Source organism: Streptomyces marispadix, from assembly GCF_022524345.1.
GTDB classification, from domain to species: Bacteria; Actinomycetota; Actinomycetes; order Streptomycetales; family Streptomycetaceae; genus Streptomyces; species Streptomyces marispadix.
In genome coordinates, this window is the sequence record NZ_JAKWJU010000002.1 from 5,202,974 (window position 1) to 5,255,000 (window position 52,027).

The following is a 52,027-nucleotide window of genomic DNA, read 5'->3' on the forward strand; positions in this document are numbered from 1 at the left end:
GGAGGGCGGCGAGGTCGTCTCCGCCGATCCCGAGGCGGCGCCCGGACACGCTGCCGAACAGGGCTGAAACCAGCAGGGTGCCGATCACCCCCGGACGGGCGTGACGGTGCGGGGAGGTAGACTTGACGGTGTCTGGCCGGACGCGAGTCCGAGCATGCCCACAGCGCACATGCGTGGGCTGTCGGAAGCGCTCGGACAAACCCGATCTGCTGCGTGTGGTGCTGAGCGGGGGCCGTTGCGTCCCTGATCTTCGCGGTACGCTCCCCGGCCGGGGCGCGTATCTGCATCCCACGTCGGCTTGCCTCGACCAGGCTGTCCGCCGACGGGCGTTCAACAGGGCCTTCCGCGGCCCGGGGCCGTTCGACGTGGCAGAGCTGCGGCAGCAGGTGGAGCAGATCGAGCAGGCGGAACCGTAAGACAGTCCGTTCGGAACCCTCCGTTCGGAGAGGTACCTCGCGAGTCGGAAGTAGGTCGAGATTGCGATGAGCACTCGATGAGTACGCGATGAGTACGCCCATGCATAAGTAGCGAAGGTCCGGCGGCGGATGGCCCCCCGGACCGTAAGGAGCGAAGTGGCTAAGGTCCGGGTATATGAGCTCGCCAAGGAGCTCGGAGTCGAGAGCAAGGTCGTCATGGCCAAGCTCAACGAACTGGGCGAATTCGTTCGCTCGGCGTCCTCGACGATCGAGGCGCCGGTAGTACGCAAGTTGACCGACGCGTTCGACGCGGGCGGTGGTGCCGGCGCAGCCTCCGGTGCCAAGAAGTCCGCGGCGAAGCCCGCGGCGCCGAAGAAGGCCGCCGCGCCCAAGCCCGGCGGCGCTGCCGCCCCCAAGCCCGGTGGTGCCGCTCCCAAGCCCGGCGCGGGAGCCGCGAAGACGGGCCAGTCCAAGGCCGCCCCCAAGCCCGGTGCCCCGAAGCCGGGTCCCGAGGCGCCCGTCACGCCCGCTGCCGCGTCCGGCGGTGAGCCCGGCGGCCCCGTGACTCCGGCCGCCCCGGCGTCCGGGCAGACGCAGGCACCCAAGCCGGGAACCCCCAAGCCGGGTCCGGCCAAGCCCGAGTTCTCGGGGTCCGCCGGTGCGGCCGAAGCCGCGCCGAAGCCCGGCGCCGCCGCCCCCAAGCCGGGGCAGGCGCCCAAGCCCGGCCAGGCCGCACCGAAGCCCGGCCAGTCCGGCCGCGGCGGCCAGAGCACGCGTCCCGGTCAGGGCGCACCCAAGCCGGGTGCCCGTCCGTCCGGTCCGCGTCCGGGCAACAACCCCTTCACGTCCGGTGGTTCCACCGGTATGGCGCGCCCGCAGGCGCCCCGTCCCGGCGGTGCCCCCAAGCCCGGCCAGCCCCCGAAGCCCGGTCAGGGCCAGGGCGGTCCGCGTCCGCAGGCTCCGGGCGGCCGTGCCACTCCCGGCAACATGCCGCGCCCGCAGGGCGGCGGCCAGGGCGGTCCCCGCCCCGGTGGCGGCGGCGGTGGCAACAGGCCCAACCCGGGCATGATGCCGCAGCGTCCGGCTGCCGCTCCGCGTCCCGGTCCGGGCCGCGGCGGCGGTCCCGGCGGCGGTCCGCGTCCCGGCGGCGGCGGTGGTCGTCCCGGCGGCGGTGGCGGCGGCTTCGGCGGTCGTCCCGGTGGCGGCGGCGGTGGCCGTCCCGGCGGCGGTGGCGGCGGCTTCGGCGGTCGTCCCGGCGGCGGTGGCCGTCCCGGTTTCGCCGGTCGTCCCGGCGGTCCCGGCGGCCGCGGCGGTACGCAGGGCGCGTTCGGCCGTCCCGGCGGTCCCGCGCGCCGTGGCCGCAAGTCGAAGCGGCAGCGCCGCCAGGAGTACGAGCAGATGCAGGCGCCGTCGGTCGGCGGCGTGATGCTTCCGCGCGGCAAGGGCGAGACCGTACGGCTCTCGCGCGGTGCCTCGCTCACGGACTTCGCGGAGAAGATCAACGCCAACCCGGCTTCGCTGGTGCAGGTGATGTTCAACCTGGGCGAGATGGTCACCGCCACGCAGTCCGTCTCCGACGAGACGCTGAGCCTGCTCGGCGAGGAGATGAACTACGTCGTCCAGATCGTCAGCCCGGAGGAGGAGGACCGCGAGCTTCTCGAGTCCTTCGACATCGAGTTCGGCGAGGACGAGGGCGGCGAGAAGGCGCTCATGCCGCGTCCGCCGGTCGTGACCGTCATGGGTCACGTCGACCACGGCAAGACGCGTCTGCTGGACGCCATCCGCAAGACGAACGTCATCGCGGGCGAGGCCGGCGGCATCACCCAGCACATCGGTGCCTACCAGGCCTCCACCGAGGTCAACGACGAGGAGCGCAAGCTCACCTTCATCGACACCCCCGGTCACGAGGCGTTCACCGCCATGCGTGCCCGCGGCGCCAAGTCGACGGACATCGCGATCCTCGTGGTCGCGGCCAACGACGGCGTGATGCCGCAGACGGTCGAGGCGCTCAACCACGCCAAGGCCGCCGAGGTGCCGATCGTCGTCGCCGTCAACAAGATCGACGTCGAGGGCGCCGACCCGACGAAGGTGCGCGGTCAGCTCACCGAGTACGGGCTGGTCGCGGAGGAGTACGGCGGCGACACCATGTTCGTCGACATCTCCGCCAAGCAGGGCGAGAACATCGACGCGCTGCTGGAGGCGGTCGTACTCACCGCGGACGCCGCCCTCGACCTGCGGGCCAACCCCGACCAGGACGCGCAGGGCATCGCGATCGAGGCCCACCTCGACCGCGGTCGCGGCGCCGTGGCCACCGTGCTGGTGCAGCGCGGCACGCTCCGCGTCGGCGACACCATGGTCGTGGGCGACGCCTACGGCAGGGTCCGCGCGATGCTCGACGACAAGGGCGAGAACATCAAGGAAGCGGGTCCCGCGACCCCCGTCCTCGTACTGGGCCTGACGAACGTCCCCGGTGCCGGCGACAACTTCCTGGTGGTCGAGGAGGACCGTACGGCCCGTCAGATCGCCGAGAAGCGCGCGGCCCGGGAGCGCAACGCCGCATTCGCCAAGCGCACCCGCAGGGTCTCCCTGGAGGACCTGGACAAGGTGCTCAAGGCGGGCGAGGTGCAGCAGCTCAACCTCATCATCAAGGGCGACGCGTCCGGTTCGGTCGAGGCACTGGAGTCCTCGCTGATGCAGCTCGACGTCGGCGAAGAGGTCGATCTGCGCATCCTGCACCGCGGCGTCGGTGCGGTCACCGAGACCGACATCGACCTGGCGACCGGTTCGGACGCCATCGTCATCGGCTTCAACGTCCGCGCCGAGGGCCGGGCGACGCAGATGGCGGAGCGCGAGGGCGTCGACGTCCGCTACTACTCGGTGATCTACCAGGTCATCGAGGAGATCGAGGCGGCCCTGAAGGGCATGCTCAAGCCGGAGTACGAAGAGGTCGAGCTGGGCACCGCGGAGATCCGCGAGGTCTTCCGCTCCTCCAAGCTCGGCAACATCGCGGGTGTCATCATCCGTTCCGGCGAGGTCAGGCGGAACTCCAAGGCCCGCGTCGTGCGCGACGGCAAGGTCGTGGCGGAGAACCTCAACATCGAGGGCCTGCGCCGCTTCAAGGACGACGTCACCGAGATCCGTGACGGTTTCGAGGGCGGTATCAACCTCGGGAACTTCAACGACATCAAGGTCGACGACGTCATCGCCACGTACGAGATGCGGGAGAAGCCCCGCGGCTGAGGCGGCGGCCCGGATTCCGGGCACCGCGTCAGGCTCGTAGCCGTACCGGGGCCGGTCGGTGGAGGAAACTCCGTCGATCGGCCCCGGCGGCATCTTCTACGATCTCCGGGTGTATGTGGGGACTCTTTCGATCGACCTGCTGCTGGGCGACGTGCGTTCGCTCAAGCAGAAGCGCTCCGTCGTACGCCCGATCGTCGCCGAACTTCAGCGGAAGTACGGCGTGAGCGTGGCCGAGGTCGCGGAGCAGGATCTCTACCGCCGCACCAGGATCGGGCTGGCGGCGGTCTCGGGGGACGCGGGCCACGTGACGGACGTCCTGGACCGGTGCGAGCGGCTCGTCGCCGCACGCCCGGAAGTGGAACTGCTGTCTGTACGGCGGCGGTTCCACGGAGAAGAAGACGATTAGCGAGGAGACGGACCAGTGGCCGACAATGCACGGGCGAAGAGGCTCGCAGACCTCATCCGTGAGGTGGTCGCGGAGAAGCTGCACCGGGGGATCAAGGACCCGCGGCTCGGCACACATGTGACCGTCACGGACACCCGCGTCACCGGCGATCTGCGGGAGGCGACGGTCTTCTACACCGTCTACGGCGACGACGAGGACCGCAAGGCGGCGGCAGCGGGGCTGGAGAGCGCGAAGGGCGTGCTGCGCACCGCCGTCGGTGCGGCGGCGGGAGTGAAGCACACTCCGAGCCTCACCTTCGTCGCGGACGCCCTTCCGGAGAACGCCCGTACCATCGACGACCTTCTCGCACGCGCCAGGGCCTCGGACGAGGAGGTCCGCAAGGCCTCTTCCGGCGCCGACTACGCGGGCGGGGCCGACCCCTACCGCAAGCCGGGCGAGGGCGAACAGGCCGAGGACGAATGACCCGTGGCGCGTAAGAAGGACCAGGAGCCGGGCGGGCTCGTCGTCGTCGACAAGCCCGCTGGCTTCACGTCGCACGACGTCGTCGCGAAGCTGCGCGGCATGGCCCGCACCCGGCGGGTCGGGCATGCGGGGACGCTGGACCCGATGGCCACGGGCGTGCTCGTCATCGGTACGGGGAAGACCACACGGCTGCTCGGCCATCTCGCCCTCACGGACAAGGAGTACGTCGCCACGGTCAGGCTCGGGCAGACGACCGTGACCGACGACGCGGAGGGCGAAGTCACCGGCGCCAAGGGCGCGTCGGGCATCACGGGCGGCGACCTCGAAGCCGCCGTGGGGCGGCTCACGGGGCGCATCAGTCAGGTGCCCTCGAAGGTGAGCGCGGTGAAGGTCGACGGCAGACGCTCCTATCAGCGGGTGCGCGAAGGCGAGGACGTTCAGCTCGCCGCCCGGGAGATCACCGTCTCCGCCTTCGACGTGCACGAAGTACGACGTGAGCAGCGGGCGGAGGACGGCACGGAGGTCGTCGACGTGCTCGTCTCGGTCGTGTGCTCCTCCGGCACCTACGTGCGGGCACTCGCCCGCGACCTGGGCGAACTCCTCGGTACGGGCGGGCACTTGACGGCGCTGCGGCGCACCAGGGTCGGGCCTTACCGGCTGGAGGACGCCCGGTCGCCGGAGGAGCTTCAGAGCGAGGTCGACAGCGGCAGGGGGGTTCCGCTGGTGCCGCTGGGGGAGGCCGCGGCGGCGGCTTTCCCACGCTGGGACGTCGACGCGGAACAGGCGCGGATGATCGGCAACGGGGTGCAACTTCGTGTGCCCGCAGGGGAGTTGGCGGGGACGACGGGGGAGGCCGCAGGGGAACGCGGCGTGGTTGTGAGTGGCACCGTGGCCGGCGAAGCCGAGGCGCCGGGGCCCGTTGCGGTGTTCGATCCGGAGGGGCGACTGGTTGCGCTCGTGGAGGAGCGCGGGGGGCGGGTCAAGAGTCTCGCGGTGTTCGTCTGACGGGGGCGGGGCGGCGTGGGGTGGGCGCTGAGCGGAGGTGGCGGGCGCCGGGCGCCGGGCCGCCGGGCGCAGGTGTCAGGTGACAGGTGACAGATAACGGATGACGGTTAAGCGCTGACCATGGACGGATGACAGATGTGGACATCTGTCATCCGTCATTTGTTGTCCGTCATCCGTCATCCGTCATCTGCCGTCTGTTATCTGCAACTTGACGTCGGTCATCTGTTATCTGTCATCGGCCAGTCGTCACCCGACACCTGTCACGCGGCACCCGCCCCCCGACACCTGTCAGCGCTCAGGCGGCCTCCTTCGGGCCTGCTCCAGCTAAAGCCGTCGTCGCCCCCTCACCCCGCGACGCACTCACTCGCCCCCGTCACCCGCCGAAGTTGCGTGGTTCGCGCGAGAGGTCGTCCTCTCGCGCCTATTGACACTCTCGATCGACGACGATGACGCTGTTATTGCGTAGAGCACGCAGGGATGGCGAACGAATCTGCGTGAATCGAGCAAGTCGAGGCGTGGGAGGGGTCCCGTGGCGCAGATCGTCGTGGTTGCCGACGACCTCACCGGCAGCAACGCCACCGGCGCTCTCTTCGCACGGCTCGGGCTGCACACTGTCACCGTCAGTGATCTCGGTCAGGTGCCGCGTTATGCGGACGCGGTCGATGTGCTCGTCGTCAACACCGGTTCCCGTCGCTTCACGCCCGCGGAGAGCTACGACGCCGTTCATGCGGCGATGACGGCGGCCACGGCCGGTGGCGTACTCGTCGTCAAGCGCGTGGATACGACTCTGCGCGGCAATCCCGGTCGTGAACTGGACGCAGTGGTCGACGCGTTCACCGCTCGCGGCGCCATCTGCGACGTCACCTGCGACGCCACCAGCAACGTCACCCAGGACGCCGCCCGCGGCGCTGCCAACAGCGCTGCCTCCGCCTCCGCTCCCGGCACCGCCTCCGCCCCCGCCACCGCTCGCGGCGCCGCGGAGAGTGCGTCCGTACATGCCGCACATGCCGCCTCAGGCGCCCCGACTCCCGTACGTGTGCTGGCCGTTCCGGCGTTTCCCGATGCAGGCCGTACGACCGTGGGCGGGATTCATCTCGTGGACGGCGTGCCGCTGACCCGTACGGCCGCCGCGCAGGATCTCTTCAGCCCGGTACGGCATGCCCGGGTCGCGTCCGTCATCGGCGAGCAGAGTGCGCTGAGCACAGGTGAAGTACCGCTCGACGTAGTCGAGGACGGCGTGGACGCGGTGCTGGAGGCACTGCGCGGCCCGGGTGCGGACGTCATGGTCTGCGACGCCACCGAGAACGGTCATCTGCGTACCGTGGCGGCTGCGGCCGCACGGCTGAGCGCCGAGGACGGCACGCGCTGGATCTCTCTCGACTCCGGCCCGTTCGGCGCCGCCCTCGCAGCGGAGCTGGGCGTGCGGCCGTCGGGCGAGGCGCCCCGCATCCTGGCCGTCGTGGGCAGTACCACGGACGCCACCCACGAACAGCTCGCCAGGACCGAGAAGGCGCTCGGCGCGCATTACGCGGTGGTCGATCCGGACGAGGCGGAGGCGGAGCCGCCGCGTATCGTCCGCGAGTTGAGGGCCGCCGCCGACTCCGGCACATCGGTGCTGGGCGTAAGGGTCGCCCCGAGCGCGGCAGGCGATCCCGGCGCGGCGGAACGCATTCTGCGCTGCCTCGCGGAGGTCGCGGTGCACGCCGTGGACGTCCTGGACCCCGGCGGCCTCTACACCTCCGGAGGCGACGTCACCGCTGCGGTCACCGGCGCGCTCGGTGCCGAGGGCTTCGCCATCGAGGCTGAGGTGCTGCCGCTGGCGGTCGCCGGTCATCTCGTCGGCGGACCGCACAGCGGACTGCCTTTCGCCACCAAGGGCGGTCTGATCGGCGGGCCCGACGCCGCCGTGGCCTGCCTTGAACGGCTGCGTGCCATGAACTCCCGTGGCGTGGCAAGTAGTTCGGGCGCGGGATCGTGCGGTCCACGCGCCGCGTCCGGTAACTCGGGTCTCACGTCCGGCACTTCGGGAGCCGTGGGCGTTCCGGGGGCCGGTGACGGCTCCGCGCCGGATTCCGCGCCGGATTCCAACCACCGTAGAGGAGAAGAGGTTTCACCATGACCGACCGCCTTCCCGTCCTCGCCGTCACCCTCGGCGACCCCGCCGGTATCGGGCCGGAGATCACGGCCCGTACGCTCGCCGATCCGCGTACGGCGGAGCTGGGGCGCGGCATCGCCGTCGGAGACGCCGCAGTGCTGCGGCGGGCCGTGAAGGTGTGCGGGCTCGACGTCGAGGTGAACGCGGTGTCGTCGGTCGGCGAGGCGCGCTTCGCGCCGGGCACCGTCGACGTGCTCGACCTCGGTGTGGCCGGTGACGACCTCGAGTGGGGGCAGGTCAGCGCGGTGGCGGGGCGTTCCGCGGTGGCCGCGATCGAGGCCGCAACGACTGCCGCCATGGCGGGCGAAGTCGACGGCATCGTCACCGCGCCCATCAACAAGGAGGCGGTCTGGGCGGCCGGAGCGGAGCATCTCGGCCACACCGAGATGCTCGGCGAACTCACCGGCGCCGCACACTTCGACACGATGTTCGTGGTCCGTGGGCTGAAGATCTTCTTCACCACGCGCCATGTCTCTCTGCGCAAGGCCCTGGACCAGCTCGACGAGGAACGGGTGGCGGCCAGCATCCGCCATGCGGTGACCGCCCTGCGGGTGTTCGGCCACGACGAGCCGCGCCTGGGCGTCGCCGCCGTCAACCCCCACGGAGGGGAGAACGGCCACTTCGGCGACGAGGAGATCACCGCCCTGCGCCCCGCGGTGGAGCGCACCGCGGCGGAGGGCCTGGACGTCACCGGCCCGGTGCCGGCCGACTCCGTCTTCCACCAGGGACTGCAGGGACGGTTCGACGGTGTGCTGTCGCACTTCCACGATCAGGGTCATATCCCGGCCAAGACAGTCGACTTCGACGGCACGGTCTCGGTGACGGTCGGCCTCCCGATCCTTCGTACGTCCGTGGACCACGGCACGGCCTTCGACATCGCGGGCACCGGCAAGGCGTCCCCGAAGACGATGGCGGCGGCGTTCCGCGCCGGTGTCGACTTCAGCGCCTGGACCGAACGCATCCGGGCCGCGTACGGCACCGGGGCCTGAGCGCCCGGCCCGCGAGAACAACCCCCGCGAGAGCCACCTCCGTGAGGACGACCCCAACCCCTCCATCGAACAGCGCAGTTGGAGCCGCAGATGACAGCCCCCGCATCTCCGGACGGTCCCGGAGACGGAGACCGGAGCGCCGCCGCAACGACGCCGATACCCGCCAGGCGCTGGACGTACGTCATCCCCGTCGCCGTGGTGATGTACATGCTGGCGTTCCTCGACCGCAGCAACGTCTCCGTGGTCCTGCCCTATATGGACGGCGACTTGAGCCTTTCGGCCGCCGACGAGGGCATGGTCACCGGCGTCTTCTTCCTCGGCTACGTCTTCCTCCAGATCCCCGGCGCGATCCTGGCGCAGCGCTGGAGTGCCCGTAAGACCGTGCTGATCCTGATGGTCGCGTGGGGTCTCGCCGCCATGGCGTGCGGGCTCGTACGTACGAAGGAGCAGTTCTACGTCGCGCGGTTCGTGCTGGGGCTGTTCGAGGGCGGGGTGTGGCCGGCGGTGCTGATCCTGCTGGCGTCGTGGTTCCCGCTGCGAGAGCGTGCGCGGGCCAACGCGCTGTGGATGGCGTGTCTGCCGGTCTCGTCCATCGTGATGGCCCCGCTCTCCGGCCTGATGCTGGACCACACGGACTGGCGCTGGGTGCTGCTGCTTCAGGGCTTTCCGCCGCTGCTGTGGGCGGTCGTCTGGTGGTTCGCGGTGGCGGACCACCCCGCGCAGGCACGCTGGATCTCGCGGAGCGAGGCCCGGTACGTCGAGGAGGCGCTGGCTGCCGACGAGGCGGCGAAGCCCAAGACGGGTTCAGGTTCCTATCCGGAGGCGGTCAGGCAGCGGTCCGTGCTCGTGCTGATCGCGATCTACTTCTTCTGGATCACCGGGTTCTACGGCTTCACGCTGTGGCTGCCGTCCGTCGTCAAGACCCTTACGCACGACGGTTCTTCGACGGAGGTGGGGCTGCTCAGCGCGATCCCGTTCACCGTGGCGCTGGTGGTGATGGTGGCCAACGCGGCATGGTCGGACCGTACGGGCAAGCGGCGTCAGGCCGTCGCCGTCCCGCTGGTCGTCGCCGTGGCGGCGCTGCTGCTGGGGCAGGTCGTACAGGGCGGCGTGCTCGGGATGGTGCTGCTGTGTGTCACCGCGGGCGCCCTGTACGCGCCGTACGGGCCCTTCTGGGCGATCCCCGGCGGTGTGCTGCGGATCGAGGTGGTGGCGGTCGCCATGGGGCTCATCAACGCCCTGGGGAATCTGGGCGGTTACGTCGGCCCGTATCTCGTGGGGTGGCTGACGGACAGCACGGGTACGAGTGTGACGGGCTTCGGCGTGCTCGCCGCGTTCCTGGCCGTGGCGGTGGTGCTGGTGCTCACCGGGCTGGGTCCTTCGGCCGGGCCGGAGGCGGCGAACTCGCCTCCCGTGGCATCGGGTTCGCGGTCCTCCCCGTCGTCCTCCACGGGGCCGGGTGCGGTGCCGTCCCAGACGTCCCATGCGGCGTACTCAGCTTCGTCGGCGGCCAAGCGCGGTGCGGAGGAAGGCAGTTGAGCGGCGCACGCGTGCGCGCGACCCGAAAGGGCACGGCACGGCGCCGCGACGACATCCTCCGCGAGGTGCTCGCGGGCAACGGTGAGATATCCGAACTCGCCGCCCGCTTCGGCATCTCCGTCTCCACCGTCCGCCGCGATCTGCAACAGCTCGCGGGCGACGGGCACATCCACCGCACCTACGGGGGTGCCGTCGCGGGCGGGCGCTCCGCCGAACTCACCCTGGACGAGAAGGAGTCGGGCAACCGCGCCCAGAAGGACGCCATCGCACGGGCCGCCGCCGAGCGCGTCTGCGAAGGCGACGTGATCCTGATCGACGCGGGTACGACGACGGGGCGGCTGGCACGGGCGCTGAAGGGGCGGGGCGGGCTCACCGTCGTCACCAACTCCACCATCGCTCTGGGACATCTCGCCGAGGAGCAGGGCATCGAACTCGTGGTCCTCGGCGGGCGGGTACGCCGTCCGAACGGTGCGATCCTCGGCCCCGAGGGAGAGGAGACGCTGCGGCGGCTCACCCCCGATCTGGTCTTCCTCGGCGCCGACGGGCTGCACGCCCGCGACGGTCTCTCGTGCCCAAGCCTCGAACAGGCCCATTCCAAGGAGCTGATGGCGGCGCGCGGACGTGAGGCGGTCGTGCTCGCGGACTCCTCCAAGCTGGGCGGCAGTCCCTTTCCGTACCACGCGCGTCCCGGGGGTCGTTGGACGCTCATGACGGATGAGGACGCGGACCCTGGGGAGGTGTCGCGGTTCGCGGCGGACGGGACCTGCGAGGTCGTGACCGTGAGCGTGACCGCGGCTGCCTAGTCCGGCAAGTACGTGCGCCGCTTCTCCTCGTGTCGAAGGCCCGCTTCGGGTGTTCCAAGTCCCGCTTCTCGTCGCGTGGTTGTGTGGTTCTGTCCCTGTCGTATTCCTGCCTTCGGCCTTGTTCACTCCAACGGCCGGGCGCTCGGCGTGAGTCGAGGGCGCGTGCGGGGGCGCTTTCCCTTGAGAGCCTGTCGTCGTTGATCGACTGCGCTCTACGGTCGGGGAGTTCAGATCGGCCGAGGTGGACGGTGCGTGTCGGATGACGGGAACGGTGCCGGCGGAGCAGGCGCTGGTGCGGATCTGCGATCCGGCGGGGCGGCCCCGGGGGACGGGCTTCGTCGCTGACGGCAGGGGCACCGTGATCACCAGCCACGAGGCGGTGGACGGGCTGGACCGCCTCGTCGTGTACGCCCGTGAAGCGGGCGGTCTGCGGGTGGAGTCGGGCTGGGTCACGCCCCTGCCCGAGTGGGACCTCGCGCTCATCCGTACGGACGGGCTCGGCGTCGCGCCGCTGCTCATCGGCTCGGACCGGGCGGGCGCGGCAGCCCCGACGCCCGTGCAGATCCTCACGCTGCGGGGCGAGTCGGAAGACCAGTCGGGAGGCCGATCGCAGGGCGAGTCGCAGGGCGTTGCCGGGAGCGGTAGCCGCGCGGATGCCACGCTGACCGGGACCGCCACCGCCGTCACGTACACCTCCGCCGCCCGCCGCCACGAACTGGACGGCGGCGCACTGGAGTTGAGCCTCACCACCACCGCCGCTGCTCGCCGGTTCCTCCTGGACCGGACGGCGACGGGATCGCCCGTACTCGACCCGCGTACAGGAGCTGTCCTCGGGGTGGTGGGCACGGCGCTGCACGTTCAGGGCGGGCGCAGCCTCCCGGACCGTCGTGGCGCCGGGTTCGCCGTTCCGCTGCGCAGGGCCGGACTCTGGGACCTGGACGGACAGTTGGCGGACACGCTCGCGCACAACGCGGCGACCGTCCCCGGCTTCGGGCCCGACCTCAATCTGGCGGGGGCCCTGCGGCTGACGGCTGCGACCGTGCGCCCTGCGGCGGCACGTGCGCAGGCCACCGCCGCATGCCATGTGGAACGTCCCGAAGTCACCGGCGCTCTACGGGAGTTCGGCGAGAGCGGCGCCTCGGTGACGGCGCTGGTGGGCCGCCCCGGGACGGGCCGTACGACCTGTCTGGCCGAGTTCGCCGCGATAAGGGCCGACGGCGCCCGGCCCGCGCCCACGGTGTGGCTGCGGGGTGCGCAGCTACGCGCAGGCGACGGCAGCGTACGGGAGGCACTGGGACGGGCGTTGAGGCAGGCGTCGAGGCAGATGTCGAAGCAGGTCTCGAAGCAGGACGTGTCCGATCAGGGCGGTCCGGACTCGGCGGTTGTGGAATCCGGAGCGCCGAGTGCCGATGGACCGGACGACTCTCCGTGCGCGGATGTGGTGTCCCGGCTGGCCCGCGAGGCGCGGCGCCCACTGCTGGTGCTGCTCGACGCTCCCGAGGAGATGCCCCCGGCTCTCTGCCGTGACCTGCGCCGGTGGACGGCGGGGACGGCCGGGTGGCTGAGTGCGTCCGGCGCCCGCTTGATCGTCGCCTGCGGTCCCGAACAGTGGGAGCGGCTGGGCCCGTTGTTCCCCGCAGGAATGCTCTACGACGGGCGGGGCGGTGCTCTCACGCCCGACGCGGAGACCGACGGGCCGCCCCCTTGCGTGAGGCTCTGTGACCTGCCCGCCGCCGCGGCCGCAGACGCACGCGGACTGTACGGGCTCGGCACGTCCGACCTCGCGGCACCCGACGCCGCGCATCCGCTCGCGATGCGCATGCTGGCGGAGATCCATGCCGACCAGCACGCAGACCGTATGCGAGGAGACGCCGCACCCTCCGGGCCGGCGGGTCGAGTCGCCCCGCAGCCACGGCACTTGAGCAGAGACGCGGTCTTCTCCGCATATCTCGACCTCGTCGCGCTTCGCGTCGCCCGAAGGCTCGACTGCACGGCAACGCCCGTACGAATGCGGCGACTCGCGGCCCGTACGGCGGGAGCGCTGCACGAGGCCGCGCGCCGCAGCCTCGGCCCGGCGCGAGGGGTCCTGAGCCGGGCCGCGTTCGAGGAGGTCTTCCCATGGGAGGGCGGCTGGGCGCAGTCAGTGCTCGCGGACGGTGTACTGGAGGCGGCCGGCGGCGAAGTCCGCTTCGCCGACGAGGAGTTCGGCGAGTGGATGCAGGGCCGCCATCTGGATGTGGACGCGGCGCTCTCGGCGCTCGTGCACGAGCCCGATGAGCGCGGGGGCGGCGCTCTCGTCCCCAGAGAGCGGATCGGACCCGTCGTACATGCGCTTGTGCTCTGCGGTGCGCTGGAAGGCGCCGGAGCGCTGGAGCGGCGGCTGCGTCCGCTGGCCGACATGATCACCTCCACCCGGCCGGACAAGCGGCCCGGCACCCCCTCCGGCACCGGCACCGATGACCCCGGCCGTGGGCCCGGCCCGGGAAGCGAGGCCCGCTGGTGGGCACGCCGTCTGCTGCGGGACACGCTGCTGCGCGTCCCCGACGCCCGCCCCCACTACGGACTGCTGCGTGGGCTCGCGGAGCACTTCGGCGCCCAACCCCCTGGGGCGGCGGCGGAGTTCGGACCGTCGTTCTGGAGGCGCCTGGCGCTGCCGATCGCGCAGCGCACGGGTCTGCTGCGGCTGCTGCTCCCCGCCGACGCACCGCCTGGAGCCGGCGGAGCCGGACCCGACGGGCGCTACCTCGACGTGGTCGGCGAGCTGCTGACCGAGGAGCCGGAGACCGTACTGCCGCTGCTGTGCGGCTGGTTCACCGACCGCAGGCCGCTGACGGGGCTCCGGGAAGCCGAACCGTGCGGCGGCCCCCACGGCCGAGGAGATGCGGACGCGGAGGCGCCTCGGGCCACGGTCGCCTCTGCCGCTCAGGCTCTGCTGTACGCCCATCGCAGGCAGGCAGGCGACATGCTGCTGGACCTGCTCACCGACGCATGCCATCCGCGGGCCGACGAACTCCTCGACGACCTCGCACAGGAGGAGCCCTCCGCGCTGTGCCGTGCCGTCGACCGCTGGGCGAACCACGCGGCGTCGCTGCGGCGGACGGCCGCCGCCGAGTACGGGCCGCTGATGGTGCGGCAGACACGCTCCGACACCGACCGCAGACATCTGGAACGGGCGGCGCACGCCCTGCTGCGCGTCCCCGGCAGCACCGCCACGCACGGTCCTTCGGCCATGGCGATGCTGCTACGGCTGCGGCAGCAGGCACCGGAGCTCCGGCCAGACGCACAGGGGCCGTCGTCCGCATCGTCGGCCGCCGCCCGACCGGCAGCGGACACCCGCCAGCCGGAAGGGTCTCGGCTGCCGGAAGGGTCTCGCCCGCCGGAAGGGACGGCGGAAGGGGACCGTGAACTCGGCACCGCACTCGGCCTCCTCGCCGCCACCGGCGCGGTGGAGCTGGCGGACGCCCTCACAGACGAGATCGAGCACCGGCCCGAACGCGCCCTCGCGGCTTTCCGTTCATGGCTGTGCGCACAGCCCGGCGGCGGCGCTCGGCACCTCACCGCAGTGCTCGCGGCCGTGCGCATCCCGCGGCTGGCCGTATCTGCCGCCGAAGTGGTGCGCGAATACGCGGAGTTGCGGCCGGAGACCGCCGGGGATGCGCTGGCCGCGTTCGTACGGGGCAGAATCGCGCGCCGCCCTCGGCAGTGCTGCCCGGCGCTTCAGTCGCTTACCGACGCGCTGCTGTGCACGCCGTATGCGCCGCTGCGGGCAGCGCTCGCGCGGGCGCTGGGAGCCCTGGGCGGGCCGGTGGCGGAGGAGCTGCTGAGCGTGCTGCTCGTGGGGGAGCGCGATCCGGGGGTGCTCGACGCGGCGCTGGAGGCGGTGGCGCGTCGGGGCGAGGGGGAGTCCGACGCGGACGGCCCGGGGGCTCATGCTGCCCGTACGGGCCAGACCGCCCGGATCGTGCGGCAGCTCGGGCTGCTCATGGCACGTACCCCGGAGGAAGCGGCACGCTTCGAACGCCGCGTGGCCGAGCTGTCCCGGGAGGTCCCGGGCTTCGCCCGCGCGCTGCGAAGCGGGCCGGAGGGCTTCGGCAGCGGCGGCGGCGACGGGAGCCACAGCGCCGCGCGCGAATCCGGTGCTGCCGCCGTCGCGCCTCACACCTCGGCGGCGCCCAGCGCCTCGCTCGCCGCCGGTGCCCGGACCGGCGCAGCGGGCGCCGCGGCCCCCGGCGCACCGTCCCCGGGGGGACCGGCCCGGCCCCGGGTCCCGTGCGTGAGCCGCTGAGCAGCATGGCACCCTTGGACCCGGCGGAACCATCGGCCCATCGGCATCGGCGAGGAGCAGGACGTGCAGCGCTGGCGTGGCTTGGAGGACATCCCGGAGGGGTGGGGGCGCAGCGCCGTCACCATCGGCTCGTACGACGGGGTGCACCGCGGGCACCAGCTCATCATCGACCGCACCGTGGCACGCGCCCGTGAACTGGGCGTGCCCGCAGTGGTCGTCACCTTCGACCCGCACCCGAGCGAGGTCGTACGTCCCGGAAGCCACCCTCCGCTGCTCGCCCCTCATCCGCGCCGCGCGGAGATCATGGCGGAGCTGGGCGTGGACGCGGTGCTGGTGCTGCCCTTCACCGCCGAGTTCTCGAAGCTCACCCCGGCCGACTTCGTGGCGAAGGTTCTCGTCGACAAGTTGCACGCGTGCGCCGTCGTGGAGGGGCCCAACTTCCGCTTCGGGCACAAGGCGGCGGGCGATGTGGCCTTCCTCACCGAGCTGGGCGAGACATACGACTACGAGGTCGTGGTGGTCGACCTGTATGTGCGCGGCGCGGCCGGCGGCGGCGAGCCCTTCTCCTCGACGCTGGTGCGGCGCCTGGTCGCGGAGGGCGACATGGAGGGCGCGGCGGAGGTGCTGGGCCGACCGCACCGGGTCGAGGGCGTAGTCGTACGCGGTGCGCAGCGCGGCCGTCAACTGGGCTACCCCACCGCGAACGTGGAGACCGTGCCGCACACCGCGGTGCCCGCCGACGGCGTCTACGCGGGCTGGCTGAACGCCGACGGCGAGCGGATGCCCGCGGCGATCTCCGTAGGCACCAACCCGCAGTTCGACGGGACCGAGCGGACCGTCGAGGCGTATGCGATCGACCGCGTGGACCTGGACCTGTACGGGAAGCACGTGTCGGTCGACTTCCTCCAGTACATCCGCGGCCAGGAGAAGTTCGACACCCTGGACGCCCTGATGGAGCGGATGGCCGGGGACGTCGACCGCTGCCGTGCGCTGGTGGCCCAGGCGGAGGGCAACGCAGGCTGAGGCCGGGCGGCGCGGCACCGCGCGTGCGTGCGGGGCCGCGTACACGTGCGTGTGCGCCCGGGATTCACGGGCGTAAGGCGAGGCCGCGAGCGAAAGGGGAGGGCCGGGCACGGTGCGGACACCGGCCCGGCCACTCGATCGTGTCGACCCGCTGCCTAGCCGACCGTCACTGCTTCCTCGCGATCGTCAGCGTTGCGGCGGCACCTGCCCCGGGGGCTGCTGCGGCCAGCCGCCACCGCCCTGCTGCGGATACGGCTGCTGACCTGGCTGGGGCTGTTGCTGCTGCGGGATCGGCTGCTGACCGTAGGGCTGCTGCGGAGGCTGGCCCTGCTGACCCGGCAGCGGCGGCGCCATCTGCGCGGGCGGATTGTTGCCGTTACCCGACCACAGGCCCTGCTCCTGCTGCTGACGTGCGAAGTCCTCGGCGATGAGAGCCGAGAGGTTGAAGTACGCCTCGCGCGTCTTGGGGCGCATCATGTCCAGGTCCAACTCGGCACCGGCGGAGAGATGTTCGTCGAACGGGATGGTGACGACACCGCGGCAGCGCGTCTGGAAGTGGGCCACGATGTCCTCGACCTTGATCATCTTGCCGGTCTCGCGGACACCGGAGATGACGGTGATGCTGCGCTGCACGAGATCCCCGTAGCCGTGCGCCGACAGCCAGTCGAGCGTCGTGCTCGCACTGCTGGCACCGTCCACGGACGGCGTGGAGATGATGACCAACTGGTCGGCGAGGTCGAGGACTCCACGCATCGCCGAGTACAGCAGGCCCGTGCCGGAGTCGGTGAGGATGATCGGGTACTGCCTGCCGAGGATGTCGATGACCCTGCGGTAGTCGTCGTCGTTGAAGGTCGTGGAGACGGCCGGGTCGACGTCGTTCGCCAGGATCTCCAGCCCGGACGCCGCCTGCGAGGTGAAGCGGCGGATGTCCATGTAGCTGTTGAGATACGGGATCGCCGTCACCAGGTCGCGGATCGTCGCACCCGTCTCGCGCCGCACACGACGGCCGAGGGTGCCCGCGTCCGGGTTCGCGTCGATCGCGATGACCTTGTCCTGCCGCTCCAGCGCCAGCGTCGAACCGAGCGCCGTGGTGGTCGTCGTCTTGCCCACGCCGCCCTTGAGGCTGATCACCGCGATGCGGTAGCAGGACAGTACGGGCGTACGGATCAGCCCGAGCTTCCGTTCGCGCTCGGCCTCCTCCTTCTTGCCGCCGAAGCGGAACTTGCCGCCCAGCGCCGGATTCTGCGAACGCGGCTTCTTGCGGTTGTTGACCAGCCGGTCCGACGAGAGCTCCACCGCGGCCGTGTAACCGAGAGGGTTACCGCCCTGGCCCTGGCGCCGCGCGTCTTCGGCGGGCGTCTGTCCGGGCGCCATCGCACCGGGGTCGACGCCGGGGCCCTGGGGCGCCGGGCCTGCGGGGCCTGCCGGTCCCGTCGGCCCTGCCGGGCCCGGCTGCTGCTGCGCGGGCTGGTACGGCTGCGCCTGCTGGGGCTGGGGCTGTCCCTGTTGGGGGTAGCCGTAGCCCTGTTGGGGTTGGGTTTGCTGGGGCTGCTGTTGTTGTGGGGCGGGGTAGGGCTGTTGCTGTGCGGGCTGGGGGTAGCCGTAACCGGCCTGTTGGGCCTGGGGGTTGGGTGCGGCCTGTTGCTGTGGCGGCTGCGCCTGCTGGGGCTGGGGCTGTCCCTGTTGGGGGTAGCCGTAGCCCTGTTGGGGTTGGGTTTGCTGGGGCTGTTGCTGTTGTGGGGCGGGGTAGGGCTGTTGCTGTGCGGGCTGGGGGTAGCCGTAACCGGCCTGTTGGGCCTGGGGGTTGGGTGCGGCCTGTTGCTGTGGCGGCTGCGCCTGCTGGGGCTGGGGCTGTCCCTGCTGCGGATAGCCGTAACCCGGCTGCGCGGGCTGCTGCCCCTGCCAGGCAGGCTGCTGCTGCGCGGGCTGCGGGTAGCCGTAACCGGCCTGCTGGGCCTGCGGGTTGGGGGCCGCTTGCTGCTGTGGCGGCGGCGTCTGCCCCTGCCCCTGCGCCTGCCCCGTCTGTGGGGGCTGCTGACCCTGCTGGGGCTGCGCCTCAGGCTGCGGCTGGGCCCCGGCCTGCTGCGGATAGCCGTACCCGTACGGCTGCTGCGGCGCCTGTGACTGCTGCGAAGCAGGGGCGGCGGCATCCGCGGGCGGGTTGGCCGCTACGGGCGCACCGTCGGGCGCGGACGTGGCGGGCTGGAAGTCCGGTGGCAGAGGCGGCAGTTCGGTGGACTGTGCCGAGCCCTCGGACGCCGGAGCCGACCAGGGTCCGCCCTGCTGGGGGAGGGGCGCCGGCTGTGCCGGGCTCTCCTCGGGCTGCGGTGCGGAGTCGGTCGTGGTGCTGCTCGCGCTCTCGTCCGGGGAGGCATCACCCTCCGCGCCGGTGCCTGCCGAAGCCGAGCCGTCCGAGTCCCAGTCGCTCGAAGCCGAGTCGTCCGGACCCTCGTCCACAGAGGCCGAGTCCGCCGTGGGCTCCTCCGCAGTAGGCAGCCCCCTGCCGAACGTACGCGGGTCCTCGGGAGGGTCTTCGCTGCCGTCGGCCTCAGAACTCGCGGCCTGCGACGCCGTGTTCGTGCCGTCCGTCGCCGAGGAGGCGGGCAGCGGTGCGTCGTCGGCGGACGTGGAGACCTCGCCGGTGTCGTCGGCCGGGGCGTCGGTGCGCGAAGTCTCCGCGACCTCCACGCCTGCCCTGTCGGTTGCGCCCGGTCCCTCGTTCGAGTGCTCAGAGGCATCCGAAGAGTCCGAAGACTCAGACGAGGAGCCCGAAGTCGCCGAGGAATCCGAAGCGTCCGTGGACGATTCCGGAACGGACGGGAAAGAGGGGAAAGAGGGCGGGGAGGGTGCTGCGGCCTGAGACGCAGCCTCCGAAGAACCCTCCGGCTCTTCCGTACGGTCACGGTCGAGGCCGGCCGAGACGCCCGCGCTCGCGTCACGCCCGTACGACTGCCCGAAGTCGCCGCCCGGCCCGCCGAACCCGCCGACGCGCGGCTCAGGTTCGGGCGCTTGGGGCTGCTGACCGGCGCTGTCCTGCCGTTCCGTCTGCGGCCGTGGATCTTCCCGCCTCAAGGGGGCGAACATCTGGGTGGCGTCCGACGCGGGCGGCGTGGCGAACCCGCTGCCCGGGGTCTCGGGCGGGGTGAACGACGGGCTCTGAGGGCCCTGTTCACGACCCTGTTCACGACCCTGTTCGCGGTCCTGTTCGCGGTCCTGGTCGCCGGAGAGCGGAGCCTGCGGGAACTGCGGAGGCAGGGGAGGAGGCGTCGACTGCGAAGGGTCCGGAGCGACGGGGCCGGTGCCGGAATCGGGGCCGGGACCGGCAGGCGGACCGGGGTGTGCGCCCGGAAGCGGTTGCGGCGGGCTCGTACCGGGGAAGGGGGCCGGGGTCGTCGGACCGCTCGGATTGTCCCCCACGCCGGGGGTGTTGGGGGCGGCGGCACTGTCCGCGTCCTGCGTGTACCAGGCAGGCGGCGTGTAGTCGATGGTGAACTGCCCCGTCGACTCCGTGTCGTTCTCGGGCGAATCCGCATCGTATCGATCGGTGTCGGGCCCCGTCCTGCCCCAGCGGATCTCGTCCCGATCGCTGCTCACAATGCCTCCTGCTGTGTGGTCGCACACCCCGTTTGCTGCGCAGTGACCCAGCCTAATCTCGACAGCTCCGGGCACGGCACTGCGGCCCCTTCCGTGCTCGGTGCCCGGGGGCCACTTCTGTTCGACACGACCCGACTCAACCAGTCGAAGGTCTCGGTCCAGTCTCGGAGGGCGTGGAGCGGCGGTCAACTTTCCACCGGCGTAGAAGCGCTGTCGGTCCTGGACCAGGCAGATGTTTTCGTGTAAGGGCGCTTGTCTTTGAGGCAACGTACGGATGACGAGTGTCAGGCGTTACTCAGGGGCCGCCCGAGGCGCCACGGCGAAAACGAAGAGACGGTCCGCGCTCCGTTCCGTGTGCGCCCCAAGCCCCCGGGGAACTCTCCCCGGTGAACTCTCTCCGGGGAGACGCCGTTCCGGCGAGAGCCCGCCGAAACCGCCCCCGCAAATCCGCCTACGGCAGATCCGCCTAGCGCGAACTCCCCGCCCGGCCACGGGCGTTCACCCCGGCCGGGCATCCGCCTCCGCGAGCCCCGCGCACCGCCGTGGCCGTCAGTCCAGACGCCGCGGATTGCCGAGCAGCCCCGCCTCAGCGTCCGTCGGCTGTGTCAGCGAGTAGTACCTGTCCTTACGCGTGCACCACAGCGTCACGCCGTCGCCCAGCGTCGACAGCGCCTCCGTCTCCTCGCGCGGCAGCCGCATGGTCCGCGACAGATGCGCCGACTCGTCCGGCGACACCCGCTGGATGCCCACGAGCGACGACGTCTGCAACAGCCGCGGCGCGGCCGGGCTGAGATAGGGGAGCAGCGTCACCACGGACTGCCACGGAGCCGAAGTCACGCGCCCGCGCGGCGGTTTCATCCCGCAGTCGCGGATGATGACGACCGGGCTGCTCACGGACGGCCCGAGCGACGGCACATGGCCGACGTCGTAGAGCGTCATGCACTGCTGTTCCGCACCGGCGGCCCGCACCAGCGTCGTCCACACATGTGCGCGGCCCGTCTCCACCGCGACGCGCGCACCCGTGCCCGCGGCGCGCAGCGCCAGCACCTGTGCCGTCCACAGACCGCCGATGAGCAGCACGTCGTAGGCCGTGCGACGGCTGAGGCCCAGCACGGCGGGCTGCCGCTGTGCGTCCGTGCCGATGACCACGCCGTCGTCGCCCAGGGGCACGCCTATGGCGCCCAGTTGCTCGACGGCGACCCTGTGCCGCAGATGGCGCGGACCGCGCAGGCCGAAACCGGGGCGGCGCGGACGTGCCGCCCGCTCCTCGGCCTGCTCGTCGGGGTGGCCGAAGACCGGTATCACACCGGTGTCGGTGGCCGTCGCCACGTGCCGCGGCTGCGGCGGTTCGCCGTCCTGTCCCAGGCCGCCCTGCGGCTGCTGCTGCCGGCCAAGTCCCGCACCGGGCATGCCGGTCTGCCTGGGCATCATCGGAGTGGACATCAGCTCGTGCCTCCGAGGGGCAGGGTGGCGAGCACGCCGGGCACTTGCTCCCGGTCCAGCGGCACGAGCCCGGTCTTTGCCCGGCTCGCGGTGCGCTGGAGTTCACGCCGCGCGGTGGACAGATCGTTCTCGCTGCGGGTCACGATGCGCACATGGCCCGAGATCTCGGCCGAGCGTCCGTCGCCCCGGCCCAGCGTCAGGCTGAAGACCGAGGTGAACACCCGCAGCGAGGTGAGGATCGACGCGAGATGCGCCGAACTCACGGCGCTCGGGCCGACCTGCGGCCAGCGGCTGATCCAGTACGTCGTGTGCCAGCGGTCGTCGCAGCGCCAGCCGCGCACCGACTCCTCCGTACGGCGCTGCGCGGGACGCCCGTCGGGGGCGGCGGAGTTGCCCGCACGGGGGTTGAGGCAGGTGGAGGTCGCCAGCGCCTGGACCACCTCGGTCTCGTTGAGCACCGTGGCGCTGAATCCGGCGCCTTCGAGGCGGCTCGCGAGCTGGTCCGCGGCACGCACCAACGAGCGCTGCGCGCCCCCGAGTCCGCCTCCGCGCGCCTCGATCGCCTCGGGCGTCAGCTCGGGGGTGAGCTTCAGCGCCACCCACGTCATACGGAGCGAGGGGATGCCGGAAGCCTCCTGGAGCGTCCCGTACGACCGTGCCACCACGGACTGTTCGGGCAGGTGCGGCGCGGGCGCGGGCTGGGTGTGCTGGACGATCTGCACGGACTCCAGCCGGATGTCGTCGGTCGTCAGCGCGTCGTAGAGCACGTCGAGGGGTACGGGGCGCTCCACGCGGCCCGTACGGCCGGGACGCAGCGGTGCGTCCTTGCCCTCGACCGCGATCAGCGCGGTAAGGAACGTGCCGTCGCCGACCATGCCGACGGCACGGTCTTCACGCGTCACGTAAGTGGACGTCTGCACCGCCGGATCGCACTCGACGACGGGCGCGAGAGAGGGGTCGGTGCCCGCCGGGACCGGGTACTTGGCGCCGCGCTTGCGCCGCCGCAGCGAACGCTTCAGCTCGTACCACTCCGACAACGGGTGCTGCCTGCGGCGCACCAGGGCGAACAGCGTCAGCAGCCCGGCCGCCACGGCGGCCGGCAGGACCAGCCACTTCTGTGCGATCCAGGCGACCAGCAGCAGCCCGGCGGCGAACTCGATGAGCACGAGCTGCTGGAGCCGGACGGGGCCGAAGCTGCCGGGCTTGCTGCTCAGCCGCAGCGTGGCGTTGGCGGGCGGCTGCGAGGCGGCCGGGGCCTGTTGCTCGTCGTTCCGCTGAGACGGGACGCTACGGTCCCGTGACCGGTTGCGGGTGGCGCTCGTCATCCCCCGTAATTCCCCTTCGAGGTGTCGTCCGCACGGCTTTCGCCCTGCGGTCGCCTTTCGGCCTCAAGCCGCCGATTCCGCTTCCGCTTGTGGACGCGTGTGTGCCGGCGGCGTGCTCTCTCGCGGCGCGGCCCGTGCCGCGCAGGCGCTTTCGGTGATTCTGCGCAATGCTGCGGTGGCCGGTGCTGAGGAGCACCGGTACTTCGGTGTTCGGTGATCGTGATTCGCCGGTCCGGTGAATTCGCCGTCCCTTTACAGCGATTCGCCGCTTCGGCGTCTGCGGTCGCCCCCTGCCGTGCCGTCGGTTCACCGGCTCCGTGCATACGGTTCACTCGTGCCTTACGTACGCGGAGCCGGACCGGCCCGCAATGCAGCGGACGCCGGCCGGACGTCAGGATACTCATCGCCGGCGGCCTTCCGCAGGCGGCCGACCGCCCCGGCAAGTGAGGGCATTGTGCGGATACCGCGACCCTTGGCGGATGTGCCCCCAGTGCGGCCACCCTGTCGTTTGCGTACACACGGGGGCGCGGCATAGTAGTGCAGCCGGGGGAGGCGGACTCGGGGGCGGGAACGAAGCTCGAAGGCACGAGGCCCGAAGGGCTGCGCGGCGCACCGGGCCCGCGGCCGCACACCCCCGGCGGCACGCCGGCTAACACTTGAACCACCACCAGAAACCGGGCACTTCACAGCACGGAAACGGGAGAGACGGGGACCGATGGCGACGCGGCGGGACGAGCTCAGCGCCCACACCTTCGCGCGGAAGCGCACGCTTGCAGCCTTTTTGCAGCCGGAATCGAGAGTCTCCGACGAGGAGGCTCCGCGTCCCGTGCGGGCGATGATGCCCAGCATGGTGGTGGGGGTCGTTCTGGTCGCGGGCTCCGTCGCCTGGGGAGCGATCGCACCGAGTGCGCCTCCCGGCTGGAACAAGGCGGGCGAACACATCATCGTCGACAGCGATTCCACGACGCGCTACGTCGTACTCAAGGACAAGACCAAGAGCGGCAAGAAGGTCCCCCAGCTCCACCCCGTGCTGAACTTCGCCTCCGCCAAACTCGTCCTGGACAAGGGCAAGGGCGAAGTCATAGAGGTCTCCGGCAAGGACATCGACGAGAGCACCATCGCCCGTGGCGCCACCATCGGCATTCCCTACGCTCCCGACCGGCTGCCCAGCACGGCGGACGCCGAGGCACCCAAGGAGTGGGCGGTCTGCGAGAAGCCGTCGTCCAACGGCGAAGGGGAGCCGCAGCAGGGCATGTTCGTGCTCGGCGGCCAGGACAAGAACAAGCTGAAGGACGGCAACCGCCTGGACGACGGCGAGGCCATGTTCGTCGAGGACAGCGAGACCCACGACCAGTACGTGGTCGACGGTACGGGCACGAAGCTGCTGCTGGACGGGCCTGAGGGCAAGAGCAAGGCCAAGATCCCCGAACGCAACGTGCTCACCAAGCAGGTGCTGAGGGACCCGGGAGTGCCGCAGAAGGTCTCCACGCAGTGGCTGAAGACTCTGAATTCCGGTTCGGATCTCGTCTTCCCGAAACTGGACGCCCCGAGTGGATCGCAGCCGCAGTTCGACGGCGCCGACTCCCTTCCGCCTGAAGCCCGTTCGGTCGGAAAGGTACTCAAGTCCACTTCCGGAGGAGCCACTTATTACTACGTGGTTCTGAAGGACGGAGTGCAGCGGATCACGCCCCTTGTGGCGCGGCTCTATCTCGTAGAGCAGAACGAGAATCTGGTGACCGTCAGCAATGTGGAGGTCGCCGGCGCCGGAGCCTCGGACGAGATGAACAAGGGCGGAAGGGGCTGGCCCGAGGACGTGCTGAAGCAGGTCAACCGCCCGGCGGAGGGCATCGGTTCGACCTCGCGCACCGTCTCTTGCAGCGTCTACACCGGCAAGACCGCGGGCGGGCGGCCCAAGCTCGCCGCGTGGGCGGGCCCCGAGTACCCGGCCAACATCGTCGACGGTGCGGCCAGCGCATACGTCAGCTCCGGTTCCGGACTCCTCTACCAGGAGGTCAGCGGCAGGGGCAGCCGCAGCGGCACGCAGTACCTGCTGACCGACTCCGGTCTGCGCTACGCCCTTCCCAAGGGCGGCGGCGACAACCAGCAGGGCTCGGGCTCCAGTGAGAAGAGCCCCACCGCGCGTCTGGGATATGAGAAGGCCAAGGTCGCGCCCGTGCCGCAGAGTTGGTCCTCGCTGCTGCCCAAGGGCCCCACCCTGGACACCAGGAGCGCTTCGCAGGAACAGGGACTGTGACGGATCTGTGACAGCCGGGGCGATCACACGTATCGGCCCGCGGATTCCTGGGTAGTACGTAACTCCCGCCTTGTGGACGGGAGTTACGTCGTTCCCGGGGGTTTTCAGGGGTTTCGCGGGGTGGACCGGGGGCAGGGGAGAGTGGGCGCGGGAATGCGCCGGCCGTCGTGCGATCACGAATTGATCGCGGCGGTGTGTTGACCACGTGACGGTAATGGCATGCGAACGGCTGTGTCGGTGGGGCAAGGTAGTGTTCTCACGGTGTCAGCTGACGGCCCGTTCTGTACGTGGCATAGGGTGACCCACCAGCCCGACACGGGCTGCTGAGACGTTCACTAGAAGACATGGGGGAAGGTGCGCCATGGCAGGACAGTTTCGGGTAACAGAGGACGAGCTCCGGGCTCTGTCGTCGAAGATCAGCGAGGTCAACAGCTCCGTCCAGGGTGAGGTCAAGCGCCTCGACGGTGTGATCAGCCAGATCGCCGGCGGCTGGCAGGGCCAGGCGGCCAGCGCTTACCACCGGCTCCAGCAGCAGTGGAACGAGGATGCGCGCAAGATGAACAACATCCTCAACGACATCAAGGAAGCGGTCGACTCCACCCGCCAGAACTACTCGGCGACGGAAGAGCAGCAGAACTCCGAGGTCAGCAAGATCATGTCGGACTTCGGCTGATCAAGGTCCATTCGACCGGTCAACCGGCGTTCGCGCCACACGAGTTCAGAGCTACTACTACCGAAGAATCGCTGAAGGAGGAGTCGTAAGTGTCCGGAATTCTCGTCAATTTTCAGACGGTCTCTCAGGCTTCGCAGGACGTGAGGTCCACGGCCGGCCGCATCAAGAGCCAGCTCGACGACCTTGAGGCCATGGTGAAGCGCGTGGCCAACACCTGGGAAGGTGCCGCTCAGGAGGGTTACCAGGCCAAGCAGCGCCAGTGGGACCAGACCGCGGACCACCTGCACCAGGTTCTGCTCAAGATCTCGACCGCGCTGCAGAACTCGGCGGACAACTACCAGTCCACCGAGAAGAGCAACGCGAACGTCTGGGGCAACTGAGCAACCGGCAGCGCCCGTATGAGGAGTGGGTCCGGCCTTCATCGGCCGGCCCGCTCCTGCCGTTGCGTCAAGGGCGTTGGGCCGGGCCGGGGTGAGCACGTCGGCACGGACCGGCGTCCCCGGGGGAGAAAAACACCATGTCCATGGCTGTCAGTGGATCCGATGAAAATGCCCTGAGCGCGGGGACCGTCGATCGGCGGCTCCGCAGAACCCGCTGCGCCCAGCGGGCATTTGTGGTGCTCGCGGCGCTGGGCCTCACGGCCGTCGGCGCGGTGCCGGCCGCCGCCGGCCAGGCGCACCCTTCGCGTGGCAGCGCTCCGGCTGCCGGATACGCGACCGCCGGGCAGGAGCCCGGCAAGGCGGGCCAGGATCCGGGCCTGGACAGCACCGGCGAGTGCAAGTTCGGCGGCAAGAACATCAAGAGCACGCCGTGGTCGCTCCAGCGCGTACTTCTCGACGAGCTGTGGAGCGAGGCCACCGGCGAGGGCGTCACGGTCGCCGTGATCGACACCGGCGTCGACAAGGACAATTCGCAGGTCCGCCCCGCACTCGCCCCCGGCGGCAAGGACTTCGTCGGCAAGTCCAACGGCACCACCGACGTCAATGGCCACGGCACACGGGTCGCCGGCATCATCGCCGCCCGCAAGGCCAAGGACACCGGTTTCTCCGGCATCGCGCCGAAGGCGAAGATACTGCCGCTCCGTTACACCGGCAGCGAGGACCCGGAGAAAAAGGGCGACTCGTCGACGATGGTCGAGGCCATCGACTACGCGGTGTCGAAGAAGGTCGACATCATCAACATCTCCTCCGACACCGCGGACAAGAAGTCCAACCCGGGGCTACAGGCCGCCGTCCAGAAGGCCGTGAACGCGGGGATTCTCGTGGTGGCCGCCGCGGGCAACGACGGCGCCAACGGGAAGCTGGAGTACACCTACCCCGCCTCCTACGAGGGCGTCCTCGCCGTAGCGGCCTCCGACCGCAACAACGAACGCGCCTTCTTCTCCCAGTCCGGACGCTTCGTGGGCATCGCCGCCCCCGGTGTCGGCATGGTCTCCACCGTGCCGAACGGCGGCCAGTGCCCGGCGGACGGCACCTCGTTCTCGGCGCCGTACGTCGCGGGCGTCGCCGCGTTGATGTTCGAGAAGTACCCGACGTGGGACGCACAGCAGATCGCCGCCCGTATGCAGCAGACGGCCAACAGGCCCGGCCCCACCAAGGACGCACAGCTCGGCTGGGGCGTCGTCGACCCCGTCGCGGCACTCACCGGTGACGACAAGCCGCAGAACCAGCCGCACGCGGACGTACGGCAACAGAGCCGCCACGTCACGCCGATGTCCCTCACCGTCGGCGAGAGCGACACCGAACGCACCCAGCGCATCTCGGTCTACGTCATGAGTGCGGGCACCGTACTCACACTTCTTATCGGCGGCACTGCCATCGCAGCCCGCGACCACCGCCGCAAGCGCACGCCCGAGGGCGGCTCGGCGGACAGCACGACTTCAACGAGGCATTAGGCAGCAGGGGGAGAGGAGACGGGGCTATGAGCAGCGGATACAAAGTCGATCTGAGCGCCCTGGACGAGGTCATCAAGAAGCTGAACCGCGTGGTCGACGACATGGGCGGCCCGCACACCTGCGCGAAGTACGAGACGTACCTGCCGCCTGGGTGGCTGGGTAAGGGATTCGCGGAAGAGGATGAATTCCGCGTCACCCACGGCAAGACCAAGGGGAACATCGAGGGCTACATCAAGCAGTTGCAGGGCCTGATCAATCAGTTCAGCTCCAACACCTCGCAGGTGCGCCGTAATTACGACGACCAGGAGCAGAAGACCAAGCACGGTGTCTCGACGGAAGCCGGCGGCGGCAAGTGACGCGGGCCGACCGGATTTCAACGGTGGGGAGTGACGACTAGTGGGATATCCGGCTTACGGAGCGCCGACGCAGGAGCAGATCGAGGCTCAGCGGCAAGCGATCGAAGACGCCAAGAGGGAGTCGCACGCGGAGGGCTTGGAGGGTCACGAGAAGGAGATCTCGGACTACCAGAAGGTCAATCAGCAGTTCCCTCTGAAGACCGATTTCACGGCTCACGACATCGATGCCCTCAAGGGCATGATCGAGCACGCCAACCCCGACGGCGTCGACGGAATCGGCAAGAACTGGAAGCGAGTTCACGACAAGCTGGTCGGTGAGGGTGGTGGAGGCTCTCCCTCGGGCGACAGCGCATACGGCCAGTTGAAGAAGGCCGTCGACGATGTGCTTGAACACTGGGAAGGCGAGAGCGCCAATCAGTTCAAGACAAAGGCCCAGAAAATCCTCCAGCAGATCGCGAACAGCGCCGCGCACGCCAAGGTCGTGTCCGAGGCCATGACTGCGGCTTCGAACGACCTGCGTACGCAGCGCGACGCGATCAGCAAGATCGAGAAGCCTAGCTGGTTCTCCAAGGCGTGGGACTGCGTCACCGACTCCGGACGTGACGACAAGTACACGGAGCAGGACGTAAAGAGCGGCAACATCCCGAAAGACCTGATCGCCCAGGCCAACGAGGGCTACATCGGGGCCGAGAAGGAAGAGCAGCTCAAGGCCGTCGCCATCATGGAGAACCTGGGGCGCAGCTACGTCGGCTACTCGCGGCGCATTGAGACTTCAATCGACGACGGCGACGGAGGCGTGCCGCCGTCCAATCCTGAGACCCCGATGCCGACTCCGATCCCGGCCGCCTCGGGATCGTCGGCGACGCCGTCGTCCTCCGCCGCCGTCAGGAGCGCGTCGAGTGCCGCCGCGACCTCCGCAGCACCGGCTCAGGCGAGCGTTCCCAGGGACCCGGGGATCAGCGGAGGCGAGCAGGTCCCCGCGAGCGCCACCAAGGTCGACAGCGCTCCGGCCGGTATCTCCGGTGCGGGCACCAGCGGTGCTCCGAGCGGCGGTTCGGTCTCGGGCGCCGGTGCGGCCGGCGGTGTGAGTGCAGGCGCGGGCGCCGGTACCACGGCAGGCGTAGCGGGCGGTGGCCTGATGGGCGGTGCGGCAGGAGCTGCCGCCGCGCGAGGCGCCGCTGGACGAGCGGGTATCGGCGGCGCGGGCGCGATGGGAGCCCGCGGTGGTGGTGCCGCTGCGGGTGGCCGTGGAGCCGCGGGTGCCGCGGGCCGTGGTGCGCTGGCGAAGGCGAAGGGCGGTGTCGCCGGAGCCCCCAGGGGCATCAGCGGCGGCAAGCCCGCGACTCCCGGTGGCACCGGTCTCGGCAAGGGCCGCGGCGGCGCCGCCGGAGCTGCCGGACGTGGCGGCCGCGCCGGAATGCTCGCTGGCGCCCGGGGCACGAACCAGCGGCCGGACGAGGAGGAGCGCAACGAGGGCAACCGTCCCGACTACCTTGTCGAGGACGAGGAGACCTGGACTCCGGACGACGGTCGCAGCGTCCCGAAGACGATCGAGTAGAAGCGGTGGCAGGAAGCCACTGAAAGAGACAGATGGCCCTCGCGAAAAGGAATTCGCGAGGGCCGTCGTCAAGAGCACGAAGGGGAGCAGGAGTTGAGTCTCCGACGAGCGCTGCACCTGGTGGGCACCGGAGCGTTGACGGGAGCCCTGCTCCTCGGATCCGCTCCCGCGGCCTCCGCGGACGACATCCGTGACCGGCAGTGGGCCTTGGATTTCTTTGCGGGCGAGGACATTTGGGAGCATGCCACCGGGAAGGGCGTGACTGTCGCCGTCGTCGACACCGGAGTGGATTCCGAGCAACCGGACCTCAAGGGATCGGTGCTTCGCGGCAAGGACTACACGCAGGGCAAGGGGACCAGAGACAACGGCCGGCACGGCACCGCGATGGCGGGCCTGATCGCGGCCCATGGGCATGGGCCTGGCGGCAAATCCGGTATGAAGGGGCTGGCTCCCGGGGCGAAGATCATGCCTCTGACCACCGAGATCGGATCGACGAACTCCTTCCAGTCACAGGGCATTCGCTACGCCGTCGACCACGGTGCCGACGTCATCAACCTCTCCTACGCGGGACCGTTGATTCCGGGCGACGAACAGGCGGTCAGGTACGCCATCTCCAAAGACGTCGTAGTCGTGGCCGGCAGCGGCAATTCGCCCGGCAAGCACAAGGAGTACCCCGCGGGCTATCCGGGAGTCCTCTCCGTGGGCGGCCTTGGGCGTGACGGCACGCTGTGGGAGTCCTCCTCTTGGGGTTCCAACGTTTCTCTGGTCGCCCCGGCCGAGAAGAACGTCACCCCGGACAAGAAGTATGAGTCCGGTTACGGATTCACATCGGGTACATCCGACGCCAGCGCCTACGTCTCCGCCGCCGCGGCGCTCGTCCGGGAGAAGCACCCCGATCTCACCGCCGGGCAGGTGATCAACCGGCTGATCAAGACGGCCAAGCCGCTGACGGACGCCAAGGGCAACGCCCCCAAGCTGCCCGATGAGAAGTTCGGTTATGGCGTGGTACGGCCGTACCGGGCGGTGACGAACGACATTCCGGCGGGGCCGAAGGCCGGGCCGCTCGCGCAGTCCGGGTCGTCGGACTCGTCAGCGGGCGATGCCGCTTCGGACTCCGGTTCGTCGTCCGACGACTCCTCCGGCTGGATGTTCGCCCTGGGCCCGCCCGTCGTGCTGTTCGGGCTGATCTTCCTCGTGCTCGTGGGCGTCGCGGTCCTCGTGGTGGTCCTCGTCAAGCGGAAGGACAGCCGGGACCGGGTGAGCGATCCTTGGGCCTCGGGCGGAGGACCGTCCGTGCCGCCGCAGCAGCCGGGGCAGCAAGTCCAGGCGCCCACAGGGCAGTTCGGGGGGCCGCCCAACTCGCCGCCGCCTCCGCCGAATCAGCCTCCGTCGCGGTGAGCTGAGGCCGCGCGCCGAACGACACCGTGCCCCGAACGGCAATCGATCAGCGTCCCGTCGGTCTCCTCACCGCAGTGAGAGCGACGGGACACTGTCTGTCCAAGTTGTCCGGTGTAGGACCCCTCGCTCAGAGCTGCCTGACCAGCTCCGCCGCGTCCTTCAGTGACAGCCGAGGCTCCTGCCTCCGCAGCTCCTTCACTGCCCTGACCTCGCCCTTGCTGGCCTTCACCGAGCGCACGGCCTCGACGTCGATGCGCTCGCGTACGTCGTCCAGGGCCATCGAGTTGGCGCGCTGCCGTTGACGACGGACCCAGACGCTCACAATCCCAGCGGCGGGGACGAAGGTCCACGCCACGATGGTGACGGCCGTTTCGGGGGTGGTCGCGCCGGTTAGCGAGAGCAGCAGGATTACGGCCGCGGCAACGCTGAGAAGTGAGAGGAACCAGATCAGTTCGAGCTTCTTGAGCGAACGTGCGTCTCTGACGCGCCCGTTCGTGGGCTGGTTCATCACGCGGGAACCCTTCTGCCTTGCTGCCGGAGTCCAGGGAGGGCGGTTCCGCCCCTGCCATACGGTACGTCGGCCCGGCCGTCGCGCCACAGGCCGGTGTGGATTTCCTGTGGAGCTTCCCGAAGGGTCATGCCAAGGATCACGGTCGCCTGCAACCGCTTCGTGGCTTCCGCAACTCCCCATCGCCGTACGGCAGTCGCAGACCGGCGCACAATCGGTCCCCCGGGCCCCGAGCCTGGGACGATCACATTCCGTGGGCCGTCCGCTGCCCATATAATCAGCGCTGCTGCGAGAGGTGTCATCGCCGCCGGGGTGAATTGCCCGGTTGATGCGCCTCTCGTCCGGCTTGTTCGCTCCCTTCACAACCGAGGAGAGGCACTTCATGGGGGACCACTTCAAGACGGATGTCGATCAACTCGATCAGTTCGTCAAGACATTGGACAGCAGCGTCAAGGACCTCGAAGAGGCCCGTACGGCGCTGTCGCACGTCCGAGGCGACCAGATCGGCACAGCCCGGCTCGACAAGTCGTGCGACGAGTTCCAGGAGCACTGGAAGTACGGCTCGGAGCAGATGAGCGAGATGATCGGCGGCATCAAAGAGGGCGTGAAGTCGAACAAGCTGAGCTACCAGGAGATGGAGACGAACCTGGAGAAGGCGCTCAAGCAGATGGAGCAGCAGGGCACTTCGGCCGGCGGGGGCAAGTGATGGCGAATCCGTATCCTCACCTCGGCTGGAACCCTGTTCCCGGAATCCCCTCCGAAGTCCAGTCGTTGAAGAACAAGGTCACCAAGGCGGCCACCGCGCTGCGCAGTTGTCACTCGCAGATCGAGCGCCTGATCGGCGAGAGCAGCCACTGGGAGGGCGACGCCGCGGACGCCTTCCGCGACAAGCTCGACAGCGACCTGCCCAAGTACATGAAGGACGCCGCCACGTCGATGGAGAAGGCCGCCGCCCAACTCGCCAAGTGGGACAGCGACTTGACCTCCAACCGTGAGCTGGCCAAGAAGTACGACGACGAGGCGCGCGAGAAGAAGGAGGCGGCCGGCACCGCCAAGGAGCGCCAGGACGCCGCCCAGAAGGACCCGGACCTCAACCTCGGCGGCAAGGAGTACCCGAGCCAGGCCGAGGCGGACGCGGCGACGGCACGCCTGCGGGCGGCCGAGGGCCGTCTCAAGGAGGCCTCGGCCAGCTTGGAGAAGGCCAACGAGGCGTACAACGACGTCATCGAGAAGGCCAAGAAGCTGGAGGAGGAGCACGAGCGCGAGGCGAACAAGGTCGCCGACGAGCTCGACAAAGCCGACGACGACCTCGCTCCCGAGGAGCCCGGCTGGCTGAGCAAGACCCTCAGCGCGATCGGCGACGGGCTGGCCGCAGCCGGGAAGTTCCTCCTCGACCACGCGGGCACCATCGGCGCGATCGCCGGTCTGCTGGCGCTCTTCCCGACGCCGCTGGCCCCGCTCTTCGCCGGAATCGCGGTCGTCGCGAGCGCGGCCTCGCTGGGCAAGAACCTGGCCAGTGAGGACTTCCGGGATTCGCTGACGGGCAAGTACGGCTGGGGCCAGGGCCTCACCGCCTGGGGCTCCGTGGCAGGCGACACCCTCGGCATGCTGCCCGGCGTCGGCGCTCTCGGTAAGGCGGGCGGCGAGGTCAGCGTGCTCTCCGGCGCGGCCCGTGAGGGCGGCGAGGCCATGTCCGCGGGCTCGAAGGCCGCCGCGTTCGGACGGGAGACCGTCGAGGCGTTCAATTTCAAGGCGCTCGACACCGCCACGGACCCGAACACCGGCCTGCTCCAGTACGGCATCAACGGCGCGAACGTCCTCGCCAACAGCGCCTCTTCCCTGGAGACGGCAGGCGTTCTGCCGGATGCCGGGCCGAGCCACTACGGCGCTGAGGCCACCAAGGCCGGTCAAGGCCGGTGCCGCCGCGTACGGCGCCGGCGGGAACGCCTCGGACGCGGCACGCGGCATCAGCGACCTGGTAACGGGTCTCCGCCTGTGAGCAGCGTTCAGGAAGAAGCCGTGATCAAGCCGCGGCCGCAGTTCTGGTACGAAATCCCGTACGGCTACGCCCAGTTGGAGGTCTATCCCTCCGACGAGCGGATGGAGGAGCTGGCACGCGAGGTCCTGGCGCTCCCGGACGGGATGCGGGAGCGAGCCGACCAGGTGTTCCGGCTGTACGCGCTCGTGATGTACGAGATGCAGAAGCATCAAGTGCAGGGCTGCGCGCTGGGAGTGCACCCGGACGAACGCGAGGGCGCGGCGATGTCCGTGCTCACCGTCTCCAGCGTGTACTCGCCCGGCGTCAACCCCAAGGCGGTGCTCGCGACGCTGCTGAGTTCCGGCGCCGGGGCGACGCGGGAGACGGGCATCGTTCCGGTCGAACTGCCCTGCGGGCCGGGGTTCCTGACCGAGTCCGTGGAGCGTTCGGCGCCGCCCAGCGCGTCACCGGTGGAGGTCGACGGCGGCGACGGCGACGGCGAAGAGACCCGCGTCTGGCGCGGCCTGCTGGCCATCCCGGACACCCGCTCGTCGGCGATCATCGCCATTCAGCTCGTCACGCCGTCGGTGCATCTCGCCGACGACTACCGTGCCGTGCTCACCGGCATCGGACGCACGGTGAGCTTCACGGACCCCGCGCTCGCCGCCCGTACGGGGGACGAGCAGCCGGAGCCCGGTTCCGGGGCCGCGGCGGTGAGGAGCGACTTCGGGTGAGCGAGGAGAGGCCCGTGGGCGGCGGAGCAGCCGGACGCCCGGCGCAGGCGGCGACGGCGAACCGGCCGTCCCGGATGCTGACGGCGGCGAAGTGGGCCCTGGCCTTCGCCGCCGCCTACGGGCTCTCACTCCTGGTGCTGACCGACTCCCTCGTCTTCCTCGCCGTGCCGGGTCTGATCGCGCTGCTGGCGCTGACCGCCACGGCGGTGCTTCTGCTGCTCTACGAGCCCTTCCGCGGCGAAGTTCCGTACGCCACCGACGGATCGGACCGACGTGGGGCGGTGCGTTACCACCGCACGGTCCTGCTGCGGCGGTACGCGGTGCTCCTGTGCGTCGTCGCCGTGCTGGTGGCTCTGGTGATCGGGACGCGGTCCGACTACGCCGTCATGTGCGCTCCCGTGGCGCTCGTCACCTTCCTGGTGGGGACCTTCTTCTGCGGCGAGCAGATGCGGTCGGTACGGATCGCCGCACGTGTGCTGGAGGCGTACGAGTTCACCTTCCGCGCCCCCGTGGAGAAGCTCAACCTGCGGGGCTCCGGCAAGCGTTCGCTGCGGCTCGGGGGAGAAGGCGGCGCCGAGCGCGGTCCCGAACTGGCGGCTCATCAGCCGCTGGGCAAGCTGTGGCCGAAGGGCATCGAGGACGGCGTGTGGTTCGCCGGAGACGAGATCTTCGGCGGGGTCGTACTGGTTCCCGGCTCCGGTGAGTTGATGCGCGTACAGCCGCTGAAGTGGGACGAACTCGCGGCGGAGCGCAGCCGTGCGGGGGCCGAGCGCCTGGACCGTGCCACGCGAGCGGGGCTCACCCGGCGTTCGCTGTAGCGCTTCGTGAGGCGTTCCGGGACGGGCGGCAAAGGGACGGTGCGGGGCCGCAGCAACGAGCGGCACCACACCATCGAGCGACACCACGGATCGAGGAAGGACCTTCGAAGTGGGAGACCAGGAGCAGCGACCGCCGCTTGCGAAGGTGGCCTTCGACGACCTGGACACTCAGACGGTGTGGAAGGCGACACGTCGCCGGGTGCGGTTGAGGCTGTGGCTGTGGAGCGCGTTGCTCGTCGCCGCGCTGGCGCTGAGCGGCTTGCTCGCCGACGTCCGGTGGGACGACGGAGGCGCACGGGGCGACAACAGCGTGGGCGGAGTCGTCGGCGGACTGGCCGTACTGGGCTACCCGTTCGCGCTGTACACCTGCTGCGGTGCGCTCTCCCGGCTGCGCAGGGCCCGAAGCGTTCTGGAGGCATACCCCTGGCAGTCGATCCCGGCGGCTCGGAAGCTGTCCGGTACGAAGGAGGCGAGGGGAGTAGCCGTGCAGCTCCGGCTTCCCGGCGGTGCGCATCCGGGCGGCGGCGAGAGTGCGTACGCGGACGAGGACGGGACGCTGTGGTCCCAGAGCCTGTCGGCGCGCGACCCCCTGCGGTGGAACCGCTGGGCCACGGGATTGGAGGAGGGAGCCTGGTTCGCCGGTGACGTCGAACGCGGAGGCGTGCTCGCGCTTCCCGGCCCCCGCGGCCTGATGACGGTTCAGCGCCGCAGCCAGGTGCTGTCCATGGAGGGCAGGACCGCCAGGGCAGAGCACGAGAGCATCCTCGCGGCGGCGCCCGGACGCGGCTGACCCGACGCGGGCTGCGCGGCCCTCGATGCGGGCCGCACGCCTCACATGCGCTACGCCCCGCCGTTCTCCGGCGTCGGCTCAAGGTCGAACTCGCCGTCGCGGGCGCCCAGTACGAACGCGCGCCACTCGGCCTCGGTGTAACGCAGCACCGTGCCGGGGTCCTTGGAGTTGCGCATGGCGACCGCACCGCCCGGGAGATGCGCGATCTCCACCTTCTCCTCCTCCGGGCCGCCGGGAGCGGACTCCCAGACGGCGTCGGAGATGTCCATCGCGTACAGCTCGTCCTTCTCCTGCTGCGTCCCCATCGCGCATGCCCCTTTCTTCACAACGGTCTTCCGGAAGCGGGCGGTGAGCCCGCGCACCGTCGGCATCTCCCCGCGTCCGGCCCCCGCCGCCCCCGGGCGCAATCCTCCCATGCGGCGCCGACGGTGCAGTTGGGATCGAGTCAGCACCGCCGGGTCCCTGCCCGTACAACTCGCCGCGTACGACCCGAGAACCGCCACGTACGGGACGACGGCCGCGCACGCACGGGACCTCCACGCACGCACGAGACCCCCGCGTACGCACGGAGCCGGGCCGGGAAGCGATCCCCGGCCCGGCTCCGTGGCGTTCAAGCAGCCGGAATCCCGCGGCAGTCGCCCGCGGGGTCAGTTGCTCGCAGGCAACCAGCCCGTCTGGACCAACTGGCCGCCCCGGCGCCGCGTCTGGAAGTAGCCGCGGCCGGGAGGGAGTTGAGTCGGAGAGATGTTGCCCAGCAGCGCGCCCTCGGACTTGTCACCGGAAAGGACGACGCCCTGAGCGCCCAGCTCCTTCATCCGCTGCATCACCGGCTCGTACAGCGCACGGCTGGCGCCGCCGGACGAGCGGGCGATGATGACGCGCAGCCCGACGTCGCGGGCGAACGGCAGATACTCCAGCAGCGGCATCAGCGGGTTCTGCCCGGTGGCCACCAGATCGTAGTCGTCGATGACTACGAACGCGTCGGGGCTGTCGTACCAGCTTCGGTTGCGTAGCTGTTCCGGCGTGACGTCCGGCCCCGGCATGCGCCGCGACATGGACCCTGCGAGTCCCTCCAGGGTCTCCTGAAGGGACGGAGCCGCGGCGCAGTACCGCGACAGATGCGCCTCGGGCACTCCCTGGAGGTGCGCGCGCCGGTAGTCGCCGACCACGATCTTGGCCTTGTCCGGCGTGTAGCGCTCGGTGATCTTCTGCATGAGCAGACGCAGCAGTGCGCTCTTGCCGGACTCGCTCTCACCGAAGACCACGAACAGCGGGTCCGTCTCGAAGTTGACGAACACGGGCCGCAGCGAGCTCTCGTCGATGCCGAACGCGAGGCCGTGCTCGGGGTAGTCGGAGCCCTTGGGGAGCCTGGAGGCTTCGAGCATGGTCGGCAGCAGCCGCACGGCGGGTGCCGGTTCGCCCTTCCAGTGCTCGTTGATCGCGCTGATCGTCTGCCTCGTCGCGTCCGGCAGGTCCTCCAGCGTCGAGGAGCCGTCGATGCGCGGCAGGGCCGTCATCAAGTGCAGCTTGTCCGGGCTGAGTCCGCGGCCCGGCATGGCGACGGGCACGTTCGCGGCGACCTTGCGGTCGATCTCCGACTCGGACGGGTCGCCCAGCCTCAGCTCCACGCGGTTCTGGAGGAGGTCCTTCAGCGCGGGACGCACCTCCGTGTACCGCGAGGCGGTGAGTATGAGGTGGACGCCGAAGCCGAGACCCCGGGTGGCGATGTCGGTGACGTCGCTCTCCAGCATCTCGTAGTCGTTCTTGAACGTCGCCCAGCCGTCGATGACGAGGAAGACGTCTCCCCACTTCTGGTCCGGGAGCTGCCCGGCGGCGCGGCGCTGGCGGAAGGTGGCGATGGAGTCGACGTTGTGCGCGCGGAAGTACTCCTCGCGCTCGTTGAGGATCGACATGACCTCGCTGACCGTACGGCGCACCTTCTCGCCGTCGAGGCGGTTGGCGACACCGCCGACATGGTTCAGGTCCTCCATCGCCAGCAGCGAGCCGCCGCCGAAGTCCAGGCAGTAGAACTGCACTTCGGACGGGGTGTGCGTCAGCGCGAACGACGTCATGAGCGTGCGCAGCAGCGTCGACTTCCCGGACTGCGGGCCGCCGATGACGAATCCGTGGCCCGCCGCACCGGAGAAGTCCCGGTACAGCACGTCGCGGCGCTGCTCGAACGGCTTGTCCAGCAGGGCCACCGGCACCGCCAGCCGGCCGAGCGCCGTGTAGTCCGGCGCCGTCAGGCCGCGTTCGGGCGTGGCCGCGAGCGCGGGCAGCAACTGGTCCAGGGACGGCGGCTCGTCCAGCGGCGGCAGCCACACCTGGTGTGCGGACGGGCCCTGGCCGACCATCTTCTGCACGATGACGTCGAGCACGGTGTCCGCGAGCGCGTCGTCGACGGTCTCCGCCTCCGGGGTGTCCGGCTCGGGGGCCACCGGCAGAGCAACGGGCGTGGCGGTGAACTTCACCGGACGCGTCTGCGTGGACTGGCTGACCCGGGTCGGGCCCGCCGTGCGGTAGGCGCCGGAGACGTAGGCCGCCTTGAACTGCACCATCGTCTCGGTGTCGTACTTGAGGAACCCGGCGCCGGGCACGTTCGGCAGGTGGTACGCGTCCGGGACGCCGATCGCGGTGCGCGACTCGGCGGCCGAGAACGTACGCAGACCGATCCGGTACGACAGGAACGTGTCCAGACCGCGCAGCTTGCCCTCTTCCAGACGCTGGGAGGCCAGGAGCATGTGCACGCCCAGCGAACGGCCGATGCGGCCGATCTGGATGAACATGTCGATGAAGTCGGGCTTTGCGGTGAGGAGTTCGCTGAACTCGTCGATGATGAGCACGAGCGACGGCAGCGGGTCCAGCGCGGCACCGGCGGCACGAGCCTTCTCGTAGTCCGTGATGTTGGCGTAGTTGCCCGCCCTGCGCAGCACTTCCTGACGGCGGTTCAGCTCACCGGTGATCGCGTCGCGCATGCGGTCGACGAGGGTGAGTTCGTCGGCGAGGTTGGTGATGACCGCCGCCGTGTGCGGCATGTCGGCCATGCCTGTGAAGGTCGCGCCGCCCTTGAAGTCGGCGAGGATGAAGTTGAGCGTCTCGGACGAGTGCGTGACGGCCAGGCCGAGCACGAGCGTACGCAGCAGCTCCGACTTACCCGAACCGGTCGCACCGACGCACAGACCGTGCGGGCCCATGCCCTCCTGCGACGCCTCCTTGATGTCGAGCATCACCGGCTCGCCCTCGCCGCCGATCCCGATGGGGACGCGCAGCCGCTCGTGCAGCGAACGCGGGCGCCAGGTGCGCGCCATGTCCACGGAGCCGGCGTCGCCGATGCCCATCAGATCGGTGAAGTCCAGGTTGGACAGCAGCGGTTCGCCCTCCTCGCCGCTGCCCATGCGCATCGGCGAGAGCTGTCGAGCCAGCGCCTCGGCCTGCTCGTAGCTCAGCAGGTCGGGCTTGCCGGAGTACGCCGACTCCCGGCCGACGTAGAGGTCGAGGGCCTTCTCCCGCACATGGACCGTCAGGCCGCCGGACATCTGGTCGTCCAGCGCCCCGGGCGCGACCTCGATGAAGGTGACGCCCTGGAGGCCCTCGGCGCCCGCGAGTTGGGAGTCCGGCGGGATCGAGCCGCCGTCGAGGATCACGATGATGTGCGGCTGGTCGGCCAGGGGCGTCCCGTCGCGGTTCCAGCGGGGACGGCCGTCGAGCTGGCTGTGCAGCGCCTCCTCGAGCTGCCCGAGGTCGTCGTAGAACAGGCGTGCCTGTCCCGCGCCGTCGGACTGCGAGGGGTGCTGCGCGTGCGGCAGCCACTTCGTCCAGTCCCACTCGGCCATCGAGCCCGGGTGGGCGACGACCGCGATCATCATCTCCTCGGGGGAGTGCAGCGCGGAGAGCTGCCCGATCGCGGCACGGACATTGCCGTAGACCTCGTCCGTACTTCCGGTGACGACCACGTGGTAAAAGGCCCGAAGGCTCACGGCGATCGGAAGGTCCGGAAGTGAACGGTGAATGTCCAGAAAGGACTTCATGGCTTCTGCCGTGAGCGGCTCCAGTTCGTCCTTGGGAGCCGTTTCCGGAGCGACGAGCGGAGTGCTCAACTGCTGCCAGCCCGTGCCGATTCGCACCGACGAGAAGTCGTTGTCGGACGGGCGGCGTTCCCAGACGCGTTTGCTGTCTCCGGCGATCGCCCAGAGCTGATCCGGACTCGGATGCTGATAGAGCTGCGCGTTCCGCTGCGCCTCCGAGGTCTTGCGTACGTCCTTACGGATCTGGTCGAGATAGCGGAAGTAGTCCCTCCGCGCCTGGCCCATCTGGGCCCGGCCCCCCCGCCTTGCTTTGACGACCTGCGCGATCGCCATTGCGACCGTGGATACCGCCATCAGGCCGCCGACGACCTTCATGTAGGGCTGTGAGCCCGGCATGAAGAAGAATGCGACCGAACCTCCCATGCCCATCACGGGCAGAAGATTCATCCAGATGTCGCTGTCACCGTCGCGCGGCAGTTCTGGAGGGGATTCCAGCTTGACTTCCCCTTCGGGCACGGTCGGCGGCATGACCCGTGGCTGCCGCTTCACGATGACCACACTCACCGTTTCATCAGTCCTTCACGATAAATTCGCAATTACGCACCGACGCCCCCGCCATCGCAACAGCTACCGGTCATGCAGACGCTGATCCTAGTAGGTGTGAGAGTCTCCGGGTCCGGGAGGACCGACTGTCCGCCGTGGACGGTAAGGTGACCCGCAATCTTCCCAAGTGCTTCCCTGCCGGGGGAGCTTGGGGCAATCGACGAGCCCAAGATGTCTGTAAATTCATCGTGACGCCGAGTGCGAGCATCGAGCAAGGGGGAACAAGAAGGTGGCCACGACCGCAGCGACAGGCTTCTGCCGCGTCACGGTAGTTGCTCCCGGGGGGCGCATCGATGTCGCTCTTCCCGAGGACGTGCCCCTGTCCGACGTCTATCCGGAGATCGCCCGGCTCTCCGGGGGAGCCCGGCCGAGGGCTCCCTGTCGGGATACCACCTGGTCCGCAGGGACGGACGGGTCCTCGAATCGGGCCTGTCCCTCGCGGGCAACGGCATCAAGGACGGAGAGGTCCTGCTGCTGCGCCCGTTCGCCGACTCGCTGCCCTCCGCGGTCTTCGACGACGTGAGCGACGCCGTCGCCTCGGCGGTCCGCCAGGACCGCGCGCTGTGGAACGAGCAGCGGATGCGCGCGGCCGGACTCACCGGCGGCGGCGTGCTGTTGGTGCTCATGGCCTTCGCGCTGTGGTTCGCCGACCCCGTCAAGCACGACATGCACGGGCTGCCCGGCATCATCGCCGCGGGGGCCGGCGTCCTCCTCGTCGCGCTCGCCTGCGTACGGGCCAGGGTGTACGGCGACAGGGCCTCGTCGATAGCGCTCGGGCTGGGCGCCATGCCGCACATCATGATCGCCGGATCGGGCATCCTGCCCCTCGACGAGGGCGAAGGCATCGGACGACTCCAGTTCCTGCTGGGCTGCGTCGCCGTGCTGCTCGCGTCGGCGGTGCTCATCGCCATCACACCGAGGGGCGACGGACCGTTCGTGGCCTCCGCGATCGTCTCGGCGGTCGGCACCGTGTTCACCTTCATCGCCGTGCTCGCCGACATGGACGCCGCCGAGGCCGCCGCCGTCGCAGCGCCCGTATCGGTCGGCACCATCGCGTTCCTGCCCGGCCTCTCCGCCCGCTTCGCCCGGCTTCCCATAGGCTTCGAGCCCCGCGCGGGCGGCCCCGGCGGCTACGACGGTGACTCAGGCCGCACCCAGGGCCCCGTCGACGCCGAGCGCATCGCCGCCCAGGCCCGCCGCGGCCACGAGATGCTCGTCGGCCTGGTCGGCGGCTGGTGCGCCGCCGTGGTGGGCACCGCCGCCGTGCTCGGCTTCTCCCACAATGGCTGGGGCCAGCTCCTCGCCCTCGCCACCGGCATCGCGATGCTGCTGCGCGCCCGCCTCTTCCGCTACACCTCGCAGGTCACCTGCTCGCTGGTCGCGGGCCTCGGCACCCTCACGCTGCTCGCGCTCGGCCTGTCCCTCAACCCTCCGGGCCAGCTCCTGCGCGAGTTCGTCACGGGTGACACCTCCGGGCTCGACGTCCGTACGGTCTGGATCGCGGCGTCGATCGCGGTCGCCGCCGCGCTGGTCACCGCGATCGGCCTGATCGTGCCGCGTACGGGACTGACGCCGTTCTGGGGCCGGTTCATGGAGCTGACCGAGACGTTCGTACTGCTCTCGCTGATCCCGCTGTGCCTCGCGGTGCTCGACGTCTACGCGGACGTACGCGGATCCATCGGAGGCTGACCCCAAGGCAGGCGGCAGCAGGCAGCAGGCAGCAGGCGGCAGGCACCGGACCGGTCCGGTACCTGCCGATCCGCAGGCCGTGAACGGGCCCGGTGTACGGGCTGGCCGCGGGCATTCGTACGGCTGCCGCGCACGCGGAAGACGTGCGGCCCCTGTGCCGAACTCCGCCCGCCCCCAAGGCAGTACGGGGGCGGGCGGAGGCATGAGGAACCGCTGGTAGGCTTGGGCGGCCCTCCGAGTAACCGAAGGAATCCCTGAGACGAAGACCAGGGGCGCTCGTGGGCCGTAACCAAGAGGAGTACGCGTGTCGTCTCTCGATGCCGCGACCAAGAAGCAGATCATCTCCGAGTTCGCCACCAAGGAGGGTGACACCGGCTCCCCCGAGGTCCAGGTGGCGCTGCTCTCCCGTCGTATCTCGGACCTGACCGAGCACCTGAAGACCCACAAGCACGACCACCACTCCCGCCGTGGTCTGCTGCTGCTGGTCGGCCAGCGCCGCCGCCTGCTTCAGTACCTGGCGAAGAAGGACATCCAGCGCTTCCGCGCTCTCGTCGAGCGCCTCGGCATCCGCCGCGGCGCGGCGGGCGCCCGCTGACATGTGACGGAGGGAGCGGCCCCATCACAGGGGGCCGCTCCCTTCGCCGTATCTGAAGGACCGGATGGTTTGTAGGCTGGTCCCAGCACGACGTACACCGCGGCGTGCGCCACCGGACCGCCCCCACAGGACAGCGGTCCCGAAAACGCACAACGCATACACGCACACATAGGCAAACAGACGCGGCAGGGGCGCGCCGCCCGTCGCCGGTCCTCGGTAGTGGCCCCCGGACACAGGATGTTCCGGGTGCTTCGATCGAAGACCGGCCCGCAAACGGAGCGCTCCTCCGCAGCCGGTCCGCCGCCACACGGGCGCCGGACGCAGACGAGGAGATATCCCTGGTGGAGAACGAGACCCACTACGCCGAAGCCGTCATCGACAACGGCACGTTCGGCACCCGCACGATCCGATTCGAGACGGGCCGGCTCGCGAAGCAGGCCGCCGGCTCCGCAGTGGCATACCTGGACGACGACACCATGGTGCTGTCGGCCACCACCGCCTCGAAGCAGCCGAAGGACCAGCTCGACTTCTTCCCGCTCACGGTCGACGTCGAGGAGCGGATGTACGCCGCGGGGAAGATCCCCGGCTCCTTCTTCCGCCGCGAGGGCCGCCCGTCCGAGGACGCGATCCTCACGTGCCGCCTGATCGACCGCCCGCTGCGCCCCTCATTCAAGAAGGGCCTGCGCAACGAGATCCAGATCGTCGAGACGATCATGGCGCTCAACCCCGACCACCTCTACGACGTGGTCGCCATCAACGCCGCCTCCTGCTCCACGCAGCTTTCGGGCCTGCCCTTCTCCGGCCCCATCGGCGGCACCCGCGTCGCCCTCATCCGCGGCCAGTGGGTCGCGTTCCCGACCCATACGGAGCTGGAGGACGCCGTCTTCGACATGGTCGTCGCCGGCCGTACGCTCCCCGACGGCGACGTCGCGGTGATGATGGTCGAGGCCGAGGCCACCGAGAAGACCGTCGAGCTGGTGCGCGGCGGTGCTGAGGCCCCCACCGAGGAGGTCGTCGCCGCGGGTCTCGAGGCCGCCAAGCCCTTCATCAAGGTGCTGTGCAAGGCCCAGTCCGACCTGGCCGCCAAGGCCGCCAAGCCGGTCGCCGAGTTCCCGATCTACCTCGACCACCAGGACGACGTGCTGGAGGCTCTCACCGAGTCCGTGCGCGACGAGCTGGCACAGGCGCTCACCATCGCCGGCAAGCAGGAGCGCGAGGCGGAGCTGGACCGGGTGAAGAGCCTGGCCGCCGAGAAGCTCCTCCCGCAGTTCGAGGGCCGCGAGAAGGAGATCTCCGCCGCGTACCGGACGCTGACCAAGGAACTGGTCCGCGACCGCGTCATCAAGGAGAAGAAGCGCATCGACGGCCGCGGCGTCACGGACATCCGTACGCTCGCCGCCGAGGTCGAGGCGATTCCGCGCGTGCACGGCTCGGCGCTCTTCGAGCGCGGCGAGACGCAGATCCTCGGCGTCACGACGCTGAACATGCTTCGCATGGAGCAGCAGCTCGACACCCTCTCGCCGGTGACCCGCAAGCGGTACATGCACAACTACAACTTCCCGCCCTACTCCACGGGTGAGACGGGCCGTGTGGGCTCGCCGAAGCGCCGCGAGATCGGCCACGGCGCCCTCGCGGAGCGTGCGCTGGTGCCGGTGCTGCCGTCGCGTGAGGAGTTCCCGTACGCGATCCGCCAGGTCTCCGAGGCGCTCGGCTCCAACGGCTCGACGTCCATGGGCTCGGTCTGCGCGTCCACGATGTCGCTGCTGAACGCCGGTGTGCCGCTCAAGGCCCCGGTCGCGGGCATCGCCATGGGACTGATCTCCAAGGAGATCGAGGGCGAGACGCACTACGTCACCCTCACCGACATCCTCGGTGCCGAGGACGCCTACGGCGACATGGACTTCAAGGTCGCCGGCACCCGCCAGTTCGTCACCGCCCTCCAACTCGACACCAAGCTGGACGGCATCCCGGCCTCCGTGCTCGCCGCGGCCCTCAAGCAGGCCCGCGACGCTCGTCTGCACATCCTCGACGTGATGAACGAGGCCATCGACGTACCGGACGAGATGTCCCCGAACGCCCCGCGGATCATCACCGTGAAGATCCCCGTGGACAAGATCGGCGAGGTCATCGGCCCCAAGGGCAAGATGATCAACCAGATCCAGGAGGACACCGGCGCCGACATCACCATCGAGGACGACGGCACGATCTACATCGGTGCCGCCGACGGCCCGGCCGCCGAGGCCGCCCGCACCACGATCAACGGCATCGCCAACCCGACGATGCCCGAGGTCGGCGAGCGCTACCTGGGCACCGTCGTGAAGACGACCACCTTCGGCGCCTTCGTCTCGCTGCTCCCCGGCAAGGACGGTCTGCTGCACATCTCGCAGATCCGCAAGCTCGCCGGCGGCAAGCGCGTGGAGAACGTCGAGGACGTCCTCGGCGTCGGCCAGAAGGTCCAGGTCGAGATCGCCGAGATCGACCAGCGCGGCAAGCTGTCGCTGATCCCCGTGCTGGAGGAAGAGGAGTCGGAGGGCTCCGAGCCGAAGGAGTCCGCGCCGGCCGACGCCGCCGCGGGTGACCAGTGACACCTACGCACCGTGCGACGGCCCGCCCCACCACCGCGGAGGGGCGGGCCGTCGCCCGTACACCATCGGGAGTGAGGGCGATGTCCGGCGGCGGCCTTCCCCTGGCCGGGCGCGGGCGCGCGGACGCGGGCGGTACCGCCTCGGCAGGCGGAGGAGAGGTCCGCAAGACCGTCCTGCCGGGCGGTCTGCGCGTCGTCACCGAGACGGTGCCCACCGTCCGCTCGGCGACCCTGGGCATCTGGGCGCACGTCGGCTCCCGCGACGAGACCCCGGCCCTCGGCGGCGCCACCCACTATCTGGAACATCTGCTGTTCAAGGGCACCAGGCGGCGCAGCGCCCTCGACATCTCCGCGGCGCTGGACGCCGTCGGCGGTGAGATGAACGCCTTCACCGCCAAGGAGTTCACCTGCTACTACGCACGGGTCCTCGACTCCGATCTGCCGCTCGCCATCGACGTACTGGGCGACATGCTCACCGGTTCCGTACTGGACGCGGCGGAGGTCGAGGCGGAGCGGGGCGTCATCCTCGAAGAGATCGCGATGACGGAGGACGATCCGGGCGACTGCGTCCACGATCTCTTCGCCCGAGCCCTGATGGGCGATTCACCGCTGGGACGCCCCGTTCTGGGCACCGTCGAGACCGTCAACGGCTTCACCCGCGACCGTCTCGCACGCTTCTACCGCAAGCACTACGACGCCCCGCACCTGGTGGTCGCCGCCGCCGGCAATCTCGACCACGACACGGTCGTACGGCAGGTGCGCGAGGCCTTCGACAAGGCGGGTGCACTGGAGCGTACGGAGGGCCGGGACCCGGTGGCCCCGCGCACCGGCGCACGCCCGCTGCGCGCCCGCGGCCGTGTGGAGATCGCCGACCGCAGCACCGAACAGGCCCATCTCGTCCTCGGAATGCCGGGCTACTCCCGTAACGACGACCGCCGCTGGGCGCTCGGCGTGCTCAGCGCGGCGCTCGGCGGGGGCATGAGTTCCCGCCTGTTCCAGGAGATCCGCGAGAAGCGCGGCCTGGCCTACAGCACGTACTCCTACACCTCCGGCTTCGCCGACTGCGGCCTCTTCGGCGTCTACGCGGGCTGCCGTCCCGGACAGCTCTCCGACGTGCTGAAGATCTGCCGCGACGAACTGGACCATGCCGCCCGGCACGGCCTGCCCGACGACGAACTGCGCCGCGCCGTCGGCCAGTTGTCCGGCGCGACGGTTCTCGGGCTGGAGGACACGGGCGCGCTGATGCACCGTTTGGGCAAGAGCGAGTTGTGCTGGGGCGAGCAGTTGTCGGTGGACGAGATGCTGGCGAAGATCTCCGCCGTCACACCCGACGACGTACGGGAGGCCGCCCGCGACGTACTCGGCCGCCGCCCGTCCCTCGCCGTCATCGGCCCACTCACCGACCGTCAGACGACGGAACTGCACGAGGCGGTCGCCTGACCCGCAGCCCCCACAGGCATCCCCTTCCGCAACGGCCCCCGAAGGAACGAAACAAGATGAGCAAGCTGCGCGTGGCCGTCCTCGGCTCCGAAGGACGGATGGGCTCCGAAGCCGTACGAGCGGTCGAGTCCGCCGACGACATGGAGCTGGCCGCCGCCCTCGACCGTGACGACCACCTCGACGCGCTCACCGCCTCCGGGGCGCAGGTCGCCGTCGACCTCACCCACCCCGACGCCGTGATGGACAACCTCCGGCACTGCGTCGCCAACGACATCCACGCCGTCGTCGGCACGACCGGCTGGACGGACGAGCGCCTGGCGACCGTGCGCGGCTGGCTGGAGTCGTCACCGGACACCGGTGTCCTCATCGCCCCCAACTTCGGCATCGGCGCGGTGCTGATGATGCGGTTCGCCCGGCAGGCGGCGCGCTTCTTCGAATCCGCCGAGGTCGTCGAACTGCACCACCCCGGCAAGGCGGACGCACCGAGCGGCACCGCGGCCCGTACGGCACAGCTCATCGCCGCCGCCCGCGACGACGCCGGCCTGCCCGCGCAGCCCGACGCCACCACCACCGCCCTGGACGGTGCGCGCGGAGCCGACATCGACGGCGTACACGTGCACGCCGTACGGATGCGCGGACTCGTGGCGCACCAGGAGGTGCTGTTCGGCGGCGAGGGCGAGACCCTCACCATCCGGCACGACTCGCTGCACCGCAGCTCGTTCATGCCCGGGGTGCTGCTCGGAGTCCGCCGCATCGTCTCCGCCCCCGGACTCACCTACGGTCTGGAGCACTTCCTCGACCTGGAAGGCTGACGGAATGCGCGCGAAGATCACGTACTTCACGCTCGCCGCGGTGCTGCTCGCCTACTTCGCGCTGGCGGGCAGCCGCGGAGTCCTGCTGATCGCGCAGGGGACACCGGTCACCGTCGTCTTCGGTCTCGCCGTCCTGGTACTGCCGCTGATCGGCCTCTGGTTCCTGTGGCGCACCACCCGCTTCGCCCGCGACGCCGAACGGCTGTCCCGTGAGCTGGAGGCCGAGGGCGGACTTCCCGTCGACGAGCTGCGCCGCACGCCGTCGGGACGGGTCGACCGGGACTCCGCCGACGAGGTCTTCGCACGCAGAAAGGCGGAAGCGGAGGCCGCCCCCGACGACTGGCGCAACTGGTTCCGGCTCGCCGTCGCCTACCGGGACGCCCGCGACACCCCGCGGGCCCGCAAGGCGATGCAGCACGCCATCTCCCTGCACGAGAGCAGCGGGCACGGCAGCAGTACGCGGGCAGCCGGCCGGCGGACCGCGGGTTCCGGCTAGCGGGCCGGGGCCCCTCGCGCGCCCGACCACGACTGCGTCCCCGACCACGACTGCGTTGACTGCGCTCCCGACCACGACTCTGCCGCCCACGCCTCTATGACGTCGGCGGCCCGGTCGAATGCCTCCGGCCGCGCGAGGAAGTCCGCGTTGTGATCGGTCAGCAGCGTGCGCAGCGGCTCTCCGCTGCCCGCCCGTACGACGTCCAGCGCCTGCCCCTGCACGGTGCGCGGAAGCCCCAGCCAGCGCACCGGCTGCTGCACCGTACGGACGGCGGCCACGTCGGACCAGCGCAGCGTCACCGTGTTCAGCAGGCCCACCCGCCGCAGCCCGTACGCCGAGACCCACACGCCGACGCGCAGCAGCCGCAACGCAAGCGCGATCACCACAAGACCGGCGCCTACGCACACGAGCGCGCCCGGCACCGCCCCCGCGAGGGCGATGATCAGCGCGGAGAACAGCAGATACGAGGCGAGCAGCAGCAGCACCGCGGCGCCGCCGACCCTCCAGGGTCCGGGACGGTACGGGCGGCGCCAGTGCTCACGGGCGTCGTGCGGCAGCAGGCTGATCTCTGCGGGGTCGGCCGCGCCGGTCTGTCCTGCGGCCGTCATGAAGGGCAGGGGCACTGGTGGTCCTCGCTCGGAAAGGTCTCGATCGGGTGGATCGTTGATGCGCGAGGACACTAGCGAGGTGTACGGGACGCGGCCAGCGCCGCTGGTCGGCGGCGCGGCGACCGCCGGACACGGGCGTGAGTACGACCCGTGAGGACGGCGGTTCGAAGACGCCGACGACAGCGGTTGTGCATGCGGTCGCCGACGCCTGCCGACGGGCCGAGGGGCCGACGGCGAACGTCAGCGACTCTCCGCCGCGGTCGGCCCGTGATGCTCCGACTGCCGGTCGGGATCGAGGGCGGGAACGCCCAGAATCAGCGAACCGACCAGCCCCGCCACCACGGTCAGGCCGAACAGCGCACTGCCCGCCTTCTCGGCGACGCTGCGCTGAGCACGGGGCGGCGGTGCGACATTGCTGCGGAACCGGTCGGCGTCGGCGATGAACGCGAACGGTACTGACTCTCCGCGGCGGGGCATGGGCAGGGGACTCCTGTCGAGATCGTTCTGGAGGGTTTCGTAGGTGGAACGTCCGTGACGGCTCAGAAGTGCCGGGTTGAAGAGGACGTACGTCAAAAAATACCAAGCGCCCGGGTGCCTTCATGCACCGACCCCCCTTATCAGGACAGACGGCCCGTTTTGTCCGGACGTAAGGTGCGAACCGGTCGCGCACCCGGCTCGGCAGACGGGGCAACAGCACTGTCAGTGGCTCGACTTAGGCTGGGCGCGCCCGGCAGCCGTACGACCCCGGAAGGACCCTCCGTGACCGACACCGAAGACCAGACCGCCGCGCCCAGCTTCCGCGGCGGCATGACCGTCGAGCTGGTCAAGCACAGCGCTGCCGACACCGACGTGCTGTGGGCGGCCCGGGTATCCACGGGAGGCGAGAAGTCCCTGAAGGAGCTGCACAAGGACCCGGCGCGCTCCAAGGGACTGATCAACTATCTGATGCGCGACCGCCATGGAAGCCCCTTCGAGCACAACTCGATGACCTTCTTCATCAGCGCCCCGCTGTTCGTCTTCCGCGAGTTCCACCGCCACCGGGTCGGCTGGTCGTACAACGAGGAGTCCGGTCGCTACCGCGAGCTCCAGCCCGTCTTCTACACCCCGGACGCCGCGCGCAAGCTCGTCCAGCGCGGCCGCCCCGGCAAGTACGAGTTCGTGGAGGGCACCCCCGAGCAGCACGAGCTGACGGTCTCCGCCATGGAGGAGACATACCGGCAGGCGTACGAGACCTACCGGCGTCTGCTCGCCGAGGGCGTCGCCCGCGAGGTCGCCCGCGCCGTCCTCCCTGTCGGCCTGTACTCCTCGATGTACGCGACGTGCAACGCCCGCTCGCTGATGCACTTCCTCGGCCTCCGTACGAAGCACGAGCAGGCGAAGGTGCCGTCGTTCCCGCAGAGGGAGATCGAGATGGTGGGCGAGTTGATGGAGGAGCAGTGGTCGAAGCTGATGCCGCTCACCCATGAGGCGTTCAATGCCAACGGCCGCGTCGCCCCATAGCATCACGGATGCCCGGATTGCGGGCTTTCGCGCAGTACGTCTACGCTGAAATCACGGCTCGGCACTGCTTGAACCCCCGAGCAGGCAGTGCCGGGTCGCCCTTCCCGGACACGGACTTCCGGCTTCCGCCGACGTACGGAGACGGCCGCGAAGCCCCGGCAGAAGCCCGGCAGAAATCCGGCACAAGTCCGGCCGAGTACCGGCTTCGGTCCCGGCGGGGAAGCGCCGGGACACCCGCCGTACACCGGCCGGTCCCCGCGCCGTACGTCGCCTCGCACGGTCTCTCACCGCCCCTTACGACCCGGTCCACGACCGTGACCATGGCCCCGAGGGGGCACTACCGCCCGTGCTGCGAGTAGCGTGGACCCCATGGCTCCGACCTCCACACCGCACACGCCCTTCGGGCGGGTTCTGACAGCGATGGTCTCGCCGTTCACCGCGGACGGCGCTCTCGACCTCGACGGTGCGCAGCAGCTCGCCGTCCATCTGGTGGACGCCGGCAACGACGGCCTGGTCGTCAACGGCACCACTGGCGAGTCCCCGACGACCAGTGATGTCGAGAAAGCCCAGCTTGTGCGGGCAGTGGTCGAAGCAGTGGGAGACCGCGCCCATGTCGTCGCCGGAGCCGGTACGAACGACACCGCGCACAGCCTCGAACTCGCCCGCGACGCCGCCAAGGCAGGCGCTCACGGGCTCCTCGCGGTGACCCCGTACTACAGCAAGCCGCCGCAGGAAGGGCTCTACCGGCACTTCACCGCGATCGCCGACGCCACCGAACTGCCGGTGATGCTCTACGACATCCCCGGCCGCTCCGGCGTCCCCATCAACACCGAGACGATCGTCCGGCTCGCCGAACACCCGCGCATCGTCGCGAACAAGGACGCCAAGGGCGACCTGGGCCGCGCGAGCTGGGCCATCGCCACCAGCGGACTCGCCTGGTACAGCGGCGACGACATGCTCAACCTGCCGCTGCTCTCCGTCGGCGCGGTCGGCTACGTATCGGTCGTCGGCCACCTCGTCACTCCCGAGCTGCGCTCCATGCTGGAAGCCCACCTCAGCGGCGACGTGACGAAGGCCACCGAGATCCATCAGAAGCTTCTGCCGGTCTTCACGGGCATGTTCCGTACGCAGGGCGTCATCACGACCAAGGCGGCCCTCACGCTGCGCGGCCTGCCGGGCGGGCCGCTCCGTATGCCGCTCGTCGAGCTCTCCCCGGAGGAGACCCAGCAGCTACGGCACGACCTCGCGCACGGCGGCGTGGAGATCTGACCGGCGACGCCACAACCGCATAGGGCAAGACCAGAGAACGCAGACAGTCAGTACGAGCGAAGAAGCACAGAACCCATTCCCGAATATCGCGCGCGCCACGTGTCCCACGGGGTCCCCCATGCCGGAGGCCAGTGGGGTCCCCCTGCCGGAGGCAAGGGGAGCGTGGCGCGCGTTTGGTGAGGAGAGTCTTTTGAGTCATCCGCATCCCGAACTCGGCTCGCCGCCGAAGCTGGCCGAAGGCGGCCTGCGCGTAACACCGCTCGGCGGCCTCGGCGAGATCGGCCGCAACATGACGGTCATCGAATACGGCGGCCGGCTGCTGATCATCGACTGCGGTGTGCTGTTCCCCGAGGAGGAACAGCCCGGAGTCGACCTGATCCTCCCGGACTTCAGCTCCCTGAGGGACCGGCTCGACGACATCGACGGCATCGTCCTTACGCACGGGCACGAGGACCACATCGGGGGCGTACCGTTCCTGCTGCGTGAGAAGGCCGACATCCCGCTCATCGGCTCCAAGCTGACCCTCGCGCTGATCGAGGCGAAGCTCCAGGAACACCGCATCCGTCCGTACACGCTGGAGGTCCAGGAGGGCCACCGCGAACGCATCGGGCCCTTCGACTGCGAATTCGTCTCGGTCAACCACTCCATTCCCGACGCGCTGGCCGTGGCCATCCGCACGTCCGCCGGAATGGTCGTGCACACCGGCGACTTCAAGATGGACCAGCTCCCGCTGGACGGGCGCCTCACGGACCTGCGTGCC

The 52,027-nt window shown here is 70.2% G+C and carries 39 protein-coding genes and 1 pseudogene (2 of these 40 cut by a window edge); 32 read left to right on the forward strand and 8 right to left on the reverse strand.

The annotated features are described in order from the left end of the window. From nusA to MMA15_RS21885, 12 genes are all read left to right on the forward strand, one after another. On the forward strand, window positions 1-67 hold the 3' portion of the coding sequence (nusA, locus tag MMA15_RS21830) for a transcription termination factor NusA (RefSeq protein WP_241061805.1). 971 nt of this gene lie to the left of the window's left edge; 67 of the gene's 1,038 nt are visible here — the last part of the coding sequence; the start codon falls outside the window, past its left edge; the stop codon is at window positions 65-67. A gap of 61 nt (window positions 68-128) precedes the next feature. Next, entirely contained in the window at window positions 129-416 is a 288-nt protein-coding gene (locus tag MMA15_RS21835) for a YlxR family protein (RefSeq protein ID WP_241063356.1), read from the forward strand. A 156-nt stretch (window positions 417-572) separates the two neighbouring features. After that, complete coding sequence (infB, locus tag MMA15_RS21840; protein ID WP_241061806.1) at window positions 573-3,656, forward strand: translation initiation factor IF-2; 3,084 nt, start codon at window positions 573-575, stop codon at window positions 3,654-3,656. 109 nt (window positions 3,657-3,765) lie between these two features. Next, window positions 3,766-4,062: a DUF503 domain-containing protein gene (locus MMA15_RS21845; protein WP_241063357.1), complete on the forward strand. Its 297-nt coding sequence runs from the start codon at window positions 3,766-3,768 to the stop codon at window positions 4,060-4,062. A 15-nt stretch (window positions 4,063-4,077) separates the two neighbouring features. Next, entirely contained in the window at window positions 4,078-4,524 is a 447-nt protein-coding gene (gene rbfA / locus MMA15_RS21850) for a 30S ribosome-binding factor RbfA (RefSeq protein WP_241061807.1), read from the forward strand. Window positions 4,525-4,527: 3 nt separating this feature from the next. Continuing rightward, complete coding sequence (gene truB, locus MMA15_RS21855) at window positions 4,528-5,529, forward strand: tRNA pseudouridine(55) synthase TruB (protein WP_241061808.1); 1,002 nt, start codon at window positions 4,528-4,530, stop codon at window positions 5,527-5,529. Between the two features lie 529 nt (window positions 5,530-6,058). Further along, window positions 6,059-7,648, forward strand: coding sequence for a four-carbon acid sugar kinase family protein (locus MMA15_RS21860; protein WP_241061809.1), 1,590 nt, complete (start codon window positions 6,059-6,061; stop codon window positions 7,646-7,648). Continuing rightward, the gene (gene pdxA / locus MMA15_RS21865) at window positions 7,645-8,673 is read left to right on the forward strand and encodes a 4-hydroxythreonine-4-phosphate dehydrogenase PdxA (RefSeq protein WP_241061810.1); all 1,029 of its coding nucleotides are present in this window, start codon (window positions 7,645-7,647) and stop codon (window positions 8,671-8,673) included. Before MMA15_RS21860 ends, pdxA begins: the two co-directional genes overlap by 4 nt. Before the next feature lie 90 nt (window positions 8,674-8,763). Beyond that, window positions 8,764-10,212: an MFS transporter gene (locus tag MMA15_RS21870; RefSeq protein WP_241061811.1), complete on the forward strand. Its 1,449-nt coding sequence runs from the start codon at window positions 8,764-8,766 to the stop codon at window positions 10,210-10,212. Next, window positions 10,209-11,015 carry a DeoR/GlpR family DNA-binding transcription regulator gene (locus tag MMA15_RS21875; RefSeq protein WP_241061812.1) on the forward strand — a complete coding sequence of 269 codons (807 nt, stop codon included), beginning with the start codon at window positions 10,209-10,211 and terminating at the stop codon, window positions 11,013-11,015. The genes MMA15_RS21870 and MMA15_RS21875 overlap by 4 nt, the downstream gene beginning before the upstream one ends. A gap of 259 nt (window positions 11,016-11,274) precedes the next feature. After that, window positions 11,275-15,300 carry a S1 family serine peptidase gene (locus tag MMA15_RS21880; RefSeq protein WP_241061813.1) on the forward strand — a complete coding sequence of 1,342 codons (4,026 nt, stop codon included), beginning with the start codon at window positions 11,275-11,277 and terminating at the stop codon, window positions 15,298-15,300. Window positions 15,301-15,363: 63 nt separating this feature from the next. Then, on the forward strand, window positions 15,364-16,323 hold the full coding sequence (locus MMA15_RS21885; protein ID WP_241061814.1) for a bifunctional riboflavin kinase/FAD synthetase: 960 nt from the start codon (window positions 15,364-15,366) through the stop codon (window positions 16,321-16,323). Window positions 16,324-16,509: 186 nt separating this feature from the next. Here the strand turns inward: MMA15_RS21885 and MMA15_RS21890 are convergent, their stop codons facing one another. The 3 genes from MMA15_RS21890 to eccE all read right to left on the reverse strand — a co-directional run bounded on the left by MMA15_RS21890 (window position 16,510) and on the right by eccE (window position 22,685). After that, on the reverse strand, window positions 16,510-19,917 hold the full coding sequence (locus MMA15_RS21890) for an SCO5717 family growth-regulating ATPase (RefSeq protein WP_241061815.1): 3,408 nt from the start codon (window positions 19,915-19,917) through the stop codon (window positions 16,510-16,512). A gap of 549 nt (window positions 19,918-20,466) precedes the next feature. Beyond that, window positions 20,467-21,327 (reverse strand): hypothetical protein, encoded by an 861-nt coding sequence (locus MMA15_RS21895; RefSeq protein ID WP_372498366.1) that lies wholly within the window; start codon window positions 21,325-21,327, stop codon window positions 20,467-20,469. Window positions 21,328-21,359: 32 nt separating this feature from the next. Next, window positions 21,360-22,685 (reverse strand): type VII secretion protein EccE, encoded by a 1,326-nt coding sequence (eccE, locus tag MMA15_RS21900; protein WP_241061816.1) that lies wholly within the window; start codon window positions 22,683-22,685, stop codon window positions 21,360-21,362. A gap of 715 nt (window positions 22,686-23,400) precedes the next feature. Between eccE and eccB the strand changes: the two genes are divergently transcribed. From eccB to MMA15_RS21935, 7 genes are all read left to right on the forward strand, one after another. After that, a complete protein-coding gene (gene eccB / locus MMA15_RS21905; protein ID WP_241061817.1) occupies window positions 23,401-24,939 on the forward strand; it encodes a type VII secretion protein EccB in 1,539 nt (512 codons plus the stop codon). Between the two features lie 361 nt (window positions 24,940-25,300). Beyond that, on the forward strand, window positions 25,301-25,612 hold the full coding sequence (locus MMA15_RS21910) for a WXG100 family type VII secretion target (RefSeq protein ID WP_070018068.1): 312 nt from the start codon (window positions 25,301-25,303) through the stop codon (window positions 25,610-25,612). 89 nt (window positions 25,613-25,701) lie between these two features. Beyond that, window positions 25,702-25,992, forward strand: coding sequence for a WXG100 family type VII secretion target (locus tag MMA15_RS21915; protein ID WP_241061818.1), 291 nt, complete (start codon window positions 25,702-25,704; stop codon window positions 25,990-25,992). A 233-nt stretch (window positions 25,993-26,225) separates the two neighbouring features. Next, window positions 26,226-27,506, forward strand: a complete 1,281-nt coding sequence (mycP, locus tag MMA15_RS21920) for a type VII secretion-associated serine protease mycosin (RefSeq protein ID WP_241061819.1) — start codon at window positions 26,226-26,228, stop codon at window positions 27,504-27,506. A 26-nt stretch (window positions 27,507-27,532) separates the two neighbouring features. Continuing rightward, window positions 27,533-27,862: a hypothetical protein gene (locus MMA15_RS21925; protein ID WP_241061820.1), complete on the forward strand. Its 330-nt coding sequence runs from the start codon at window positions 27,533-27,535 to the stop codon at window positions 27,860-27,862. Window positions 27,863-27,902: 40 nt separating this feature from the next. Then, a complete protein-coding gene (locus tag MMA15_RS21930; protein WP_241061821.1) occupies window positions 27,903-29,420 on the forward strand; it encodes a hypothetical protein in 1,518 nt (505 codons plus the stop codon). Window positions 29,421-29,513: 93 nt separating this feature from the next. Beyond that, on the forward strand, window positions 29,514-30,818 hold the full coding sequence (locus MMA15_RS21935) for a S8 family serine peptidase (protein ID WP_241061822.1): 1,305 nt from the start codon (window positions 29,514-29,516) through the stop codon (window positions 30,816-30,818). A gap of 127 nt (window positions 30,819-30,945) precedes the next feature. On the opposite strand, the gene MMA15_RS21940 is transcribed toward MMA15_RS21935, so the two are convergent. Continuing rightward, the gene (locus MMA15_RS21940) at window positions 30,946-31,326 is read right to left on the reverse strand and encodes a hypothetical protein (protein ID WP_241061823.1); all 381 of its coding nucleotides are present in this window, start codon (window positions 31,324-31,326) and stop codon (window positions 30,946-30,948) included. A 382-nt stretch (window positions 31,327-31,708) separates the two neighbouring features. Between MMA15_RS21940 and MMA15_RS21945 the strand changes: the two genes are divergently transcribed. From MMA15_RS21945 to MMA15_RS21960, 4 genes are all read left to right on the forward strand, one after another. Next, a complete protein-coding gene (locus tag MMA15_RS21945; protein WP_241061824.1) occupies window positions 31,709-32,032 on the forward strand; it encodes a DUF6317 family protein in 324 nt (107 codons plus the stop codon). Beyond that, window positions 32,032-34,038 (forward strand): putative T7SS-secreted protein, encoded by a 2,007-nt coding sequence (locus tag MMA15_RS21950; protein ID WP_241061825.1) that lies wholly within the window; start codon window positions 32,032-32,034, stop codon window positions 34,036-34,038. The genes MMA15_RS21945 and MMA15_RS21950 overlap by 1 nt, the downstream gene beginning before the upstream one ends. Further along, window positions 34,035-34,856: a hypothetical protein gene (locus MMA15_RS21955; protein ID WP_241061826.1), complete on the forward strand. Its 822-nt coding sequence runs from the start codon at window positions 34,035-34,037 to the stop codon at window positions 34,854-34,856. The genes MMA15_RS21950 and MMA15_RS21955 overlap by 4 nt, the downstream gene beginning before the upstream one ends. 109 nt (window positions 34,857-34,965) lie before the next feature. Beyond that, window positions 34,966-35,646, forward strand: coding sequence for a hypothetical protein (locus MMA15_RS21960; RefSeq protein ID WP_241061827.1), 681 nt, complete (start codon window positions 34,966-34,968; stop codon window positions 35,644-35,646). A 50-nt stretch (window positions 35,647-35,696) separates the two neighbouring features. Here MMA15_RS21960 and MMA15_RS21965 read toward each other — a convergent pair whose 3' ends face one another. After that, entirely contained in the window at window positions 35,697-35,951 is a 255-nt protein-coding gene (locus tag MMA15_RS21965) for a DUF397 domain-containing protein (protein ID WP_241061828.1), read from the reverse strand. A gap of 342 nt (window positions 35,952-36,293) precedes the next feature. Further along, complete coding sequence (gene eccCa / locus MMA15_RS21970) at window positions 36,294-40,235, reverse strand: type VII secretion protein EccCa (protein ID WP_241061829.1); 3,942 nt, start codon at window positions 40,233-40,235, stop codon at window positions 36,294-36,296. Window positions 40,236-40,503: 268 nt separating this feature from the next. On the opposite strand from eccCa, the pseudogene eccD reads away from it, so the two are divergent. The 6 genes and pseudogenes from eccD to MMA15_RS22000 all read left to right on the forward strand — a co-directional run bounded on the left by eccD (window position 40,504) and on the right by MMA15_RS22000 (window position 47,890). Next, window positions 40,504-41,963, forward strand: a pseudogene (gene eccD / locus MMA15_RS21975) (type VII secretion integral membrane protein EccD). A 304-nt stretch (window positions 41,964-42,267) separates the two neighbouring features. Continuing rightward, the gene (rpsO, locus tag MMA15_RS21980; protein ID WP_016470189.1) at window positions 42,268-42,558 is read left to right on the forward strand and encodes a 30S ribosomal protein S15; all 291 of its coding nucleotides are present in this window, start codon (window positions 42,268-42,270) and stop codon (window positions 42,556-42,558) included. A 341-nt stretch (window positions 42,559-42,899) separates the two neighbouring features. Then, complete coding sequence (locus MMA15_RS21985) at window positions 42,900-45,143, forward strand: polyribonucleotide nucleotidyltransferase (protein WP_241061830.1); 2,244 nt, start codon at window positions 42,900-42,902, stop codon at window positions 45,141-45,143. Beyond that, complete coding sequence (locus MMA15_RS21990; RefSeq protein WP_372498284.1) at window positions 45,140-46,582, forward strand: M16 family metallopeptidase; 1,443 nt, start codon at window positions 45,140-45,142, stop codon at window positions 46,580-46,582. Before MMA15_RS21985 ends, MMA15_RS21990 begins: the two co-directional genes overlap by 4 nt. Before the next feature lie 56 nt (window positions 46,583-46,638). After that, complete coding sequence (gene dapB, locus MMA15_RS21995; protein WP_241061831.1) at window positions 46,639-47,394, forward strand: 4-hydroxy-tetrahydrodipicolinate reductase; 756 nt, start codon at window positions 46,639-46,641, stop codon at window positions 47,392-47,394. Window positions 47,395-47,398: 4 nt separating this feature from the next. Beyond that, window positions 47,399-47,890 carry a hypothetical protein gene (locus tag MMA15_RS22000; protein ID WP_241061832.1) on the forward strand — a complete coding sequence of 164 codons (492 nt, stop codon included), beginning with the start codon at window positions 47,399-47,401 and terminating at the stop codon, window positions 47,888-47,890. Here MMA15_RS22000 and MMA15_RS22005 read toward each other — a convergent pair. Together MMA15_RS22005 and MMA15_RS22010 are read right to left on the reverse strand one after the other, a co-directional pair. Beyond that, window positions 47,887-48,513: an SCO5741 family PH domain-containing membrane protein gene (locus MMA15_RS22005; RefSeq protein WP_241061833.1), complete on the reverse strand. Its 627-nt coding sequence runs from the start codon at window positions 48,511-48,513 to the stop codon at window positions 47,887-47,889. The two genes, MMA15_RS22000 and MMA15_RS22005, sit on opposite strands and share 4 nt — an antisense overlap. 225 nt (window positions 48,514-48,738) lie before the next feature. Further along, complete coding sequence (locus tag MMA15_RS22010) at window positions 48,739-48,975, reverse strand: hypothetical protein (RefSeq protein ID WP_241061834.1); 237 nt, start codon at window positions 48,973-48,975, stop codon at window positions 48,739-48,741. 330 nt (window positions 48,976-49,305) lie between these two features. On the opposite strand from MMA15_RS22010, the gene thyX reads away from it, so the two are divergent. The 3 genes from thyX to MMA15_RS22025 form a co-directional block, all read left to right on the forward strand. Further along, complete coding sequence (thyX, locus tag MMA15_RS22015; RefSeq protein WP_277401309.1) at window positions 49,306-49,998, forward strand: FAD-dependent thymidylate synthase; 693 nt, start codon at window positions 49,306-49,308, stop codon at window positions 49,996-49,998. Window positions 49,999-50,367: 369 nt separating this feature from the next. Continuing rightward, window positions 50,368-51,267: a 4-hydroxy-tetrahydrodipicolinate synthase gene (gene dapA / locus MMA15_RS22020; RefSeq protein WP_241061836.1), complete on the forward strand. Its 900-nt coding sequence runs from the start codon at window positions 50,368-50,370 to the stop codon at window positions 51,265-51,267. A 190-nt stretch (window positions 51,268-51,457) separates the two neighbouring features. Continuing rightward, on the forward strand, window positions 51,458-52,027 hold the start of the coding sequence (locus MMA15_RS22025; RefSeq protein WP_241061837.1) for a ribonuclease J. The gene runs 1,116 nt beyond the window's last position; the window shows 570 of its 1,686 coding nt (coding positions 1-570); its start codon is at window positions 51,458-51,460; its stop codon lies off the right edge, out of view.

Bases quoted from the DNA above. Each gene is read 5' to 3' on its own strand.
- pdxA (WP_241061810.1), top strand. From the start codon at position 7,645: ATGACCGACCGCCTTCCCGTCCTCGCCGTCACCCTCGGCGACCCCGCC.
- MMA15_RS21870 (WP_241061811.1), top strand. From the start codon at position 8,764: ATGACAGCCCCCGCATCTCCGGACGGTCCCGGAGACGGAGACCGGAGC.
- MMA15_RS21880 (WP_241061813.1), top strand. From the start codon at position 11,275: ATGACGGGAACGGTGCCGGCGGAGCAGGCGCTGGTGCGGATCTGCGAT.
- MMA15_RS21895 (WP_372498366.1), bottom strand. From the start codon at position 21,327: ATGCCCGGTGCGGGACTTGGCCGGCAGCAGCAGCCGCAGGGCGGCCTG.
- eccE (WP_241061816.1), bottom strand. From the start codon at position 22,685: ATGACGAGCGCCACCCGCAACCGGTCACGGGACCGTAGCGTCCCGTCT.
- eccB (WP_241061817.1), top strand. From the start codon at position 23,401: ATGGCGACGCGGCGGGACGAGCTCAGCGCCCACACCTTCGCGCGGAAG.
- MMA15_RS21910 (WP_070018068.1), top strand. From the start codon at position 25,301: ATGGCAGGACAGTTTCGGGTAACAGAGGACGAGCTCCGGGCTCTGTCG.
- MMA15_RS21925 (WP_241061820.1), top strand. From the start codon at position 27,533: ATGAGCAGCGGATACAAAGTCGATCTGAGCGCCCTGGACGAGGTCATC.
- MMA15_RS21940 (WP_241061823.1), bottom strand. From the start codon at position 31,326: ATGAACCAGCCCACGAACGGGCGCGTCAGAGACGCACGTTCGCTCAAG.
- MMA15_RS21945 (WP_241061824.1), top strand. From the start codon at position 31,709: ATGGGGGACCACTTCAAGACGGATGTCGATCAACTCGATCAGTTCGTC.
- MMA15_RS21950 (WP_241061825.1), top strand. From the start codon at position 32,032: ATGGCGAATCCGTATCCTCACCTCGGCTGGAACCCTGTTCCCGGAATC.
- MMA15_RS21965 (WP_241061828.1), bottom strand. From the start codon at position 35,951: ATGGGGACGCAGCAGGAGAAGGACGAGCTGTACGCGATGGACATCTCC.
- dapB (WP_241061831.1), top strand. From the start codon at position 46,639: ATGAGCAAGCTGCGCGTGGCCGTCCTCGGCTCCGAAGGACGGATGGGC.
- MMA15_RS22000 (WP_241061832.1), top strand. From the start codon at position 47,399: ATGCGCGCGAAGATCACGTACTTCACGCTCGCCGCGGTGCTGCTCGCC.
- MMA15_RS22010 (WP_241061834.1), bottom strand. From the start codon at position 48,975: ATGCCCCGCCGCGGAGAGTCAGTACCGTTCGCGTTCATCGCCGACGCC.
- thyX (WP_277401309.1), top strand. From the start codon at position 49,306: ATGACCGTCGAGCTGGTCAAGCACAGCGCTGCCGACACCGACGTGCTG.
- dapA (WP_241061836.1), top strand. From the start codon at position 50,368: ATGGCTCCGACCTCCACACCGCACACGCCCTTCGGGCGGGTTCTGACA.